Origin of the sequence: Actinoplanes sp. NPDC051343 (genome assembly GCF_044455125.1) — a bacterium.
Classification (GTDB): Bacteria; Actinomycetota; Actinomycetes; order Mycobacteriales; family Micromonosporaceae; genus Actinoplanes.
This window is the reverse complement of sequence record NZ_JBITEL010000004.1, coordinates 565,984-621,896: the sequence shown is the minus strand read 5'-3', so window position 1 is coordinate 621,896 and position 55,913 is coordinate 565,984. Positions and strand designations below refer to the sequence as shown.

Annotated in this window: 57 protein-coding genes and 2 pseudogenes (2 of these 59 only partly in view); 33 read left to right on the top strand and 26 right to left on the bottom strand. The window is 70.0% G+C overall.

The features are described from left to right. Positions 1 to 611, top strand: the 3' portion of a protein-coding gene (locus ACIA5C_RS17120) for a CynX/NimT family MFS transporter (RefSeq protein WP_396055456.1). 592 nt of this gene lie to the left of the window's left edge; the window shows 611 of its 1,203 coding nt (coding positions 593-1,203); its start codon lies beyond the left edge, outside the window; it ends in the stop codon at positions 609 to 611. Positions 612 to 665: 54 nt separating this feature from the next. Here ACIA5C_RS17120 and ACIA5C_RS17115 read toward each other — a convergent pair whose 3' ends face one another. Next, a complete protein-coding gene (locus ACIA5C_RS17115; protein WP_396055454.1) occupies positions 666 to 1,697 on the bottom strand; it encodes an alpha/beta hydrolase in 1,032 nt (343 codons plus the stop codon). Between the two features lie 165 nt (positions 1,698 to 1,862). Here ACIA5C_RS17115 and ACIA5C_RS17110 point away from each other — a divergent pair, with 165 nt between their 5' ends. Further along, positions 1,863 to 2,651: a polysaccharide lyase family 7 protein gene (locus ACIA5C_RS17110; protein WP_396055452.1), complete on the top strand. Its 789-nt coding sequence runs from the start codon at positions 1,863 to 1,865 to the stop codon at positions 2,649 to 2,651. A gap of 58 nt (positions 2,652 to 2,709) precedes the next feature. After that, the gene (locus tag ACIA5C_RS17105; RefSeq protein ID WP_396055450.1) at positions 2,710 to 4,122 is read left to right on the top strand and encodes a sulfatase; all 1,413 of its coding nucleotides are present in this window, start codon (positions 2,710 to 2,712) and stop codon (positions 4,120 to 4,122) included. A gap of 3 nt (positions 4,123 to 4,125) precedes the next feature. On the opposite strand, the gene ACIA5C_RS17100 is transcribed toward ACIA5C_RS17105, so the two are convergent. Further along, a complete protein-coding gene (locus ACIA5C_RS17100; RefSeq protein ID WP_396055448.1) occupies positions 4,126 to 4,950 on the bottom strand; it encodes an LLM class flavin-dependent oxidoreductase in 825 nt (274 codons plus the stop codon). A gap of 281 nt (positions 4,951 to 5,231) precedes the next feature. On the opposite strand from ACIA5C_RS17100, the gene ACIA5C_RS17095 reads away from it, so the two are divergent. From ACIA5C_RS17095 to ACIA5C_RS17080, 4 genes are all read left to right on the top strand, one after another. Then, positions 5,232 to 7,235 carry a M4 family metallopeptidase gene (locus tag ACIA5C_RS17095; RefSeq protein WP_396055653.1) on the top strand — a complete coding sequence of 668 codons (2,004 nt, stop codon included), beginning with the start codon at positions 5,232 to 5,234 and terminating at the stop codon, positions 7,233 to 7,235. A gap of 135 nt (positions 7,236 to 7,370) precedes the next feature. After that, positions 7,371 to 7,622: a hypothetical protein gene (locus ACIA5C_RS17090; protein WP_396055446.1), complete on the top strand. Its 252-nt coding sequence runs from the start codon at positions 7,371 to 7,373 to the stop codon at positions 7,620 to 7,622. Positions 7,623 to 7,639: 17 nt separating this feature from the next. Further along, positions 7,640 to 8,767, top strand: coding sequence for an SPFH domain-containing protein (locus tag ACIA5C_RS17085; protein ID WP_396055444.1), 1,128 nt, complete (start codon positions 7,640 to 7,642; stop codon positions 8,765 to 8,767). Between the two features lie 122 nt (positions 8,768 to 8,889). Continuing rightward, positions 8,890 to 9,636 (top strand): M23 family metallopeptidase, encoded by a 747-nt coding sequence (locus ACIA5C_RS17080; RefSeq protein ID WP_396055442.1) that lies wholly within the window; start codon positions 8,890 to 8,892, stop codon positions 9,634 to 9,636. Between the two features lies 1 nt (position 9,637). Here ACIA5C_RS17080 and ACIA5C_RS17075 read toward each other — a convergent pair whose 3' ends face one another. Both ACIA5C_RS17075 and ACIA5C_RS17070 read right to left on the bottom strand, forming a co-directional pair. Next, on the bottom strand, positions 9,638 to 11,110 hold the full coding sequence (locus ACIA5C_RS17075; protein ID WP_396055440.1) for a multicopper oxidase family protein: 1,473 nt from the start codon (positions 11,108 to 11,110) through the stop codon (positions 9,638 to 9,640). Next, positions 11,107 to 11,508, bottom strand: coding sequence for a hypothetical protein (locus tag ACIA5C_RS17070; protein ID WP_396055438.1), 402 nt, complete (start codon positions 11,506 to 11,508; stop codon positions 11,107 to 11,109). Before ACIA5C_RS17070 ends, ACIA5C_RS17075 begins: the two co-directional genes overlap by 4 nt. A gap of 165 nt (positions 11,509 to 11,673) precedes the next feature. On the opposite strand from ACIA5C_RS17070, the gene ACIA5C_RS17065 reads away from it, so the two are divergent. The 3 genes from ACIA5C_RS17065 (at position 11,674) to ACIA5C_RS17055 (ending at position 14,211) form a co-directional block, all read left to right on the top strand. Further along, positions 11,674 to 12,882, top strand: coding sequence for a sensor histidine kinase (locus ACIA5C_RS17065; protein ID WP_396055436.1), 1,209 nt, complete (start codon positions 11,674 to 11,676; stop codon positions 12,880 to 12,882). A gap of 34 nt (positions 12,883 to 12,916) precedes the next feature. After that, positions 12,917 to 13,579 carry a response regulator gene (locus ACIA5C_RS17060; protein WP_396055434.1) on the top strand — a complete coding sequence of 221 codons (663 nt, stop codon included), beginning with the start codon at positions 12,917 to 12,919 and terminating at the stop codon, positions 13,577 to 13,579. 98 nt (positions 13,580 to 13,677) lie between these two features. Beyond that, on the top strand, positions 13,678 to 14,211 hold the full coding sequence (locus ACIA5C_RS17055; RefSeq protein WP_396055432.1) for a CAP domain-containing protein: 534 nt from the start codon (positions 13,678 to 13,680) through the stop codon (positions 14,209 to 14,211). Positions 14,212 to 14,286: 75 nt separating this feature from the next. Here the strand turns inward: ACIA5C_RS17055 and ACIA5C_RS17050 are convergent, their stop codons facing one another. The 3 genes and pseudogenes from ACIA5C_RS17050 to ACIA5C_RS17040 form a co-directional block, all read right to left on the bottom strand. Further along, complete coding sequence (locus ACIA5C_RS17050; protein ID WP_396055651.1) at positions 14,287 to 14,436, bottom strand: hypothetical protein; 150 nt, start codon at positions 14,434 to 14,436, stop codon at positions 14,287 to 14,289. Between the two features lie 157 nt (positions 14,437 to 14,593). Next, positions 14,594 to 14,900: pseudogene (locus tag ACIA5C_RS17045) on the bottom strand (aldehyde dehydrogenase family protein); the annotation flags it as partial. A gap of 15 nt (positions 14,901 to 14,915) precedes the next feature. Next, positions 14,916 to 15,293 carry a hypothetical protein gene (locus ACIA5C_RS17040; protein WP_396055430.1) on the bottom strand — a complete coding sequence of 126 codons (378 nt, stop codon included), beginning with the start codon at positions 15,291 to 15,293 and terminating at the stop codon, positions 14,916 to 14,918. A 143-nt stretch (positions 15,294 to 15,436) separates the two neighbouring features. Between ACIA5C_RS17040 and ACIA5C_RS17035 the strand changes: the two genes are divergently transcribed. From ACIA5C_RS17035 to ACIA5C_RS17020, 4 genes are all read left to right on the top strand, one after another. Further along, positions 15,437 to 16,048, top strand: coding sequence for a TetR/AcrR family transcriptional regulator (locus ACIA5C_RS17035; RefSeq protein ID WP_396055428.1), 612 nt, complete (start codon positions 15,437 to 15,439; stop codon positions 16,046 to 16,048). After that, positions 16,045 to 16,197 (top strand): hypothetical protein, encoded by a 153-nt coding sequence (locus ACIA5C_RS17030; protein ID WP_396055426.1) that lies wholly within the window; start codon positions 16,045 to 16,047, stop codon positions 16,195 to 16,197. The genes ACIA5C_RS17035 and ACIA5C_RS17030 overlap by 4 nt, the downstream gene beginning before the upstream one ends. A 187-nt stretch (positions 16,198 to 16,384) precedes the next feature. Then, positions 16,385 to 16,588, top strand: a complete 204-nt coding sequence (locus ACIA5C_RS17025) for a hypothetical protein (protein ID WP_396055424.1) — start codon at positions 16,385 to 16,387, stop codon at positions 16,586 to 16,588. Continuing rightward, entirely contained in the window at positions 16,585 to 17,076 is a 492-nt protein-coding gene (locus ACIA5C_RS17020) for a hypothetical protein (RefSeq protein ID WP_396055422.1), read from the top strand. Before ACIA5C_RS17025 ends, ACIA5C_RS17020 begins: the two co-directional genes overlap by 4 nt. Here the strand turns inward: ACIA5C_RS17020 and ACIA5C_RS17015 are convergent. From ACIA5C_RS17015 to ACIA5C_RS17005, 3 genes are all read right to left on the bottom strand, one after another. After that, positions 16,995 to 17,345 carry a hypothetical protein gene (locus ACIA5C_RS17015; RefSeq protein WP_396055420.1) on the bottom strand — a complete coding sequence of 117 codons (351 nt, stop codon included), beginning with the start codon at positions 17,343 to 17,345 and terminating at the stop codon, positions 16,995 to 16,997. The genes ACIA5C_RS17020 and ACIA5C_RS17015 overlap by 82 nt on opposite strands. A 118-nt stretch (positions 17,346 to 17,463) precedes the next feature. Continuing rightward, entirely contained in the window at positions 17,464 to 18,237 is a 774-nt protein-coding gene (locus ACIA5C_RS17010; RefSeq protein ID WP_396055418.1) for an SAM-dependent methyltransferase, read from the bottom strand. Between the two features lie 9 nt (positions 18,238 to 18,246). Next, a complete protein-coding gene (locus ACIA5C_RS17005; RefSeq protein ID WP_396055416.1) occupies positions 18,247 to 19,173 on the bottom strand; it encodes a DUF6282 family protein in 927 nt (308 codons plus the stop codon). A 234-nt stretch (positions 19,174 to 19,407) separates the two neighbouring features. On the opposite strand from ACIA5C_RS17005, the gene ACIA5C_RS17000 reads away from it, so the two are divergent. The 6 genes from ACIA5C_RS17000 to ACIA5C_RS16975 all read left to right on the top strand — a co-directional run bounded on the left by ACIA5C_RS17000 (position 19,408) and on the right by ACIA5C_RS16975 (position 25,872). Next, the gene (locus tag ACIA5C_RS17000) at positions 19,408 to 20,436 is read left to right on the top strand and encodes an ABC transporter substrate-binding protein (RefSeq protein ID WP_396055414.1); all 1,029 of its coding nucleotides are present in this window, start codon (positions 19,408 to 19,410) and stop codon (positions 20,434 to 20,436) included. A gap of 109 nt (positions 20,437 to 20,545) precedes the next feature. Then, positions 20,546 to 21,334 (top strand): ABC transporter permease, encoded by a 789-nt coding sequence (locus ACIA5C_RS16995; RefSeq protein ID WP_396055412.1) that lies wholly within the window; start codon positions 20,546 to 20,548, stop codon positions 21,332 to 21,334. 19 nt (positions 21,335 to 21,353) lie between these two features. Next, a complete protein-coding gene (locus ACIA5C_RS16990) occupies positions 21,354 to 22,103 on the top strand; it encodes an ABC transporter ATP-binding protein (protein WP_396055410.1) in 750 nt (249 codons plus the stop codon). Positions 22,104 to 22,211: 108 nt separating this feature from the next. After that, positions 22,212 to 23,582, top strand: coding sequence for a hypothetical protein (locus tag ACIA5C_RS16985; protein ID WP_396055408.1), 1,371 nt, complete (start codon positions 22,212 to 22,214; stop codon positions 23,580 to 23,582). Positions 23,583 to 23,663: 81 nt separating this feature from the next. Beyond that, entirely contained in the window at positions 23,664 to 23,984 is a 321-nt protein-coding gene (locus tag ACIA5C_RS16980) for a YciI family protein (RefSeq protein ID WP_396055406.1), read from the top strand. Positions 23,985 to 23,991: 7 nt separating this feature from the next. Continuing rightward, positions 23,992 to 25,872: a DUF6596 domain-containing protein gene (locus ACIA5C_RS16975; RefSeq protein WP_396055404.1), complete on the top strand. Its 1,881-nt coding sequence runs from the start codon at positions 23,992 to 23,994 to the stop codon at positions 25,870 to 25,872. Here the strand turns inward: ACIA5C_RS16975 and ACIA5C_RS16970 are convergent. Then, positions 25,811 to 26,362 (bottom strand): DUF1990 family protein, encoded by a 552-nt coding sequence (locus tag ACIA5C_RS16970; protein ID WP_396055402.1) that lies wholly within the window; start codon positions 26,360 to 26,362, stop codon positions 25,811 to 25,813. The genes ACIA5C_RS16975 and ACIA5C_RS16970 overlap by 62 nt on opposite strands. Positions 26,363 to 26,386: 24 nt before the next feature. Between ACIA5C_RS16970 and ACIA5C_RS16965 the strand changes: the two genes are divergently transcribed. After that, positions 26,387 to 26,998, top strand: coding sequence for a class I SAM-dependent methyltransferase (locus ACIA5C_RS16965; protein ID WP_396055400.1), 612 nt, complete (start codon positions 26,387 to 26,389; stop codon positions 26,996 to 26,998). A 48-nt stretch (positions 26,999 to 27,046) separates the two neighbouring features. Here ACIA5C_RS16965 and ACIA5C_RS16960 read toward each other — a convergent pair whose 3' ends face one another. After that, on the bottom strand, positions 27,047 to 27,817 hold the full coding sequence (locus ACIA5C_RS16960; RefSeq protein ID WP_396055398.1) for a hypothetical protein: 771 nt from the start codon (positions 27,815 to 27,817) through the stop codon (positions 27,047 to 27,049). A gap of 68 nt (positions 27,818 to 27,885) precedes the next feature. Further along, entirely contained in the window at positions 27,886 to 28,194 is a 309-nt protein-coding gene (locus ACIA5C_RS16955) for a hypothetical protein (RefSeq protein ID WP_396055396.1), read from the bottom strand. Positions 28,195 to 28,299: 105 nt separating this feature from the next. On the opposite strand from ACIA5C_RS16955, the gene ACIA5C_RS16950 reads away from it, so the two are divergent. Beyond that, entirely contained in the window at positions 28,300 to 28,851 is a 552-nt protein-coding gene (locus tag ACIA5C_RS16950; protein WP_396055394.1) for a DUF664 domain-containing protein, read from the top strand. 6 nt (positions 28,852 to 28,857) lie between these two features. Here ACIA5C_RS16950 and ACIA5C_RS16945 read toward each other — a convergent pair whose 3' ends face one another. From ACIA5C_RS16945 to ACIA5C_RS16935, 3 genes are read right to left on the bottom strand one after another with little or no spacing between them, the layout of a single operon-like run. Then, complete coding sequence (locus ACIA5C_RS16945; RefSeq protein ID WP_396055392.1) at positions 28,858 to 29,607, bottom strand: class I SAM-dependent methyltransferase; 750 nt, start codon at positions 29,605 to 29,607, stop codon at positions 28,858 to 28,860. Positions 29,608 to 29,639: 32 nt separating this feature from the next. Further along, a complete protein-coding gene (locus ACIA5C_RS16940; protein WP_396055390.1) occupies positions 29,640 to 30,203 on the bottom strand; it encodes a TIGR03086 family metal-binding protein in 564 nt (187 codons plus the stop codon). Beyond that, positions 30,203 to 31,168 (bottom strand): sigma-70 family RNA polymerase sigma factor, encoded by a 966-nt coding sequence (locus tag ACIA5C_RS16935; RefSeq protein WP_396055388.1) that lies wholly within the window; start codon positions 31,166 to 31,168, stop codon positions 30,203 to 30,205. The genes ACIA5C_RS16940 and ACIA5C_RS16935 overlap by 1 nt, the downstream gene beginning before the upstream one ends. Positions 31,169 to 31,283: 115 nt before the next feature. On the opposite strand from ACIA5C_RS16935, the gene ACIA5C_RS16930 reads away from it, so the two are divergent. Genes ACIA5C_RS16930 through ACIA5C_RS16920 form a run of 3 tightly spaced genes read left to right on the top strand, consistent with a single transcriptional unit; the run spans position 31,284 to position 34,381 of the window. Beyond that, complete coding sequence (locus ACIA5C_RS16930; RefSeq protein WP_396055386.1) at positions 31,284 to 32,684, top strand: MFS transporter; 1,401 nt, start codon at positions 31,284 to 31,286, stop codon at positions 32,682 to 32,684. Positions 32,685 to 32,696: 12 nt separating this feature from the next. Then, positions 32,697 to 33,536 carry a hypothetical protein gene (locus ACIA5C_RS16925; RefSeq protein ID WP_396055384.1) on the top strand — a complete coding sequence of 280 codons (840 nt, stop codon included), beginning with the start codon at positions 32,697 to 32,699 and terminating at the stop codon, positions 33,534 to 33,536. Then, a complete protein-coding gene (locus ACIA5C_RS16920; protein WP_396055382.1) occupies positions 33,533 to 34,381 on the top strand; it encodes a hypothetical protein in 849 nt (282 codons plus the stop codon). The genes ACIA5C_RS16925 and ACIA5C_RS16920 overlap by 4 nt, the downstream gene beginning before the upstream one ends. Here the strand turns inward: ACIA5C_RS16920 and ACIA5C_RS16915 are convergent, their stop codons facing one another. Beyond that, positions 34,382 to 35,911, bottom strand: coding sequence for a diguanylate cyclase (locus tag ACIA5C_RS16915; protein WP_396055380.1), 1,530 nt, complete (start codon positions 35,909 to 35,911; stop codon positions 34,382 to 34,384). 76 nt (positions 35,912 to 35,987) lie between these two features. Beyond that, positions 35,988 to 37,169: an EAL domain-containing protein gene (locus ACIA5C_RS16910; protein WP_396055378.1), complete on the bottom strand. Its 1,182-nt coding sequence runs from the start codon at positions 37,167 to 37,169 to the stop codon at positions 35,988 to 35,990. A gap of 94 nt (positions 37,170 to 37,263) precedes the next feature. Here ACIA5C_RS16910 and ACIA5C_RS16905 point away from each other — a divergent pair, with 94 nt between their 5' ends. After that, a complete protein-coding gene (locus tag ACIA5C_RS16905) occupies positions 37,264 to 37,917 on the top strand; it encodes a TetR/AcrR family transcriptional regulator (protein ID WP_396055376.1) in 654 nt (217 codons plus the stop codon). Positions 37,918 to 38,614: 697 nt separating this feature from the next. Here the strand turns inward: ACIA5C_RS16905 and ACIA5C_RS16900 are convergent. From ACIA5C_RS16900 to ACIA5C_RS16875, 6 genes are read right to left on the bottom strand one after another with little or no spacing between them, the layout of a single operon-like run. Beyond that, complete coding sequence (locus ACIA5C_RS16900; protein ID WP_396055374.1) at positions 38,615 to 40,147, bottom strand: dolichyl-phosphate-mannose--protein mannosyltransferase; 1,533 nt, start codon at positions 40,145 to 40,147, stop codon at positions 38,615 to 38,617. Positions 40,148 to 40,195: 48 nt separating this feature from the next. Next, positions 40,196 to 41,395, bottom strand: coding sequence for an MFS transporter (locus ACIA5C_RS16895; RefSeq protein WP_396055372.1), 1,200 nt, complete (start codon positions 41,393 to 41,395; stop codon positions 40,196 to 40,198). An 18-nt stretch (positions 41,396 to 41,413) separates the two neighbouring features. After that, positions 41,414 to 41,896: a GNAT family N-acetyltransferase gene (locus tag ACIA5C_RS16890; protein ID WP_396055370.1), complete on the bottom strand. Its 483-nt coding sequence runs from the start codon at positions 41,894 to 41,896 to the stop codon at positions 41,414 to 41,416. Further along, positions 41,890 to 43,056 (bottom strand): type III PLP-dependent enzyme, encoded by a 1,167-nt coding sequence (locus tag ACIA5C_RS16885; protein WP_396055368.1) that lies wholly within the window; start codon positions 43,054 to 43,056, stop codon positions 41,890 to 41,892. The genes ACIA5C_RS16890 and ACIA5C_RS16885 overlap by 7 nt, the downstream gene beginning before the upstream one ends. Then, complete coding sequence (locus ACIA5C_RS16880; protein WP_396055649.1) at positions 43,056 to 44,354, bottom strand: DUF6271 family protein; 1,299 nt, start codon at positions 44,352 to 44,354, stop codon at positions 43,056 to 43,058. Before ACIA5C_RS16880 ends, ACIA5C_RS16885 begins: the two co-directional genes overlap by 1 nt. Positions 44,355 to 44,356: 2 nt before the next feature. Continuing rightward, positions 44,357 to 45,367: a phytanoyl-CoA dioxygenase family protein gene (locus tag ACIA5C_RS16875; protein ID WP_396055366.1), complete on the bottom strand. Its 1,011-nt coding sequence runs from the start codon at positions 45,365 to 45,367 to the stop codon at positions 44,357 to 44,359. 423 nt (positions 45,368 to 45,790) lie between these two features. Between ACIA5C_RS16875 and ACIA5C_RS16870 the strand changes: the two genes are divergently transcribed. The 3 genes and pseudogenes from ACIA5C_RS16870 (at position 45,791) to ACIA5C_RS16860 (ending at position 46,977) form a co-directional block, all read left to right on the top strand. Then, on the top strand, positions 45,791 to 46,159 hold the full coding sequence (locus ACIA5C_RS16870; protein ID WP_396055647.1) for an MmcQ/YjbR family DNA-binding protein: 369 nt from the start codon (positions 45,791 to 45,793) through the stop codon (positions 46,157 to 46,159). Between the two features lie 71 nt (positions 46,160 to 46,230). Then, positions 46,231 to 46,446 (top strand): annotated as a pseudogene (locus tag ACIA5C_RS16865) (FAD-binding protein); the annotation flags it as partial. A gap of 6 nt (positions 46,447 to 46,452) precedes the next feature. Then, a complete protein-coding gene (locus tag ACIA5C_RS16860; protein ID WP_396055364.1) occupies positions 46,453 to 46,977 on the top strand; it encodes a GNAT family N-acetyltransferase in 525 nt (174 codons plus the stop codon). A 301-nt stretch (positions 46,978 to 47,278) separates the two neighbouring features. Here the strand turns inward: ACIA5C_RS16860 and ACIA5C_RS16855 are convergent, their stop codons facing one another. Continuing rightward, on the bottom strand, positions 47,279 to 48,556 hold the full coding sequence (locus ACIA5C_RS16855) for an acyltransferase family protein (protein WP_396055362.1): 1,278 nt from the start codon (positions 48,554 to 48,556) through the stop codon (positions 47,279 to 47,281). A 206-nt stretch (positions 48,557 to 48,762) separates the two neighbouring features. Here ACIA5C_RS16855 and ACIA5C_RS16850 point away from each other — a divergent pair, with 206 nt between their 5' ends. Continuing rightward, positions 48,763 to 49,140 (top strand): hypothetical protein, encoded by a 378-nt coding sequence (locus tag ACIA5C_RS16850; RefSeq protein ID WP_396055360.1) that lies wholly within the window; start codon positions 48,763 to 48,765, stop codon positions 49,138 to 49,140. 94 nt (positions 49,141 to 49,234) lie between these two features. Here the strand turns inward: ACIA5C_RS16850 and ACIA5C_RS16845 are convergent, their stop codons facing one another. Next, on the bottom strand, positions 49,235 to 50,938 hold the full coding sequence (locus tag ACIA5C_RS16845) for a ricin-type beta-trefoil lectin domain protein (protein WP_396055358.1): 1,704 nt from the start codon (positions 50,936 to 50,938) through the stop codon (positions 49,235 to 49,237). Positions 50,939 to 51,816: 878 nt separating this feature from the next. On the opposite strand from ACIA5C_RS16845, the gene ACIA5C_RS16840 reads away from it, so the two are divergent. The 3 genes in view from ACIA5C_RS16840 to ACIA5C_RS16830 are tightly spaced (at most 10 nt apart) and all read left to right on the top strand, a layout consistent with a single transcriptional unit that may run on beyond the window. After that, positions 51,817 to 52,797, top strand: coding sequence for an LD-carboxypeptidase (locus ACIA5C_RS16840; RefSeq protein WP_396055645.1), 981 nt, complete (start codon positions 51,817 to 51,819; stop codon positions 52,795 to 52,797). 10 nt (positions 52,798 to 52,807) lie between these two features. Further along, positions 52,808 to 54,946: a hypothetical protein gene (locus ACIA5C_RS16835; RefSeq protein ID WP_396055356.1), complete on the top strand. Its 2,139-nt coding sequence runs from the start codon at positions 52,808 to 52,810 to the stop codon at positions 54,944 to 54,946. 9 nt (positions 54,947 to 54,955) lie between these two features. Continuing rightward, positions 54,956 to 55,913, top strand: partial view of a hypothetical protein gene (locus tag ACIA5C_RS16830; RefSeq protein WP_396055354.1) — the 5' portion only. It continues 290 nt past the right edge of the window; only the first 958 of its 1,248 coding nucleotides appear in the window; its start codon is at positions 54,956 to 54,958; its stop codon lies off the right edge, out of view.

Sequence of the window (55,913 nt, the reverse complement as noted above, 5' to 3'; positions counted from 1 at the left end):
GGGACAAGACCGGCGAGGTGCGCCAGGAGACGCCGGCTGCCGACGTACGCATCAGTCGCAGTCCCGTGGCGTGGGCGCTGGCGATCTTCTTCGGGCTCCAGGCGACCGGGGCGTACGTGATGATCGGCTGGCTCCCCCAGATGTACCGGGACGCCGGCCTCTCGGCCGAGAAGGCCGGGCTGTTGTTCGCGGTCGCGTCGGTGCTCGCCGTGCCGATGTCGTTTCTGCTCTCCGCGATCACCGGCCGCATGCACAGCCAGAGCGGCCTGGCCGCTGCCCTGGCCGTCGCCGGCATCGCCGGGTGGGCCGGCATGTGGTGGTCGCCGACCGCCGCGCCGTGGCTGTGGGCGGTGCTGCTCGGCACGTCCAACGCGGCGTTCCCGCTCGTGCTCACGATGATCGCGCTGCGCGGCCGCACGCCGGCGGTCGTGGTGAAGCTGTCCGCGTTCGCCCAGGGCGTCGGCTATCTGATCGCGATCCCCGGACCGATCCTGATCGGCTTCCTGCACGACCGCAGCGGCGGCTGGCGGGTGCCGCTGACGCTGAGCATCGCGCTGCTGGTGCCGCAGCTGCTGGCCGGCCTCGCAGCCGGCCGCAACCGCCAGGTCTGATCGTTCTCGCGGCCGGCCCCCACCGCCAGGCCTGACCCGCCTCGCGGCCATGCCTCAGACGAGGCTCAGCAGCTCGGCGGCGACCTCGGCCGGACGCTCCACGTGCGGCGAGTGCCCGCAGTCCGGGTAGACGACCTCGCGGTAGGAGCCGCCGGCCGCGGCGTAGCGCTCGAGGACGGCCCGGGTCTGGCCGATCATCGGCTGCGGCGGGCACGCCTCGGCGCCCGGCCAGCCCGGCACGACGCCCAGTTGCCCGAGGTAGGCGAGGTCGAACAGCGAGGTGTCGGAGACGATCACGTCCTTGTCGCCGCGTACCCAGACCACCGGAGGCTTCGCGGAAGCCGCGACAAGGTCGTCGGCGATGCGGAAGTGGTTCGGGGCCATCGTGTTGAGCACGCCCCGGTCGCCGGGGGCCATGCCGGGCCAGTTGGCGCTGGGCCTGCTGTCGCCGGGGTAGTTGTCGTCGCCGGTCCTGGTCGACAGGACGGTGTCGAGCAGCAGCTGCTCGTCGTCGCCGAGCGAGGCCGGGTCGGCCACGTAGGCCGTGCGGAGGACGCCGAGGGGGCTGGTCGGGCCGTCGGGGCTGCGGTCGCCCTCGGCGAGCCGGCGCACGAAGTCCGGGTTGCCGGTGCCGCCGCCGGTGCCCGCGAAGTCTCCGGTGGTCGGGGTGCCGTCGACGTCTCGCGTGCCGCCGAAGCCGTAGGGGCTGACCGGCGCCTCGAGGAGCAGGGCTTTGATGCGATCGGGGTGGTCGACGAGCAGCTGCATCGCGACGCCGCAGCCCATCGAGTGGGCCGCCACCACGACGGGCCCGTTCGGCGAGAGTGCGTCGAGCACGGCCGCCACGTCGTCGGCGAAGTCGCGCAGCCCCCGCGTCGCGTCGACCGGGGCCGTCTCCGAACCGCCGTACCCCCGCAGATCGGGCGCGATCAATCGGAGCGTCGGCGGCAGCTGCCGGGCCAGCGGCTCCCAGAAGGCGGCCGATGAGCAGTTGCCGTGGATCAGGAGTATCGCCGTGCCGTCGGCCGGGCCGGCCAGAAGAATTTGCTGCGTAATTCCGCGCGCGGAGACCTGTTTCGCTTCCATAGGTGGCAGCATTTCACCTGGTCGCGGCGGCTGCACTGTGGCTTGCCCACATATGTGGACAATGACAGCTGGCGATTTCCCAACCCGCTCGTTGACAGCTTATTGAAAAACTGCTTATCTGTTAAGCCTCTTGCCAATCCCCCTAGTGGCTACGAGGACATCCCCATGAAGAGAAGAACCGTATTCGCGTCAGCACTCACCGCCGCCGCCGTCGTCGGCACCCTCGGCGTCGTGGGCATCACCGAGTCGTCCGCCGCGACCACGCTCAACCCCGACGTCTCCCCCGGCGGCAACTTCAACCTGGCGATCTGGCAGTTGCAGCTCCCGGTCGGCTCCCCCGGCTCGCCGACGACGATCCAGCCGGCCCAGCTCAAGGGCGCCGGCGGGTACTCCAACCCGTCCTACTTCTGGACCGACAAGAACGACGGCTCGATGACGTTCTGGGCCCCGGAGAAGGGCGTGACCACGCCGAACTCCAACTACGCCCGGTCCGAGCTGCGCGAGATGAACTCCAACGGCAGCGCCGCCGACTGGACGCTGGCCGGCAACCACACCCTCAGCGCCGAACTGCGGGTCGTCTCGGTGACCAAGAACGTCTGCGTCGGCCAGGTCCACCTGGGCAGCGGCGGATCGTCGACCAAGCCGCTGCTGGAGCTCTATTACCACAGCAACGGCGACATCTATCTGGGCACCGAGAACTCCCCCGACGGCGGCCAGACCCTGCACTACATCACCAACGTGGCGCTGGGCGCGCACTTCACCTACGTCATCAACGTGACCGGCAACAAGATCAACCTGACCGTGAACGGGGCCAGGACCAGCTATTCGATCCCGTCCTCGTTCAACGCGTACAAGCAGTACTTCAAGGCCGGCTCGTACAACCAGTCGTCCTCGGACAGCACGTCCAACGGCGCCAAGGTGAAGTTTTACGCCCTCACCGTCGCGCACAGCTGACACAACCCTTACCCGGCTCGAACGGTAGGGCGCCCACGAGCGCCCTACCGTCCGCATCATGATCCGTCGATTGATTGCCGTCACCGCCGCCGTCAGCCTGGTCGCCGGCTGCTCGCACTCCGGCGCCGGCTCGGCCACCGAGCCCACGAAGACCAACATCGTCATGGTCCTGACCGACGACCTGTCGATGAACCTCGTGCCGTACATGCCGCACGTGCTGGCCCTGGAGAAGCAGGGCACCACGTTCGCCGATTACACGGTCACCGACTCGCTGTGCTGCCCGTCCCGGTCGTCGATCTTCTCCGGCCGGTTCCCGCACGACACCGGGATCTATACCAACGGCGGCCGGGACGGCGGCTTCCAGACCTTCAAGTCGCGCGGCGAGGAGAGCTCGACCTTCGCCACCGACCTGCAGCGGGCCGGCTACCGCACCGCGATGATGGGCAAATATCTCAACGGCTACGCGCCCAACGACAAGTACGTGCCGCCGGGCTGGACCGAGTGGGACGTCGCCGGCAACGGGTACCCCGAGTACAACTACAACCTGCTCCAGAACGGCCAGATCCAGCACTACGGCCATGACTATCTGACCGACGTCGTCAGCGGCAAGGCGAGCGACTTCATCAGCACGTCGGCCAAGGCCGGCAAGCCGTTCATGGTCGAGGTGGCCACCTTCGCGCCGCACGCCCCCTACACCCCGGCGGACCCGGACAAGGACAAGTTTCCCGGGCTGAAAGCGCCCCGGACCGCCGCCTATGACGTGCTGCCGACCGACCCGCCGCCCTGGCTCGCCGACCGGCAGCCGTTGACCAGCACCGAGCAGACCGCGATCGACACCGCCTTCCGCAAACGGGTGCAGGCCGTGCAGGCGGTCGACCGCATGATCGGGTCGCTGGAGGACACGCTCGACAAGGCGGGCGTCGCCGACCGGACGATGGTCGTCTTCACGTCGGACAACGGCTATCACATGGGCGAGCACCGGCTGAACCCCGGCAAGCAGACCGCGTTCGACACCGACATCCACGTGCCGCTGGTGATGGCCGGGCCGGGCGTCGCCAAGGGGGCCACGATCAGCCGGCCGGCGGAGAACATCGACCTGCGGCCCACCTATGACGCTCTGGCCGGCACGGCGACACCGGCCGACGTGGACGGGCAGAGCCTCCTGCCCCTGCTCGGCGACCATCCGCCGGCGAGCTGGCGGACGGCCGCGCTGATCGAGCACCACGGGCCCGACAACGACGCCACCGACCCCGACCACCCGGCGCCGAACAGCGGCAACCCGACCAGCTACGAGGCGATCCGGACCGAGGGTTACACCTACGTCGAGTACACCGACGGCGCCAAGGAGTATTACGACCATCGGGCGGATCCCGACCAGCTGCACAACACGGCCGAGCAGCTGCCGCCCGACCAGCTGACGTCCCTGCACAAGACGCTGCTCGCGCTCGAGGGCTGCCACCACGCGTGCTAGTCATCATTTCTTCAGAACCTGGATGACCTCGGCGAACTGCTCCATGAACTGGCCGTTCACCCCGAGGTAGGAGACCCCGAACTCCTCGCGCCGGCGGCAGAGGGTGTCGGCGATCTGCTCCGGCGAGCCGGCCAGCAGCGTGATCGCGCCGGACTCGGCCACCTCGCGGGGGCTGCCGCCGACCATGCGTTCGAGATAGGCCGGGAAGGACGACGTGTCGGCGGCGACCGCCGCCACGTTCAGGTGCAACTCGAGGTCGGCGACCCGGTCGCCGGCCGCGGCGCGGAGCGCTTCGACCGTACGCGCGAGCTCCGGTTCCGTGGTCTTCGGCGGAAGGCCCAGCGCGACCGTGTCGGCCCGCTCGGCGGCCAGCCGCAGCATCCGCGGGCGGCCCGCGGCGACCAGGACGCGGGGTGCGCGATCGAGTTTGCGGACGGCGTCGATGACGTCGGCCACCCGCTCGAGGCGGTCGGCGGGACTGCCGAAGTCGGCGCCGACCGCGGCGGCGTCGTTCTCCGCGCCCGGCCGTCCGCCGCCCAGCCCGAGCTCGAAACGGCCGTCGCTGAGCTGTTGCAGCGTCTCGGACTCCCACGCCACCAGGCCCGGCGTGCGGTTGGGGACGCTCAACACGTAGGTGCCGACGTGCAGGGTGGTGGTGGCGGCCGCGGCCGCGGCGAGCGCCGGGAAGGGCGCCAGCGTGTTTCGCGTGTCGGGCACCAGCAGGGTGTCGAAACCCAGTTCCTCGGCCCGGCGGGCCAGCCCGGCCCAGCCGGTGCCGGACGGGGTGCGGCCGACGACGACTCCGAATCGAAACTCACGCTCAGTCATGCCGTAGATCCTCGCGCGTACGGTCCGGGACCGAATCCGCCCGTGGGCTACAACCCGCGTACGCCCTGGGGAGTACGGGCCCCTCACGGGCGCAAGGGTTTTCCCCATTTCGAAGACGCTCATCGATGCCTAGCGTCTCGTCTCAGGTAATCCCGGTGTGACGCAACGTCGGCCGGGAGCTGAGCCCGCCCCAAACCCCCGGGCGGGAAAGGAGCACCCGCGTGAAACGTCGAACCCCCCTGATCATTGCGCTGGCGGCCGGTACCGCGGCCGCGTCAGCGATGGTCGCGGCCGCCGGACCGGCGACCGCCCAACCCGTCTCCCCGACGGCCGCCGCGGCGAACGCCGCCAACGGCGCGTCGGCCCTGATCGCCGCACGCCCGGCGGTTCTGCAGGCGAGCGCCGACGACGCCTTCGTCGCCGGCACCCCGACGGTGTCCCACGGCCTGCACTACACCCCGTACAACCGGACCTACAAGGGCCTGCACGTCAGCGGCGGTGACATGGTCATCGTCACCGACGACTCCGGTGCCGTGAAGGGCACCTCGGTCGCCCAGGACCGCCCGATCAGCCTCGGTTCGACAACGCCCGCCCTGACCGCCGACGCGGCGCTGAAGATCGCCAAGACCAAGCTGAAGACGGTCAGCGCGGTCGAGGGCACCGGCCTCGTCGTCTACGCCGGCGAGGGCCGCAACGCCACGCTGGCCTGGGAATCGACGATCCGCGGCACCTCGGCCGAGGGCCCGAGCCGCCAGACCGTCGACGTCGACGCGAAGACCGGCGCGATCCTGCACGCGCAGGAGCACACCACCGACGTGACCGGCTCCGGCACCGGCTGGGTCAACGGGTCGGTCAGCCTGGACACCACGCAGTCCGGTTCGACGTTCACCATGAAGGACCCGACCAAGACCAACCTGAGCTGCCAGAACGCGTCGAACAACTCGACCTTCAGCGGCCCGGACAACGTCTGGGGCTCGGGCGTCGGCACCGACCGGGAGACCGGCTGCGTCGACGCGCTCTACGTCGCGCAGACGCAGAACAAGATGCTGTCGCAGTGGCTCGGCCGTAACGGCCAGGACGGCAACGGCGGCGCCTGGCCCCTGCGGGTCGGCCTGAACGACGAGAACGCGTACTACGACGGCACCCAGGTGCAGATCGGCCACAACACGGCGAACCAGTGGATCGCCTCGGCGGACGTGGTCGGCCACGAACTGGGCCACGGCATCGACGACCACACCCCGGGTGCCATCTCGAACGGCAACACCCAGGAGTTCGTCGCCGACACGTTCGGCGCGGCGACCGAATGGTTCGCCAACAACCCGAACGACCCGCCGGACTTCACCGTCGGCGAGGAGGTCAACCTGGTCGGCAGCGGCCCGATCCGCTACATGTACAACCCGTCCCTGGCCGGGGACGACAACTGCTACTCCTCCAGCGTCCCGTCGGAGGAGGTCCACGCGGCCGCCGGCCCGGGCAACCACTGGTTCTACCTGCTCTCGCAGGGCACCAGCGGCAACGGCCAGCCGGCCAGCTCGACCTGTAACAGCACCTCGGTGACCGGCCTCGGCATCCAGAAGGCCATCACCATCATGTACAACGCGATGCTGATGAAGACCTCCAGCTCGTCGTACCTGAAGTACCGCACCTGGACGCTGACCGCGGCGAAGAACCTCACCCCCGGCGACTGCACCGCGTTCAACACCGTCAAGGCGGCCTGGAACGCGGTCAGCGTGCCGGCCCAGTCGGCCGACCCGACCTGCACCGGCGGCACCACGCCGCCCACCACCGGGCCGACGACGCCGCCCACCACGCCGCCCACCACCCCGCCGACCGGCGGCAGCCAGCTGCTGGGCAACCCCGGCTTCGAGAGCGGCACCGCGCCGTGGACGACCACCTCGGGCGTCATCTCGACCGCATCGGGCACCAGCACGCCGCACGCCGGCACCCACTTCGCGTGGCTCGACGGCTACGGCACCACGCACACCGACACGGTCTCCCAGTCGGTGGCCATCCCCTCCGGCAGCCACGCGACGCTGAGCTTCTGGCTGAAGATCAGCACGTCGGAGACGACCACGTCGACGGCGTACGACAAGCTGACCGTCAAGGCCGGCTCGACCACGCTGGGGACCTACTCCAACCTGAACGCGGGCTCCTCCTACGCCCAGAAGTCGTTCGACGTCTCCTCGCTCGCCGGCCAGACGGTGACCATCACCTTCACCGGCACCGAGGACTCGAGCGCCGCGACGTCGTTCAACCTGGACGACACCGCGCTCACCGTCAGCTGACGGGTTTCTCCGAAGGGGCCGGCGCGGCAACCGACGCGCCGGCCCCTTCCGTGTCCGCGCGTACGGGAAGGCAAGCGTGACCGGCACGCCCGGCGTGACCTCACGTCGACTCGCTGGAGGGTGCACAATGCAGCCGTGGCGAGTGACTCGGTGGTGGGCAGGGTCGGCACCGTGGTCAACGGGATCCGGGGCGGCGAGCGGCCGGGCGAGGTGCGGCTCATGGTGGCGGGGATCGCTCACTATTACCTCGCGTACGCCGCGACGGCTCTGGCCGCCGGCACCGACGTACTCGTCATCAACAACCGTGGCGCGCGCCAGGTCGACGTCGAGCCATGGCCCACTGTGCCGTCGGGCGGGGGCCCGGACGGCGTCGTAGAAGGGTCGTAACAGTGTTCGGTTATCGGGTGCCCGCTCCCAATGAAGCGCTTCTGATCAGCGGTCGGAAGCAGCGGGGCGCGGACGCGTTGCCGTTCAAGATCGTCACGGGGCACGGCGTCTTCGTCGCGCCGGTCTTCTCCAAAGCGACCCGGCTGACCCTGGCCATGCAGGAGGCCGAAGTCCTCGAGGACTGCTACACCAAGCAGGGCATCACGCTCTCGGTGCACGCGGTAATAGCGTTCAAGGTCGCCGACGACCACGAGTCGATCGCCGCCGCGGCCCGCCGTTTCCAGGGCGACCAGACGCAGATGCCGACGCTGGTCGGCCGCATCTTCTCGGGTCATCTGCGCAGCATCATCGGCAGCATGACCGTCGAGTCGATCATCCGCGAGCAGCAGACGCTGGCCGACGCGATCGTCGACGCCAGCAAGACCGAGATGGCCCGCATCGGCCTGGGCGTCGACTCGCTGCAGATCAGCAGCATCGACGACAAGGGCGTCGGCTACATCCGGGCGCTGGCCGCCCCGCACCAGGCGAAGGTCAACCAGGACGCGCAGGTCGCGCAGGCCGCGGCCGACCGCCAGAGCGCGGAGGCCCAGCAGGAAAGCCAGCGCTACCAGGCCGAATACGCTCGTCAGACGGCCATCGCCCGGGCGCAATATCAGGCCGAGATCGATCAGGCCACGCAGACGGCGGCCCAGGCCGGCCCGCTCGCGGCGGCCCGCGCCCAGCAGGACGTGCTCGCCGAGCGGGCGGTCGTGGCCCAGCGGAACGCCGAACTGCGGCAGGCCGAACTGATCGCCGAGGTGGTCAAGCCGGCCGAGGCGGAGGCCGAGCGGATCCGGGCGCTGGCCCGGGCCGAGGCCGACGCGACCAAGCTGTCGGCCGAGGCGGCCGCGGCCCAGGACCGCATCGCCCTCGACCAGGCCATCATCGACAAGCTGCCGGAGATGCTGCGGGCGGCGGCCGAGGGGCTGCAGGGTGCGAACGTGACCGTGCTCGACGGTGCCGAGGGGCTCAACAGTGTGGTGGCGTCGCTGGCCGCCCAGGGGATGACGATGCTCGACACGTTGCGTGCGGGGTTGCGGTCGGGCGCTCAGCCGGGCACCGACGTGACGCCGCTCAACGGCACCAAGGTGACTCCGGGCGCCTGACGGCTCATCGGGGCCGGCTCCTCCGGGGGCCGGCCCTGCCTTGATCTTCTCTGGTCGTGGACTGCCGGACCGTGCCCGGGTCGCTATATTTGGCCGTTGACACCGACCAGGAAGAAGTCGTTTTGCGGTATAAGGTCCGAAATCTCGTTGTCCTCGGGGTCAGCAGCCTCGCACTGGCCGCCTGCGGCAGTCCGGCGGCCCAAGGCTCCGACACGCCGAGTTTCGTCGAGCCGAGCGCCACGCCGACCGTCGATGCTGCTTCCGTCCCGCCGGCCCCGGCCTCCTCCCCCGCGTCCGCCTCGCCGTCGGGGCCGGCTTCGGCCTCCGCCTCGGCGAAGTCGGCCACCAAGGTCACTTACGCCTTCCCGGTGATCGGCAAGAATTCGTACGCACACGAGCACCACGACTACCCCGCGACCGACATCATCACGAAGTGCGGCAACAAGGTCGTGGCGGCGACCAGCGGCAGCGTCATCAACGTGGTCGCCAAGGACACCTGGACGGCCAGGAAAAACCTGGGCGCGACCCGGGGCGGTCTGGCGGTGGCGATCCTCGGTGACGACGGCGTGCGCTACTACGGGTCGCACATGTCGGCGATCGACCCGTCGATCGCCATCGGCGTGCGGGTCAAGACCGGCGCGACCCTCGGCAAGACCGGCGACACCGGCGACGCGAGCGCCTGCCACCTGCACTTCGGCATCTCGCCGCCGTGCGCCAAGGGCAGCGACTGGTGGAACCAGCGGGGCACGATCTGGCCCTGGCCGTACCTCGACTCGTGGCGCAAGGGCGGCAACAAGTCGGCCGTCGCCGAGATCAAGTCGTGGAAGGCGAAGAACGGCTGCCCGACCCGGCCGCGCACCGACCCGTAGGTCACCCGGTCTCGAAGTCGGCCATCATCGCCATGTCCTCGTGCTCGAGGTTGTGGCAGTGCAGCATGAACCGGCCCGGATAGTCGGTGAAGCGGGTGATGATCTCGACCGCACCGGCCGGGCGCACGTCCACGGTGTCCTTCCAGCCGGCGTCGTAGGGCCCGGGGCTCCGGCCGTCGCGGCTCAGCACCCGAAACGGGTCGAGGTGCACGTGCACCGGGTGATGGAAGTCGGTGACGAAGCGCCAGATCTCGGTCGTTCCCAGCCGGGGGCGGGCCAGCGGTCGTCCGGGCCGGTATTCCTGGTTGTTGATGGTCCAGGTGCCGTTGAGGTTCTGCCGGAAGACGAAGGTTCTCCGGGTGACCGCACGTCTCGGGTCCAGGGTCCGGTCCTCGGTGAGCACGGCCGGGATCCTCGGCTCGTCGGCCCGGTTCGTTCCGCCGACGTCGAAGCGCATGACCTCCTGCCTGCTTCCGTTGCGCAACCGCACCCTCGTACCGGCCGGGTAACGCCCGAAATCGACAACCACGTCGAAGCGCTCGGCCGGAGCGATGTCCACGGCGTCGTGGGCCACCGGGCGGGCCAGCAGGCCGCCGTCCGACCCGATCTGGACCAGCGCGTTGCCGCCCGGCGGCTGAGGATCGAGGTGCAGCCGGTAGCGCCGGGCGTTCGAAGCGTTCAGCAGACGCAGCCGATATTGCGCACGGTCGACCGGGTGGACCGGCCACGGCGCCCCGTTGACGAGGACGACGTCGCCGAGGACGCCGTTCATGTGCCCGGCGGTCCGGTAGCGGAAGCTGCCGTCCTCGTTGAACGACCGGTCCGTGATCATCAACGGCAGGTCGTGGTCGCCGCGCGGGAGCGACAGCGCGTCCTCCTCGTCGTCGTGCACCAGATGGAACCCGGCGAGCCCGCGATAGACGTTGGGACCGGTGCGCCCCATCGCGTGGTCGTGGTACCAGAGCGTCGCCGCCCGCTGGTCGAGCGGGTAACCGTAGTCGCGATAGCCGGTGGCGACATCGCGGGCCCGGTAGCGGGCACTGCCCATCGGGGCGATCAGGTCGATCGGGTAGCCGTCGCTGTCGGCCGGCGTGTGACCGCCGTGCAGGTGCACCACGACCGGTTCGGGCAGTTCGTTGCGGTGACGCACGACGGTGCGGCGGCCGGACCGGGAGGCGACGGTCGGTCCGGGCCAGGAGCCGCCGTACGTCCACGCCTCGGTCTGAAGACCGGGAAGGATCGGCAGGCCGGTCACGTGCTGGGTTATCTCGTAGTAGTCGGTCGTCGCATCGGTGCGGGCCGGAACCAGCACGGGCGGGACCGGCAGCGGCACCCGGAAGGCGGGCGGCCGCGGGGCGGTGCTCGGCAGAAGGGTGCCCGGCTGGCCTTCGGCCAGAAGGCGAGGGGCGAAAGGTGCGATGACACCGGCGGCCGCGAGGGCGCCCCCGGCGCGCAGGACCGTACGCCGGTTCACGCCGCCACCCGCACCTTCGCCGACCATTCCTCTTCCGGAAGGTCACGCCAGACCCAGCGCATCATCCGCACCAGGCCGACGACCATGAATGCGCCGACCGGCACGTGCAGCAGCAGGATGTGGGTCATGCCGAGCGCGGCCTGAGCGGCCAGCGTGAACGGCAGGATCAGCCCGACGCGTACCACCTCAGCCGGGCCACCGGCCCGGCGCAGGAAAATCACCGTGATCGTTTGCACCAGGGCCACCACGACCATCGCCACCCCGCTGTAGAGGTGCATCTTCAGCATGTCGTAGTGCCCGGCCAGGAAACCTCCGGCCAGCACGGCCTGGCTCACGCCGAGCAGCGCGAGCGCCGCGGTGGTTCCGCGGAGAATCAGGTACGGCCATCTCGTCGTCATGCCCGACACCATCGCGCCCCGGACCCGTCCCGGTCGTCCGGCCGGTGATGACAATGCGACTGCCCCACCGGGCGCAGATCGGCCGGCGACTACGCCCCCCGCGGTAGAAGAACTACAACCCCGGGTTGACGCGCCCGGCCACCGAAGTGGAATACCGTGCCAGACATGCCAATCGGAGGATGGCGCGATCCGGCGTCGGCGGTGGGGGTGGCCCTCGTCGCGGTGGCCAGCGCCCTCACCTCACCGCCCGGCCGCAGCGGGCTCGACGCGCTCGGCGTCCTCCTCCTGGTCGTCGCCGGCCTGAGCACCGCCGTCCGCACCCGCGCGCCGCTGGCCGCCCTGGCGGTGACCGTGGCCGCCGGCCTCGGCTACGAGGCGCTGGGCTACCCCGGCCTGGCCCCGATCGTGCCGTTCCTGGTCGCGCTGGCCACCGCCGCCTGGAGCGGGCACCGCCGCCCGGCCATCGCGGCGGCCGCCATCATGGTCACCGGCGGCCTGCTGGTCCAGCAGACGATCGGCAGCGCACCCCGCGACACCTCGCAGGACGTGACACAGCGCTGGTTCCTGGCGGTCGGCTGGATGGTCGCCGCGATCGTCGCCGGCACGCTGGCCGCCCGCTACCAGACCTACCTCGCGGCGGTCGAGCAGCGGGCCGAAGAGGCCGAGCGCACCCGCGAAGAGGTGGCCCGCCGCCGCGCCGACGAGGAACGCCTCCGGATCGCCCGCGAGCTGCACGACTCCCTCACCCACAGCATCTCCATCATCAAGGTGCAGGCCGGCGTGGCGATCCACCTGGCCCGCAAGCGCGACGAGCCGGTCCCCGAGGCGCTGCTGGCGATCGAGCAGGCGGGCGGCGAGGCGATGCGCGAGCTCCGGGCAACGCTCGAGGTGCTGCGAAGCGACGAGGAAACAGGCTCCGGCCTCGACCGCCTCGACCACCTGGTGGAGGGCGCCCGCCGAGCCGGCCTGCCGATCCACCTCGACGTCACCGGCGACCCGTGCGACGTGCCGGCGCCGGTCGGCCGAGCGGCCTACCGCATCATCCAGGAGGCCCTGACCAACGTCCGAAGGCACGCGGGCCCCGAGGCCACCGCCTCGGTCCGGCTCCGCTTGCACCAAACCGAACTAACCGTACGCGTCGACAACGACAGCCCACCGCCCTCCGCCGCAAGCGCCACCCCAGTAGACAGCGACGTCATCGTGGGCGGCGGCGCAGCCTTGGCGGCCACGTTGCCCGTTGCGGACAGTCCGGCGGGCGTAGGCCTGCGCGGCATGAGAGAACGAGTCGCCGCGCTCGGCGGGTCATTGGAGGCGGGGCCGGCCGACGGGGGCGGCTTCCGCGTCCACGCCCGCATCCCTTTGGGCGCCTCATGATTCACCCACCGGACGCCGAGCCGGGGGTGGCGTCGTGATTCGGGTGTTGCTGGCGGATGATCAGGCGCTCATTCGGGCCGGGTTTCGGGCCCTGCTTGGGGCTGAGGAGGACATTGAGGTTGTGGCTGAGGCCGCCAACGGCAGTGAGGCGGTTGCCCGGGCGGTGGAGTTTCGGCCGGATGTGGCGCTCGTTGACATTCAGATGCCGGTGCTCGACGGGATCGAGGCGGCGCGGCGGATTGCGGCCGAGCCTGGACTGGCCGGCGTGCACGTGGTGATGCTGACCAACTATGGGCTCGATGAATACCTTTACCGGGCGTTGCGGGCCGGGGCGTGCGGCTTCCTCGTGAAAGATACCGATCCGGGTGACCTGATCCACGGCGTACGGGTGGCGGCGCGCGGAGACGCGCTGCTGTCGCCGGCCATCACGCGGAAGCTGATCGGGGCTTTCGTGGCCCGGCCGCCTCAGGCGGCTGCCGGGTCGGCGGTTGAGGTGCTCACCAACCGGGAGCGCGAGGTGGTGGCGATGGCGGCCCGGGGGCTCTCCAACGACGAGATCGCGGCCGGCATGGTGATCAGCCCGGCCACCGCCAAGACGCACATCAGCCGGGCGATGACGAAGCTGCGGGCGCGGGATCGCGCCCAGCTGGTGGTCTGGGCGTACGAAACGGGGCTGGTTTCGCCCGGTTCGGGGTAAGGCGGTCGCCGCACGGGTGCAGGGCGGTTCACCCGCTCAGCGCACCCCGGCACCCCTCCGAACGGATCTGGCGTAGCCGACCCGCAGGAGGAGATTTCGTGACCCGCTTCGTTCGCCGTGCCGCCGTCCTCGCCGCCCTCGTCGCCGCCCCGGTTCTTGCCGTCGCCGGCCCCGCATTCGCCGCCGAGTCCGGGCACGCCACCGGGACGAAGCCCGTCGCCGTCGACAAGGTCGCCGTTGACAAGGTCGCCTACGAGAACCAGGTCGTCGCCCTGACCAACGTTCAACGCAAGGCACACGGCTGCGGCGCCCTCCGCAACGACAGCCGGCTGGCGCAGTCCGCCCGCGCCCACAGCACCGACATGGTGAAGCAGGGCTTCTTCAGCCACACCGGTTCCAGCGGCAGCAGCTTCGTCGCCCGGGAGATCAGCGCCGGCTACCCGAAGAAGGGCCCGTCGGCCGAGAACATCGCCTGGGGCTTCCGCACCCCGCAGGACGTCGTCACCGGCTGGATGAACAGCCCCGGCCATCGCGCCAACATTCTCAACTGCGGCAGCGTCGCGGTCGGCGTCGGCCTCGCCTACACCTCCGGCGGCAGCGCCTACTGGACCCAGGATTTCGGCCGCATCTGACCGTCCGCATCGGAACAAGCGACCAACGCCCGCCTGGCTTCCGGGGGGGGCGTCGCGTGTTGTCCGGCGTACCCGTCAGGCGGGGCGGAACGAGTCGCAGGCGGCCGGGGCCGCGGGCTTGATCATCACGTGGCGGGTGACCGAGTACTCGGCGATCGACTCCTGGCTCATGTCCTTGCCGAAGCCGGAGCCTTTCACGCCGCCGTGCGGGGCTTCGGAGGCGATCGGCAGATGGTCGTTGATCCAGTGACGCCCGCGTCGAGCCGGTGCGAGACGCGCAGGGCGCGGGCCACGTCGCGGGTCCAGATCGACGACGCGAGGCCGTGGCGGCCGTGCAGTCCTGGCCGGTGTTGTACGTGGCGCTCATCGCGCGGCCGCCGGCCATCTCGGCCAGGTCGGCGTCGGCGAAGACGAGGGCGGGGGCTTTGCCCCCGAGTTCCAGATGTACGCGCTTCAAGCCCTCGACCGCACCGCGCATGACTTCCCGGCCGGTGCGCGTCGATCCGGTCACGCTGACCATGTCGACGCCTTCGTCGCGTACGAGTGCGGAGCCGACCTCGGCACCGCCCGTCACCGCGCCGACGAGCCCGGCCGGCGCACCCGCCTCTTCGAAGAGGCGTCTGCAGCGCCGGTTTGATCACCACGGCGTTGCCCGCTGCGACTGCCAAGCCGAGCTTCCAGACGGCCATGACCAGCGGGAAGTTTCATGGGGCGATCGAGCCGACGACGCCGATCGGGCGGCGCACCAGCATCGACGTGTAGCCGGCGGAGAACATGCCGGCGCCGGTGCCGTCGAGCGAGCGCGCCCCGCCGGCGAAGAGGTTGAGGTCACCCTCGTGGATGAATTCGAGGTCGGGCAGCGGCTGGGCACCCTGCGCCACCACCCACTCGTTGAACTGCTCCCACATCGGACGGTGGGTGCGGTCGTACTCGGCGCGGAACGCGTCCCACCCGCTGCGGTCGTCGGCCGGATAGCCGGAGAAGGCCGGCGCGATGCCGGCCCCCTTCACGTCGAGCGGGTTGCAGGACACGATGCGTACGAACGGCACTCCGGCCGTGTTGAGCGCCGGGAACGCGATCACGTTGTCCTCGACGATGGCATGAAAGGACGGTCCGCGACATCGACGCCCCCGAGGTTGATCTGAAGCGCAATTCAACAAGTGGTCTTGTGCGACGTCAATGCCCAGCGCCTATGGTGGTGGCCCACAGCTGAACGGAAACCACAATGACGCCCCGCAAGTCGCGCACCGAACGCCGAGCCGACCTGATCGAGGCGGCGCGACGCGCGATGCTGCGGCACGGCACCGACGGAGTGCTGCTCACCCAGGTCGCCGAGCAGGCCGGGCTGACCTCGGGCGCGGTCCTCTACCACTACCCCGACCTGAGCGACCTGCTCCTCGAGGCGCACCAGGCCGGCATGGAACGGTTCTACGAGCAGCGGCTCCGCCGGGTCGCGACCCTCGACGACCCGGTCACCAAGCTGGTCGTCACGGTTCGATCCGGGCTTCCGACGGACGCCGACGACGATGACGTACGCCTGCTCTGCGAGCTGGGCGGGTCGGCCGGCCGCAACCGCGTCTACGCCACGCTGCTGACGTCCCTTTTCGACCGGCAGGTGACGCTCTACCAGATGATTCTCGAACTGGGCGCGGCCCGCGGGGCGTTCACGCCGGCCGCCGACTCGCTGACGATCGGCCGCAACCTGGTCGCGCTCGAGAATGCGTACGGCTACCGCATCGTGGCCCGGCACCCGACCGTGCGGACCGCCGAGGCGATCGAGCTGATCCTGTCGTACGCCCGGCAGGCGACCGGCAACCCGCTGGCCGTGACCGCGTGAGCGAGTCGGCCGACCTGGTCACCGCCGTGATCGCCGGCCGCCGGGTGCCCGCGCTGCGGGTGTTCGCGCCGATCGGGCCGGGCCCGGTGCAGGAGCGCCCGATCACGGTCGACCAGACCAACCGCTCGGTGGTGGTCGGCCGGCCCTGATCCTGCACGGTGATCTCCACATCGGACAGATCCTGAAATGGCGCGACGGCTTTGCGGTAACCGACTTCGACGGGCACCCGACCGCCGAGGACCGGCCCGAGCCGCTGGCCCGCGATATCGCCCAGCTGCGCATCAGCATCCTGCACGTCGCCGAGATCGCGAACAAGCGCACCGGGGAGTTCCGGGTGTGAGCCGGAAGACCGCCGACGACCTGCTCGCCGTCTACCTCAGCGAGCTGGAGAAGCGCGATCTGTCCGAGCTCTTCGACCCGGATGTCCTGCATCCCTTCGAGGTCGAACAGGAATGCCGGGAGCTGGTCTACGCCGCCCGCTTCCTCCCGCGCTGGCAATACGCCCCGATGGGCGTACTCAGATCCTGGTACACCCCGTGAACCCGCAACTGTTTCTCCAGGACCTCGAGGTCAAGCCGACCGTCCTGCGCGCCTTCCCCGAGCGGATCTCCTCGGCGCTGCAGTCGGCGCTGATGTTCCGCGAGGGTCCCCGCCGCGCCGCCGACGGCTGCGAGACCGGCGACTGGGCGCACGTTGACGTCTACCTCGCCAGGACCCTGCGCTACGGCGCCGTCTTCCTCCCCGGCTCCCGCTATGACGAGCAGGCCCTCGACTGGCTGCGGCAGCGCGGTTCGACCGTCGTCGCCGTGGGCGGCGCGGTGCCGGGTGCGGCCCTGGCGGTCCGCTTCCGGCATGACGGCCTTCCGGGCGTACGGCTGATGACCGAGACCCTGGTCTCGGAGCTGATCGCCGCGTCGCAGTGGGCGGACGCCGGACGCCGTACGCCTCAGTCCAGCCCGGCCAGCTCGGCGGTCGGAATGAGGCCGAGGACCACGGCGGCCGCCTGTTCGGCCTGGATCCGGCGCTGATATTGGCGGCTGGCCACGGCGACCACCCGGTCGCCGATCATCAGCCGCCAGCCCCAGCTGGACGGACCGCTGCGTACGGTGATCGGCGCGGCCCGGCCGACCGTGGCCTGCAGTTGGTGGATCGCCACCCGGCACGCCTCGGCGTCCGGGTAGGTGTCGGGCGCCCGCCCGAGGTCGCGGTTGTTGGTGGCCAGGAGCCGCCAGCTGAGCGTCCCCGCGTCGGCGGCCGCCGAGCGGTGCTGAAGGATCCGGAAACGCGCAGCTGCCAAGATGTCGCCCCATTCGTACCCGATGTCGCGCCCACCCACGTTGACGGGCGCCGGTACACGGCTGACGCACAGCTCGTGAACGACGGGTACCGAAGAGACGACTTACTGCCGTAACTGGTCAGGCTTTGCGGGCGACGACGGCCCACAGCGGCACCTCGTCCGCCGCGCCGTCGGCGTGCCACAGCGGCGCCGAGATCAGGCCGGGCTCGACCAGCTCGAGGCCGTCGACGAAGGCGGCGATCTGCGCCCGGTCACGCGCCCGGATGCGCGGCCGGGCCCGCTTGTTGTAGAACTCCATGGCCGGCACGTTCATCTCCCCGCCCAGCTCGACCGTCGGGTGGGTGATCGCCAGGTAGCTGCCCGGCGGCACCGCCTCGACCAGCCGGGAGACGATCCGCCCGGCCTCGTCGTCGTCGAGCACGAAGTTGAGGATGCCGAGCATCATCACCGCGACCGGCCGGTCGAAGTCGAGCGTGCGCCGGGCGCCGGCCAGCACCCGGTCGATGTCGTGGACGTCGGCGTCGACGTAGTCGGTGACGCCCTCGGGGCTGCTGGTCAGCAGCGCCCGGGCGTGCACGAGGACGAGCGGGTCGTTGTCGACGTAGACGATGCGCGAGTCGGCCGCGATCGACTGGGCCACCTCGTGGGTGTTGTTGGCGGTCGGCAGCCCGGTGCCGATGTCGAGGAACTGCCGCACCCCCGCCTCACCGGCCAGGTAGGTCACGGCACGGCGCAGGAACCGGCGGCTGTGCCCGGCGACATCGCTGATCACCGGGAACATCTCGCGGATGCTGTCACCCATCCGCCGGTCGACGTCGAAGTTGTCCTTGCCGCCCAGCCAGTAGTCCCAGACCCGGGCGTTGTGCGGAACCGACTTGTCGATCGAGGTCACGGCCGGAGCCTACTTCTTCGGGGCTTCACCGATGAAACGGGAGTTGCGCACCGCCATGGTGTGCACCTCGTCCTCGCTGAACCCCGCCTCGAGGAGGCGGTCGGCGAACAGCGCCAGACCGTCCTCGACCGGCGGGTTGAACGGCTGCCCGAGGTCGCTGGAGATGATCGAGTGCTCGGGCCCGACCTCGCGGATGTGGGCGAACAGGTCGTCCCACGAGACCTTCCCGGTGTACGGCGTGGTGAAGCACCGCTCGAGCAGCGCGCCGAGCCCGGCGAGTTCCTGCTGCTCCGGCACCCCCAGACGCTGGGAGGTGAACTCGGGGTGGGTGACGATCACCCGGCGTACGCCCTCCTCGCGGGCGGCCCGCGCGACCGCGACGATCTCGGGGGCCGCGAGGTGGCCGGTGGCCAGCACCATGTCGTGGCGGGCGACCACCCGCAGCACCTTGCGGACGATCTCCAGCACGCGGCCGTCCTCGTCGACGACGTGCACGATCTCGGGCACGATGCCCTGCGCGTGCAGGTCGGCCTGGAGCGCGCCCCACATCGCCGGCTTGGCCCCGGGCAGGTCGGCCGCGGTGTTGGTGCGCTGGTTGCGGGAATCCACGGTGGGCATCCACACGATCCGGGCACCCAGCCGGCCGGCGATCTCGACCGCGGCCGGGTTCATGCCGCCCATCGACCCGTTCAGGGTGATCGCGCCGAGCGCGTCGACCCCGGGCACCGCGTTGCGGACCACCTCGGCCCGCTCGGCGGTGGTCACGTAGTGGGATTTCAGCACGAAGCCGGCCAGGCCGACCTCGAGGCAGCGACGGGCCAGGCCGAGATCGTCGATGCGGCGTTCCATCACGTCCGGTGCGATGTGCACGTGCGTGTCGTACGCGCCGGTGACCAGCGCGCGGGCCGCCGCCGAGGGGGTATCGACGTCAGACATAGTTCTCCTCATCACCACCGAAGTAGACACATCAAACACGGTTCTAGCAGCTACGATTCGTCCCTCACTACCATGTTCCGAGTTCGTCACTGATTTCAGATCACGCGTGGAAATCGTCGACAATCTGGTCTACGATCCTCCCCGGCGCGCGGCCAGGATAAACGTGCGTCGATCCAGTCCCCCCAGACAGGACACTCACTCCCACCTTGCCGGGTGGGCTCAGGAGGAATACGCATGATCAGACCTACCCGCGCCCTCGCGGCCGTGCTGCTCGCGGGCGTGGTCGCCCTCGCCGGTGCGTGCTCGAGCTCCGACGACAAAGACAGCGGGAGCGGCAGCTCCGGCGGCAAATCCCTGGACAAGGTTTCGTACGCGACCGCCTTCGGCGCGGTCGGCCGTGACTCCTTCGTCTGGGTGGCCAAGGAAAAGGGCTTCTACCGCGATGCCGGCATCGACATCGACATCCAGAAGGGCGCGTCCGGCACCAACAACCTGACGCTCCTCAAGTCGGGCAAGGTCCAGTTCGCCGCCCTCGACTACACCGGCGCCATCATCCAGGCGGGTCTCGGCAAGTTCACCGACTGGCGCGCGGTGGCCGCGGTACACCAGCAGACGCTGGTCTCGATCATGACGACCGCCGACACCGGCATCACCCGCCCGACCGACCTCAAGGGCAAGACCGTCGCCACGGCGGCCGGCTCGGTGAGCGAGCAGCTGTTCCCGGCGTACGCGAAGCTGGCCGGCCTCGACCCCAAGACGGTCACGATGAAGGGCGTGCAGACCACGGCGCTGAACGGTCTGATGAAGCAGAAGCAGGTCGACGCGCTGAGCACCTTCCTGCTGAGCCAGACCGCGCTGAAGAACATCACCGGCAAGCAGGTCGTGGTGCTGCCCTACAGCCAGTACCTCAGTGACCTGTTCGGCAACGCGATCATCACCTCGCCGAACGAGGTCGCCACCAAGAAGGACCTGGTCACCCGGTTCGTCAAGGCGACCATGCAGGGCCTGCAGTACACGGTGGACCACCCGGACGAGGCGGCCCAGATCCTGAACAAGGCCGAGCCCACCTCGGCCATCCCGGCCGCGGTCGGCGAGATCAACGCGATGAAGCCGTACGTGACGCCGGCCAACGGCGCCCCGATCGGTCACATCGACCAGGCTCGTCTCGAGAAGGGCATCACGATCCTGCAGGGCGCCGGGCTGATCCCCGCCGGCCTGACCCCGGACAAGGTCGCCGACTTCAGCTTCATCGGCGCCAGCTAGTTCGGTTTTGACCTCGCGTCATGAGGGCCGGGCGGGGAGACCCGCCCGGCCCTTCGACCTCCTTCTGCGATACCGTGCCACCACCCACGATCACGATCGGTGACTCTCAATGACCGACGAACCCACCGGATCGACCCGTTCGCGGGTCTGGGCCAACGTGCTACTGCCGGCTTCCGGACTGGTGCTGGCGGTCGCTCTGTGGTGGCTCGCCACCCTCGTCTTCGGCATCGACCCGTTCTACGTACCGTCGCCCGCCGACGTGGTCGACTCGTTCCAGAAGACGCCGCACTACCTGCTCAGCGAGACCTGGGTGACGGTCTGGCGGGTGCTGATCGGCTTCGTCATCGCGGTGGTCGCCGGCCTGGTGATCGCGATCGTCCTGGCCGCCTCGCAGACCATCGAGCGGATGGCCATGCCGGTGCTCGCCGCGGTCAACGCGATCCCCAAGGTGGCGCTGGCCCCGCTGCTGCTGGTCTGGTTCGGCTTCGGCGACACCCCCAAGATCATCATGGTTGTGCTGGTCAGCTTCTTCCCGGTGATCGTCTCGACGATGGCCGGCCTGACCTCGGCCCCGGGTGACCTGCGCGTGCTCGCCCGGTCGTTGTCGGCCTCCTGGTGGCAGACCTTCGTCAAGGTGCGCCTGCCCTGGGCCCTGCCACAGATTTTCGTCGGCCTCAAGGTCGCCACCCCGCTGGCCATCATCGGCGCGGTGATCGGTGAGGTCGTCAACCCCGACCACGGTCTCGGCTCGGTCATCTCCGGCGCGGGCACCAACAGCGACACCGCGCTCGCCTTTGCGGCCCTGATCCTGCTCGCCATCATCGGCGCGATCTTCTACTACTTGATGGCCGGCATCGAGCGCCTGCTCGTGCCGTGGGCCCGCGCGATCAACGCCTGAGACAGCCGGAGCTTCAGTCATGATCAAAATCAACGGCGCGGGCCAGACCTACCGCGGCAAGCGCGGCACGGTCGAAGCCCTCCGCGACATCAACCTCACCGTCGGCCGGGGCGAGTTCCTGACCCTGATCGGGCGGTCGGGCTGCGGCAAGTCGACGCTGCTCAACATGATCGCCGGGCTGCTCAAGCCGACCAGCGGCGAGATCACGATCGACGGCACACCGGTCACCGGGCCCCGCCCCGACGTCGCCATGGTCTTCCAGCGGCCGGCCCTGCTCCCCTGGCGCACCGTCGAAAAGAACGTGATGCTGCCGGCCGAGATCTTCGGCTGGCGCAAGGCCGAGCTGACGGAGCGGGCCGACCGCCTGCTCGAGCTGACCGGGCTCACCGGGTTCCGCAAGCGGCTGCCCCACGAGCTCTCCGGCGGCATGCAGCAGCGCGTCTCGCTGTGCCGCGCGCTGATCCAGCAGCCCACCGTGATGCTGATGGACGAGCCGTTCTCGGCCCTCGACGCGCTCACCCGCGAGGAACTGGCGGTCGAGCTCCAGCGCATCCACCTCGAGATGCAGACCACAATCGTCTTCGTCACCCACTCGATCCCCGAGGCGGTGCTGCTCGCCGACCGGGTCGCAGTGCTCAGCGCCCGGCCGGGCCGCCTGAGCGAGCTCGTCGAGATCGGCATCCCGCGGCCGCGCACCTTCGGGCACAACGCCCACATGGAGCAGGTCACGGCCGCCTCGGCCCACCTGCACGACCTCCTTCTGGTCTAGCTCGTCAGTTACATCTGTCATGCGGCATTGTGGACGTTCGCCACGTCCGCGCCGCCGCTCTGATCCCTAGCGTCGTCATCGTTGGTTCCCTTCAACGAGAGGAACGCGATGACAACGGGGATTCTCGCCGTGCTGGCGGCCGGGGCCATGGTGGTCACGGCCGCGGCGCCGCCTTCGGCCGGCGACACCGTTTCCGTACGCACCGAGACCGCGCTCGCCCCGGTGGGCGCCGGTGCGATCGGGGTGACCGAGCCGCTCTGGAGCCCGGTCTTCACCGACCCACGGGTCCCGGGCCTGATCCGCCGGGCCGGCATCCGGACGCTGGAGTTCAACGGTGGCGGGGTCAGCGACCTCTACCACTTCAGGACCGGCACGGCGCAGGCCGACCCGGATCCGGCCGGGCACCCGGACTACGCGTCGATCCCGCCCGCCTTCTCGTTCGACCAGTTCGAGAACGTCGCGCACGAGACCCGGGCGCAGACGTTCGTGCACGTCAACTACGGCACGGGCACGCCCGCCGAGGCGGCCGCCTGGGTGCGCTACGCCAGGCAGAAGCATGACCACGTCGATCGGTGGGCGGTCGGCGAAGAGGTGTGGGGCAACGGCGGCATCCCCGGCATCAACTTCGAACCGGACGCGCACGCCGACAAGAGCCCACAGGCGTACGCGAAAAACGCCCTGACCTTCATCGCCGCGATGAAGAAGGCCGACCCGCGGGCGCAGGTCGGCGTGGAACTGCTGGGCGTGCCGGGCGGCGCCTTCCAGCAGTGGGACGAGGCGGTCATGAGCATCGTCGGCGCGAGGGCGGACTTCGTCGACGTCCACGCCTACCCGTTCGGGCTGGACGACAACTCGGATGCCGCGGTGCTCGCGTTTCCGCGTGCCAACGGGCCGAAGATGGCCGCGCTGCGAAAGCTGATCCCTCCGCGCACCCAGATCGTGGTCGGCGAGGCCAACTCGGCCGCGGTCCCGACGAAGCAGCAGATCGGGCAGGTCAACGCGCTCTACCTGGCCGATGACATGCTCGGTCTGCTCGACGGCGGGGCGCGGAACGTCGACTGGTTCGGGCTGCACGTCGGCGGCTGGGCCTACTACGGCGACTCCGACCTCGGGCTGCTCTCGACCGGCGACTGCAACGACGACAACACCGATTGCGCGCCGCCCGCCCAGACGCCGTTCCGGCCGTACTGGGCTCTGCAACTGGTCGGCGCGATGACCCGGCCGGGCGGGACGATGGTGCCGGTGACCTCGTCGAACCCGCTGCTGATCGGGCACGCGCTCCGCGGCTCCGACGGCACTCTGCGGCTGCTGGTGCAGAACGACGACCCGTCCCGGGCCTCGACCGCACGGTTCGCCGTCCCCGGCTACCACCCGGTGTCGGCGGTCCAATATTCGCCGAGCGACGCGCGGCCGCGCCCGGTCGCGGTCGGAAAGCCCCTGCCGGCGTACTCCCTCACCCTGATCAGCTTCCGTCGGTAGGGTGATTACCTGTCACATCGGCTCGGTCGACGAGTGAGCAGACCGAGCCGATGGGGCCGGATCACAACGAGGGAGACTCCGATGCGCTACCTGATGCTGTCGAAGACCGCGAGCAACGAGCCCGACGAGAAGCTGTTCACCGAGATGGCGGCCTTCATCGAGGAGATGACCGCGGCCGGGGTGCTGCTGGCGACCGGCGGCCTCGACGGCACCGGCTTCAAGCTCAGCTCCAAGGGCGACGAGATCACCGTCACCGACGGGCCGTTCACCGAGGCCAAGGAGGCGGTCGGCGGGTTCGCCCTGGTCGAGGTCCGCACCAAGGAGGAGGCGATCGAAATCGGCAGGCGCTTCCTGAAGATCGTCGGGGACGGCGAGAGCGAGATCCACGAAGTCTTCGCCTGAGCACACCATGTCGGTTCAGGGCACCGTCGAGGCCGTCTGGAAGCGGGAGTCCGCGCGCATCGTCGCCGGGCTCCTGCGGACGGTCCACGACGTCGGCCTGGCCGAGGAGATCGCCCAGGACGCGCTGGTGGCCGCCCTCGAACAGTGGCCGGCCCAGGGCGTGCCCGACAATCCGGCCGCCTGGCTGACCACGGTCGCGAAGCGCCGCGCGATCGACCACCTGCGCCGCGCCCAGCGGCTCGACACGTCCGACGCCCTCGCCCGGGAGCCCGCGCCGGAACCGACCCCCGACGATGTGCTCCGGCTGATGTTCGTGAGCTGTCACCCCGTACTCCCCACGCCGGCTCGAGTGGCACTCACCTTGCGCGTCGTCGCCGGGCTCTCGCCCCGCGAGATCGCCCGGGCCTTCCTGGTCGGCGAATCCGTGATCATCCAGCGGATAGCCGACGCCAAGCGCAGCCTGGCGTCGGTGCCCTACGAACTGCCGTCCGGGACCGAACTCGCCGCGCGCCTCTCCTCGGTCCTCGGCGTCATCTACCTGATCTTCAACGAGGGCTACTCGGCGACCGCCGGCACCGACCTGATGCGGCCCGGCCTGTGCCTGGAAGCGCTGCGGCTGGGTCGTCTGCTCGCCGAACTCGCCCCCGACGAGGCCGAGGTGCACGGGCTGGTCGCCCTGATGGAGATCCAGCAGTCCCGCTCGGCCGCCCGCACCGGCCCGTCCGGCCGGCCGATCCCGTTGCACGAACAGAATCGCGGCCGCTGGGACCGGTTGCTGATCCGCCGCGGTTTCGCAGCCATGCTGAGAGCGCGCGGCGGGCCCGGGCCCTATGTCCTGCAGGCGGCCATCGCGGTCTGCCACGCCCAGGCCGCGTCCGCCGCCGACACCGACTGGCGCCGGATCGCGACGCTCTACAGTGCACTCGAGCGCTTCCTGCCGACGCCGATCGTCCGGCTCAACCGGGCGGTGGCCGTCGGTTTCGCCGAGGGACCGCAGGCCGGCCTCGACCTGGTCGATGAGCTGCGTTCCGACCTCGCCGACTACCACCTGCTGCCGAGCGTCCGCGGCGATCTGCTGCAGCGCCTGGGCCGCACGGCCGAGGCGGGCGAGGAGTGGATCCGCGCGGCGAGCCTCACCCGCAACGACGCCGAGCGCGCCTTCCTGCTCGACCGCGCGGCGTCTCTGGGCCTCCCGGCGGCGTCCGGCCCCACGGTGGGCGCGGCGATCGACGCCTTTCTGGCGCGGCCTTCGCTCGCTCCGGCGACCGCCCGGGCCTACCGGCAAACCCTTTTCCGCGTACGCCGGACCTTGGGCGACCGTGCTTCTCTCGCATCGCTCGCGCCGATCTCGTTCGCGGAAGCCGTTTCCGCGGCGTGGCCGTCGGTCTCCCCACGCACCTGGAACCGGCATGTCTCCGCCGTCCGCTCGTTCCTGACCTGGGCCGGCCACCCATCGCTCGCCGCGGAGCTTTCCCAGCAGGTGATTTCACCCTCACCACGGGCCACACCGTCCACTTTGGTCCTTCCTGACGCCCCGTTGCGAGAGCGGGTTCTCTGGCAGCTGCTGCAGGAGTCGGCGGCCCCGATAGGCGCGGTACTCGCCTTGAACGTCGAAGACCTCGACCTGCCGGAACGCCGCTCCCGCAACGGAATCGCCTGGCACTCGGGAACCGCCGAGCTGCTGCCGTCGCTGATCGGCACCCGGACCCGGGGTCCACTGTTCCTCAGCGACCGGCGCCCGGCCCCGGCCCGGCAACCGGCCGCCGCCGACCTGTGTCCCGAGACCGGCCGGCGACGGTTGTCCTACGAGCGCGCGGAATATCTGTTCAAACAGGCGACCGGCCAGAGCCTCGGTCGGCTCCGGCCGCGAGGCCACGCATCGCAGTGACATAGCGATTCGTCGCAATATGCTGAGCGAGGCGGGTCACCGGCCCACCGGCCCGCGCCAGGAATGACGCCGGACGGCTGAACGCCCGGACGCGAAAGCGCACCACGTCCACATCGGTCAGTTCCACGAGAAACGCCTCCTCGCCCCGCTCGGGATGCCCGGGCATTGTGCCGTAGGCAAATCCGCGACAACGCTGATCGTCCACTGTGTACACGACTCGGCACGGAATGGCGAGGCTCGCACGGCCCCACCCCGCTCGGAGCAACACCGTGACGCCGACCGCGGCCCTTCCGGCCGAGCTCGTGACACCGAATCCGGCCCGCCGATGCATGTCCCAGCCGAAAAGCCCGCCGACCGCCGCGTCGAACGCCGCCCGGCCGTGGCCGATGACGACGTCGCGGTGCACATGCCCGTAACCCGCCGGCAGCAACGGATCGCGGGTGGCGCCGACCTCTCGGTAGGTGACGGCTTCCGGCTCGTGGCGACGCATGGACTCACCGTAGGGTGCCAACGCATGGATCATGCGCGCTATTGGGAAACGGCCGGCGCCACGAAGACCTTCACCCACCCGCTTGACGCGGGATGGCTGTCCACCGTCCGCCGGACGGCATCGGTTCTCGACTACGGCTGCGGCTACGGGCGGCTCATGGCCCCACTGAGCGACGCCGGCTTCGAACGGATCCTCGGCGCCGACACTTCGGCGGCGCTCATCGAGCGAGGGCGCCGGGAGCGGCCAGATCTCCGGTTCGACATCATCAAGTCACCGCCGGGGATCGCCCAGCCGGACGGCAGCTTCGACCTCGTCCTACTGTTCGCCGTGCTCACCTGCGTGCCCGGCGACGACGACCAGCGCGCACTCATCGCCGAGATCCACCGGCTCCTGGCGCCCGGCGGCCTGCTCTACGTCAGCGACCTGCTGCGGCAGCCCGACGAACGCAGCCGCCGCCGCTACGACGCCCGCGGCGTGTTCACCACCGAAGATGGCGCCGTCTGCCGCCACCACGACATCGGGCACCTGCGGTCCCTGCTGCGGGACTTCGACCTTCAAGCCGAGCAACCCGTGGAGGTGAGAAGCATGAACGGCCACCCCGCGGCCGCAGTGCAGTTGCTGGCCGGGCGAGGTTAGGCAGCGCGGTCAGGCGGCGCGGTCAGGCGGCGCGGTCAGGCGGCGCGGTCAGGCGGCGCGGGCCAGGACCGGGCGGCGGCCCGAGCGGGTGGCCGGGCGGCTGGCCGGGACCAGGTGGTGGACCTCGGCCGCGCGGACGGCCGCGGCCACGAACTCGCGGCGCAGGCTGTCGCGGGAACGGGCCGCCAGCTGGGCGTCGTGGGCGGCGGTGACCTCGGCCTCGGCGGCCCGGCGGCAGCACTCGCGGCGGTGGGCGACGACCGCGCGGGCCACCGCCACGTCCTGGTCGAACGGGTGCAGGCGGGCGTCGAAGCCCTCGCCGGCCAGCGCGTCGGCGATCGCGGTCTCCGGCAGGTCGCCGCGGCCGACGGCGGCCCGGACGACGCGGTGCAGGTAGCGCTCGCGGTCGGCGTACTCGGCCGGGGTCGGCGCGGTCCACGGGTTGCCCCAGGCGGCCGCGGCCCGCAGGCGGGTGAGCTCGCTGTCGGCGTCCTGCCAGGCCTGCCACGCGGCGGCCGACTGCGCGGCGGCCCGGTCGCGGCGCTGCTCCCAGCGCTGAGCGGCCGAGATTGCCTGGTCGGCGGCGACCCGCATCTCATCGGCGTACCGGATGGTCTCGACCGCCTCGGCCTGCAGCCGGCGCCGGACCTCGCCGCGGCGGCGCACCGCGCCGACGACGTCGAGCAGGGCGAGGCGGGGGTGCCGCAGGCTCTGCGGGCTGGCCAGCAGGAACACCGCCGGCAGGCAGAGCAGCATCAGGGCCGCCCAGATGGCGGCGGGGGTGGGCTCGTTCAGCAGCATTTCGGCAACAGGGTTCATCGAGGATCATCCGTCCACTCGGCACACCGGTAAGGAAAAACCGGGGACGGGTACGCCGCCCCCAGCGCTCAGACGCGCTGGGAGGGAGGTGCTCGCGAACCGTCGGTGCCGACGGTGATCTGCGCGTGGAGGACGCGCGGGCTCTGCTCGACGGGGTCGGCGCCGGGCGTGGACGCTGCCTCGGACTCGGCCGACGGATCGGCGGACTGTCCGGAATGCACCGCGGCCGGGGCGGCGACGGTCGTGTAGGTCGTGGCTTGCGGAAGAGCGGCCGCGCGGTGCGCGGGCTGCTGCGGAGCCACCAGAAGACCTAGGACCAGGGCGAGCAGGGCAGGCAACGCCCGCAGCAGGAAGCCGCGGTTGAAGATCGTTGCCATGGCTCCAATGTACCCATGCCGGTTCCGGCGTCCCACATCGGGGGGTGCTCAAATGATCACCGTGTGTTTCTGTCGGGGGTCGACGGTAGGTTCCGGGCATGGCTGATGTCCCCTGGGAACCCCCGTTTCGCCGGCACCGAGGCCGAGGCGCTGCTCGGAGCGCTCGACCGGCAGCGGGCCACCTTCCGCTGGAAGACCGCCGACCTGGGCCCCGACGGCCTGCGCGCCCGGTTCGGTGCGTCCACCCTGACCCTGGGTGGCCTGGTCAAACACCTGGCGCTCCAGGAGGAGTACGCGGCCGGCCCCAAACTCACCGGCGACCCGCTGGGCCCGCCCTGGGACACGGCCGACTGGGAGAGTGACCCCGACTGGGAGCTCACCACCGGGGCGGCCGACGCCCCGGCCGACCTCTACGCGCTCTACGACGGGGCGGTGGCACGCTCGCGGCCCCGGTTCGCGGCGGCGCTGGCCGACGGCGGCCCCGGCCAGTTCGCGCACGTCACGCTGCCGGACGGCCGCCGCGTCAACCTGCGGCGCCTGCTGTGCGACCTCCTGGAGGAGTACGCCCGGCACACCGGCCACGCCGACCTGATCCGCGAGTCGTTCGACGGCCGCACCGGCGAGGACCCACCGGCCGACTTCGTGAGCCCTTGGTGACCTCGCTCAGGGGCGCGACGCCAGCAGCGAGAACGTGTTGGGGAGGCGGCCGTCCCAGGCGGCTGCGGTGACGCCGCCCATGCGCCAGAACGGTTCCGGGTGCTCGCCGAGGTGACGGATCAGCAGACCGGCGTCGATCAGCGCGGTGACGATGCGGCCCAGCGTCCACTGCCACTCGACGGCGCCGTTGGCGGGGAAGCTGTCGTTGACGTGACTGGAGCCGAAGTAGCTGCGGTCGGGGCGGATGCGGGGACGGTCGGCGTCGGCGGTCCAGAGCGGCACCGCCGGGTGGCCCTCGAAGACGAACAGGTGACCGCCGGGGCGCAGCAGCCGGGCCGCGTCCCGGGCCCACGCGTCGATGTCGGGCATCCAGATCAGCGCGCCCTTGCCGGTGTAGACCAGATCGGCCGAGCCGGCCGCCAGCGGGGCGCCGGGCAGGGCCGAAACCACGTAGTGGCAGGGGAATCCGAGCTCGACCGCCCGGCGCCGGGCGGCCCCGGTCGCCATCGTGCTGTAGTCGATGCCGATCACGGTGCGGGCCCCGCCGCGCACCAGGTCGACGTCGTCGAGGCCGTGGCCGCTCTGCAGATGGACGACCGCCGGGCGGCCGGCCAGCAGCGGGTCGAGCAGGGCATGCTCGACGGCGGTCAGCGAGCCGCCGGTGCGGGCCTCGGCCAGCAGTTCGGCGTACTCCCGCACGTGCTTCTGCGCGGCGGTTTCCCAGGCGGCCCGGTTAGCGCGCGTCGTCGAGTCCACACCGTCGAGGGTGGGTCCGGCGGCGCCGGCGGTCAACCGGTGGCCGGGCGCCCCAGGAAGGCCAGGAAGCGGGTAGCCGGGGCGGCGTCCTCGCGCACCGGCCCGGGCCGGCCGAAGCGGCCCGGGCGGTCGGACGGGCGGATCAGGAGGACGGCCAGGTCCAGCAGTTCGTCGGCGAGGTCGTCGGGGATCGGGCGCGGCGAGCCGCACGCCTGCGCCACATCCCAGCCGTGGACGGTCATCTCGATCGCGCCGGCTCCGGCGATCAGCGGTGCGGTCAGGGGTGCGTCGGCGACGCGTACGGTCGGGGCGCACGGGCCGTTGGCCCACGCACCCAGAAGTTGCACCGCCCGGTCCCGGGTTTCTCCGATGACCGCGTCGGCGTCCGGCGGTGGCGTCAGCCCGACCTCGCCGCACGAGGCCGCCTCCTGCAGCGCGGCCATCGAGTCGTTGAGGTGGTGCAGCAGGTCGCGCAGGTCCCAGCGGACGCACGGCGTCGGCCGGATCAGCAGCGGCGGTGTCACCAGGGCCAGGCTGCCCAGTGCGTACGAGACGGAGCGCTCGAGAACTGCCACCCCCGCGGCGAGCGCGTCCATCAGGAGCCGACCGGAATGGATGCGGGCAGTCCGAACGTCTCGAACAGGCGCAGGTCGAAGAAGCTCGACACGTGGCTGACGCCGGACCGGGTCAGGGTGAGGACGGGCAGGTTGAACGGCTTGTAGACGTCGCCGTCGCGCATGTAGAGCCCGAACGCCGGCTGGCCGTTGGCCCGGGTCGGCACCAGGCGCATGTCGCCCGGGCCCTCGGCCGGGCAGCGGGTGTCGATCAGGCGGGTGATGTCGAGGGGGCCCTGGTACCAGCCGGTGAACGGCGGCATCTCCCACACCGCGTCGGTCGTGAAGATCTTGACCATGGCGTTGACGTCCTTGGCCTCGAACGCGGCCACGAACCGGTCCAGCAACTCGCGCTGGTCGGAGGACGACGGTTCCGACATGGCCGACGAGGACGGCGAAACGGACGCCAACTGGGCCCGCGCCCGCTGCAACGCGCTGTTCACCGAGGCGACCGTCATGTCGAGCATCGACGCGACCTCGGCGGCCGGCCACTGCATCGCGTCGCGCAGGATCAGCACGGCCCGCTGGCGGGGCGGAAGGTATTGCATGGCCGCGACCACGGCCAGCCGCAGGCTCTCCCGGTCGGCGACGACGGCGGCCGGGTCGCCGCCGAGCATCGAGTCGGGCATCGGCTCGAGCCAGAGCACCTCGCGCTGCTCGATCAGGTCGTCGCCGGGGTCGGAACTGGGCACGCCCAGCCCGATCGGCAGGGGACGCCGGCTGCGGCTCTCGAGCGCGTTCAGGCAGGCGTTCGTGGCGATCTTGTGCAGCCACGTACGCATCGAGGAGCGGCCCTCGAAGCGGTCGTACGACTTCCACGCCCGCACGTACGTCTCCTGCACCAGGTCCTCGGCGTCGTAGACCGAGCCGAGCATGCGGTAGCAGTGGGCGAGCAGTTCCCGCCGGTAGGGGTCGGCCTTCGCCACGAAGTCGAAGTCGGTGTCCACCAAAGCCTCCATGCCTGTGTTGACCGGCCCGGGCCCGCAAACTCATCGCGGCCCGGCCGATTACTCCGGAGAAACTCGCCGGTCTGACTCTAGTAACCGAGAGGGGACGACGACCGTGCCGAAAAAACTAGCGTTGACCGTGCTCTGCACCGGGATGCTGATGATCATCCTGGATGTCACCATCGTGAACGTCGCACTGCCGGCCATCCAGCACGACCTGGGGTTCAGCCAGTCCGGGCTGGCCTGGGTGATCAACGCGTACCTGATCCCGTTCGGCAGCCTGCTGCTGCTCGCCGGCCGCATCGGCGACCTGGTGTCCCGCCGCGGCGTCTTCATCGGCGGCCTGATCCTGTTCACCGTCGCCTCGGCCGCCTGCGGGCTGGCCGACAACCCGACGATGCTGATCGCGGCCCGCTTCGTGCAGGGCATCGGCGGGGCGGCGACGTCGGCGGTCATCCTCGGCATGATCGTCACCATGTTTCCGGGGCCGCGCGAACAGGCCCGCGCGATCGGCGTCTACAGCTTCGTCGCCTCCGCCGGCGGGGCGGTCGGCCTGCTGCTCGGCGGCATTCTCACCGAGGCGGTCAACTGGCACTGGATCTTCTTCGTGAATGTCCCGGTCGGTTCGGTCACGGTCGCCGCGGCGCGGCGTTTCCTTCCGTACGACCGGAGCGTGCCGAGCGGAAGACGAGGCGTCGACCTGGCCGGCGCCGCACTGATCACGGGCGCGCTGATGACCACGGTCTACACGATCGTGAGCCCGGGCGGCCCCACCCGTACGGTCTCGCTGGCCGCCGTCGCGGCGGCCCTGATGATCGGTTTCGTCATCCGGGAAGCCACCGCCGCCAGCCCGCTCATCCCCCTGCGGGTCTTCCGGTCCCGCAGCCTGACCGGTGCCAACCTGGCCCAACTGCTCAGCGCGGCCGGCATGTTCGGCACATTCTTCGTCGGCGTGCTCTACGCGCAGCACGTGCTCGGCTACGACGCGCTCCGGATCGGCCTGTCGTTCCTGCCGGTCACGGTCGTGATGGGCGGTCTGTCGTTGCGCTACACCGACCGTCTGATCGCCCGCTTCGGCGCCCGCCGCCTGGTGATCACCGGCCTGGCGCTGATCGCGGCCGGCCTGACATTCTTCGCCCGGGTGCCGGTCGACGGGCGCTACCTGACCGACGTGCTGCCCGCGATGCTGCTGCTCGGACTGGGCGGCGGAATGGCGTTCCCGGCGCTGGCCGCGCTGGCGATGGGCGAAGCCACCCCGGACGACGCCGGACTGGCCTCCGGCGTCTTCAACACGACGGCCCAGGTCGGCTCCGCCCTCGGGCTGGCCGTGCTGGCCACCCTGTCGTCCGGCCGGTACGCGAGCCTGCGCGCCGGCGGCGTTCCCGACGTCCTCGCCCAGACCGGCGGCTACCGCCTGGCGTTCCTGACCGCGGCCGCCCTGGCCCTGGCCGGCCTCGCCGTGATCGTCACCGCTTTGCGCACTCCGGTGGACTCGCGCGAGCTGGTCACGGTCTGATTGGCTACCGGCATGTCCCTTGAGCGCCGGATGTGGTCGCTGTTCGAACCTGTGCACGCCGTCACCTACTTCTCGTCCCAGGCCGGGCCGATCTTCGAGGCGGCCGGCCTGCGCGGCTTCTGGCGGCGCTACTTCGCGGGCCGCGCCGCCCCGCTCGGGACGGTCACCGCCGGACCGGTGATCGCCGCGTTCTTCGGGTTCTCCCCCGCGATGGTCACCCGCGCGTTCCCGGACGTCTGGACCCGCATCACCCCGTCCGCCGCCACCGAGGCCCGGCTGGAGGGAGCACGGGTCGCCCTGGCCGAAATCTGCGGCGACCTCGAGCTCACCGAGGCCGCCGACCTGCTCGAAACGGCCGCCCGCCAGATCGACCTGCCCGGCCGCACGCTGGCCGCCGCCTACGCCGACCTGCCCTGGCCGGGCGACGACGCCGGCCGGCTCTGGCACGCGGCCACCCTCCTGCGCGAACACCGCGGCGACGGGCACGTGGCGGCGCTGCTGACGGCCGGGCTCGACGGCTGCGAATCGCTGGTCCTGCGCGACGCGATCGAGGGCGGCCGGCTGCGCACCTCGATGCAAGCGGCCCGCGGCTGGACGGACGAGGAATGGCAGGCCGGCGCCGAGCGCCTCACGGAACGCGGGTGGGTGGGCTCCGACGGGAGCGTCACGGTCACCGGTTCCCGGACGTACGCGGGGGTGGAAGCCCAGACCGACCGCCTGGCCCAAGCACCGTGGCAGCGCACGGGAGCGCAAGCGACCGAGCGCTGCGCCGCCGCCATGCAGCCGATCGTCGACCGCCTGCTGCCCCTGATCCCGGCCGACAATCCGGGGGCTCTACCATCGCTCGCGTGAATTCAGTTCGGGGGATGTCGATGTCTGCCGCCGCGGTGCTGCTGTGCGCCGCGGCCGGGTGCGCCCACAGCAAACCAGTGCCGGCCGCGGCCGCGGCGGCCACGCCCACCGCGTCGGCAGCGACGATGGTGACGGCCGGAACCCCGCAGGAACTGGCGTCCGCCCTGCAGAAGTCGGCGCCGCGGAAAAACTTCGCCTTCAGCGTGAAGCTGCCCGACGTGACGGCGAAGGGACTGGTCGCCTCGGACGCGGCCGACATCACGGTCGTGGCCGCGTACGACGATGAGACCGACACCGCCGAGGAGGTCGCGATCGGCACCGACCGTTACCTGCGGCTCAGCGTCAAGTCGAAAGACTTCGACAAGGCTAAGAAGAGCAGTAATCCGAGCATCCGGCAGGCGGCCGAGCGGCTCGACGGCAGGACCTGGTTCAAAATTGACCCCAAGCGGCTGAAGAGCGCCGTCCTCGAACTCGACCTGAACGACGTCACCAGCCTCGGCCCGCTCCTGAAGCGCACCACACCCGACCTGGGCAACGTGCGGGGAATGACCGGCACCGTCAACCTCGCGTCGATACACGGCCCGCACCGGCTGATCGACTTCGACGCGGTCAAGTCGGCCGGGTCCGCCGCACTCAAGTCGAGCGACTACGACACGGTCGGCGGCGCGCTGCAGCCGTTCGAGGCGACGCTCGACCCGCAGGGCCGCCTGCTGGACCTCAAGGCGAGCACCAACCCGCCGGCCTGGGACTTCACGTTCACCGGCTACGACGCCCAGCAGGCGCCGGCCGCGCCGCGCGGCGCGGCCGCTTTGCCGGCCGCCATGTACGACTGGATCAACGACTGATCAGTCGGCGACGACCCGGTTGCGGCCGGCGTTCTTCGCCTCGTAGAGGTGGCTGTCGGCGCGGGCCAGGACGGCGCGGCTGTCGTCCTCCGGCCGCAGTTCGGTGACGCCGATGCTGGTCGTCACGTGCATGCCGGGCGCCAGCGACGACCAGTCGTACGACGCGATCGCCAGCCGCAGCCGCTCGCACAGGCGGGCCGCGCTCCCGCGGTCGGCGTCCACATAGACCACGAACTCCTCGCCGCCGTGCCGGCCCGAACGCCCGATCGGCTCGGCCACCTGCCGCAGCAGCGCCGCGACCTGGCGCAGCACGTCGTCGCCGACCGCGTGCGAGTACGTGTCGTTGATCTGTTTGAAATGGTCGAGGTCGAGGATCGCCACGCTGAACGGGCCGCCCCGCGCCTCCAGCCGCGCCGCCAGGTGGGCGTCGCAGCGCCGCCGGTTCCACATGCCGGTGAGCGCGTCCCGTTCGGCCAGCTTTCGGAAGTGCTCGGTGTTCCGCCGGGCCTCGTCGACCGCGAACCGGGCCTGCGTCACCAGCGTGAGCGCCTCACTCTGCTCGGAGCGGCGCCGGGTCCACGCGTCCTGGAACTCGACCATCTCCCGGTACGCCGACTCGAAGTCACCGGTCTCGGCGTGACAGTCGGCGAGCAGCCGCAGCGCGTGCGCGTCCATCTCGGCCAGCCGATTGGAGATCGTCGTCGTGCGGCAGCGTTCGAGCAACTCGATCGCGGCCGCCACGTCGCCCGCGCCCCGCTTGATCTCGGCCATCGCGATCAGGCAGGCCGGGATGCCGTCGCTGTCGGTGGACGGCGCCTCGACCAGCGCCGCCTGGAGAATCTCGGCCGCCCGCCCGGTCTGGCCGTCGGCCACCAGAATGCGGGCCACCGTGTCGACGCAGTTGGTGTTCAGCAGGCGGCCCGAGCTCTCGCTGACCGTGAACATCCGCTGGGCGAGCGCCAGCGCGGCCGTGATGTCGCCGTTCTGCAGCAGCCCCCACGCCCAGTTGTTGAGGTTGGCGACGATCATGTCGGGCTCGCCGAGCTGCTCGGCCAGCTCCTGGGCCCAGCGGTACTCCGACTCCGACGCCTTGCCCATCCGCTGGTCGTTGACCTGGATGGCGAGGATGAGCGCGTGGTCGACCCGCAGGCACAGCGGGTCGTCCTCGGTAAGCAGCCGGTCGGACTGGAACGCGTGCTCGACCGCCTCGGCGTTGTCACCCAGCCGCCACAGCCCGCCGGCCAGCACCGCGTGTGCGTGCGCGGCGACGACCCGGTCGGCCCCGTCGTGCAGCATCGCGTACGCCGTCTGCAGGCCCTCGGCCCAGCGCCCGTTGCGGTTGTCGATGTCGGCCCGCACCAGCCGGCCGAGCGACGCCTTCCGCTCGTCGCCGGCCTCCGACGCGGCCCGCTCGAAGGCGAGCGCCCGCTCAGCCAGGCCGTCGTGGCTCGCGTAGACGGCCGCGATCAGCGCGGTCAGCTCCTCGTCGAGGCGGTTGCGCGCGTCTGCCCGTACAGCGGTGTCGACCAAGACCAACCCCCTGAAGTGCCTGCCGCTGAAGCATCGGCGCCCCGTCCGTCATTTTTAGCGGATTCGCCGGAGAACGTCACGCATCGACAGATTCGATTGCGCGATGCGGCCAGACGTCGCGCGGACCGGGCTTACCCCAGAGGAAGCCCTGGCCGTACCGGACACCGAGGTCGTTGAGCGCCGATCGCTCGCCCCGCGACTCGACACCCTCGGCCACCAGCACGGCACCGATCTCGGCCGCGAAACCGACCAATGAGCGGGCCAGAGCACGCCGTACGGGGTCGAAGTCGATGCCCCGCACCAGCGCGATGTCCAGTTTGATGACATCCGGCTGGAGATGCAGGATGTGGCTGAGGCTGGCGAATCCGGCCCCGGCGTCGTCGACCCCGATGAAAATGCCGGCCGCCCGCAGCGGCCGCAGCGCCGCGGTGAGCCGGCGATAGTCGGAGACCGGCGTGTGCTCGGTGATCTCGAGCAGGATCCGCGGCCCACCGATGTGCCGCATGAGCACGGCGGGCGCCGCCGGGTTGAGCACGGTGTCGGCCGAGATGTTGACGCCGAGCCAGCCACCCTCGGGGGCCAGGTCGAGGTGGGAGAGGGCGCCGCCGGCCGCCATCAGCTCCAGTTCGGCGCCGAGGCCGTACCCGGCGGCCATCGCGAACGCCCGCTCGGGCCGCGCCGACAGCGGATGATCGAAACGGGACAGCGCCTCGTAGGCCACCACACCGGCGTCGGCGAGGCGGACCACGGGCTGGAAGACGGTACGGATCGCCCGCGCGTCGAGGACCGCCCGGATCTGCTTCTCGGCCTGCCGCCCGGCCCGCGCGGACGGGCTGCCCAGATGCTCGGTGACCAGATCGGCGAGCAGTCCGAGGTAGCGCGCCGAATAGTCGTCGAGGCTCGGATCGGGCGTACGGCTGAGGCAGCAGAGCATCCCGCCGATCGTCCCGTCCGCCTCCCGCCAGGGCGCCCCGACGTACGACCCGATGTTGAGTTCCTGGGTTGCCCCGAGCTCCCGGGCGATCGGATGCCGCCGGGCGTCGGTCACCACCCGGCCCAGCCGCCCCGCCAGCACCTGGGTGCAGAACGCCTGGCTGAGCTCGGTGCCCTGGCCGATGACCACGTTCATCTCGGCCAGCGCACCCTCGGCCGCGACGATCACCTGCTGTCCCTCCTTGAAAACGGACAGCCAGGCCACCTCCATGCCGAGATGCGCCCGGGCAAGCGACAGCAGTCGCTCAAGTATCGGATCCCCCATGCTGCCCCGCCCTCTCCGCCGGTTACCGACGGAGCGCCCCATCGACGCAAGACGGCCCCGCATGAGAGAAAGCGTCCGTGCTACAAACACGGGCGTGACAGCCTCAGGCCCCCGCGGCGGCCGCCCCCGCGACCCGGCAGCCGACGAGACGATCCTGCAGGCGACCCGCCGCCAACTGGTCAAGCAGGGTTATGCGCGGATGACGGTCGCCGACGTCGCGGCCGACGCCGGCGTCACCCGGCCCACGATCTACCGCCGCTGGCCGGACAAACTCACGCTGGTGTCGGACGCCCTAAACTACGGTTTTGTCAACCAGCGGGCGGCCTACAACTGGGCCGACGACGAGAAGACACCCTTCGAACGCTTCCGTGAGCTGGTCCGCCGCACCGATCCGTGCTTCGCTGACCCGAACGGCCTGGTCCTCGAAGCCGACTTGATGGCCGAGACGAACCGCACCCCAGAGCTGCTGCAGTTGCTGGCCGAGCGCGCGGTCGAGCCTCGCACCGGCCCGCTCGAGGCGCTGCTGACCCAGCTGAAGGAGGACGGCGCAATCCGCCCCGACACCGACGAACGCACCACAGCCACAATGATCCTGGGCGCCTTCTTCGGCGCCCACCTACGCACCGACCACACCGACCACACCGACCACACCGACCACACCGACCACACCGACCACACCGACCGGACGGTCGCGGACCAGATCGCCACCGAAGCCTGGGCCGGGTTGCGATACAGCACCAAGCCGTAACACAACCCGCCACCACCCGTGCGACATCAACCGCCAAGGCCACTACGCCCACGGACCCGCCGCGCCACATTTAGCCCGCACGGGCCCGCTACCGCACCCGCACCCGCGCACCCGCACCCGCTGCCGCTGCCGCTGCCGCTGCCGCTGCCGCTGCCGCTGCCGCTGCCGCTGCCGCTGCCGGGCCTACCGCACGTCGGCTATCGCGCCCACCGGACTTCCGAAGCCAGTCCAAAATCCCTACGAGTCCTCAGCGCGGCCGCGTTACAGCGATCAGCTGTAACGCAACGGCCGTGCGAGCCTCACCAGCTATCGAGCCAATGAGCGCAGCCAGTCGGCCTCAAAGCAACCCACAACGAGCACCCGTAAACCCTCGGCGGCATTGCGTTACAGCAATCAGCTGTAACGCAACGGCGGCGCCACCCCGCATGAGCTACCGCACCCACCGGCGCGGAAGGCGAGTCGCGAGGCGGCCGACGAACTCATCGAACTGGTCGGCCTCACCGCCAAGCTGCTGCCGCCGAAGCGTTGGGGTTACAGCAATTAGCCGTAACCCAACGGCGAGCGATCCTCGTGAGCTGCCGCGCCCATCTGCGAAGGCAACGCACGGCGCGGCTCCTGACCGACCTCGACCCGCGGGCGCAACGGGGCCGCGAGCACCGGCGATCGCTGACCTGTCCTCAGAGGGTTCGCGCGCCGACTACCACCAGCGGGTGCCGAGCCACATGCGGGAGGCCCAGCCCTGGTAGGTGATGAGCTGGCCTACGAAGATCGGGTAGAAGTAGGCGAAGCACAGGGCTATCACGGCCATGTAGAGGCCGGCAATCACGGTTCCGAGCAACTGGTGGTCGGTGCGGTTCTTGCCGGTGGCCACGCCCTCGGGTGGGGTCATGATGGCGCCCAGGGTGTAGACCACGGCCAGGATCAAGAATGGCAGGCCGGGCAGCAGGTAGAACGAGAACATCGTGCGGCCGTCGGTGATCGCGTAGTAATACCACGGGAGCATGCTGCCTACGGCCGGGATCAGGATGGCCGTGGCCCGCCAGTCGCGGCGGGCGATGCCGAACCACAGTACGGCGATCAGTGCGGGCAGGAACGACCACCACAGCAGTGGCGTGCCGAGCAGCAGGATTTCGCGTACGCAGCTGGGCGCCCCGCAGCCGGTCGGGGTGTTTTTGTAGAGCAGGACCGGGCGGCCCAGCAGAAGCCACTGCCACGGCCACGACTGGTAGGGGTGCTTGGTGGTCAGCGAACTGTGGAAGCTGTACGCCTCGTGGTGGTAGTGCCACAGGTTGAGCAGGGCGCCGAGGATCGGGGGTTCGCTGAGGCCGTTGGCCTGGCGATAGTGGCGGAAGTAGCCGTCGTTGGTGGCGAACCAGCCGGTCCAGGTGGCGAGGTAGAAGATGAGGCTGAGCGCGACGCTCGCTGCCCACCAGCCGACGTCGCCGCGGAGGCGGTCGCTGAACCCGGCCGAGCGGCGCGCCTGCCGGCGCCAGATCAGCACGACCAGCACGAAGAACGGCAGGAAGAACAGGGCGCTCCATTTGACCCCGCACGCCAGGCCGAACACTGCGCCGCCGGCCAGCAGCCACCACGGGACGATGCGCGGGGCCTCGCCGGCGCCTTCCTCGAGCGCCCGCAGCAACCGGCGCCGGTAGTGGTCGCGGTCGATCAGCAGGCACGCGAAGGTCGCCTCGACGAACAGGCCGAGGAAGATGTCGAGCAGCGAGATGCGGGACAGCACGAGCTGGAAGCCGTCGAGGGTCATCAGCAGGCCGGCCGTGCCGGCCAGCACGATCGAGTGGAACATCCGGTAGGCGATCCGGATCAGGATGAGGATCATCAGGGTGCCGGCGATCGCGCCGGGGAGCCGCCAGCCGAGCTCGTGGTTGCCGAACGCTTTTTCTCCCAGGGCGATCAGCCATTTGCCGAGGGGCGGGTGCACCACGTACGCCGGGCCGCCGTGCTCCGGGTCCCATTCCACGCCGTGCTGCAGCATGTCGGCCGCGTCGGTCGGGTAGTAGACCTCGTCGAAGATGTAGCCCTTGACGCTGGCGAGCCCGTACAGCCGGGTGATCGCCGCGACCGTGGTGATCGCGAAGGTGACGAGCCACGAGTAGGGGTTGAGCCAGTCCTCGAGCGTGGCGAGCCGGCGCCGGACGATGTCGGGAACGCCCGCGGCCGGTGAAACCGCGGGCGCTTCCGTGTTGTGCTGAGTCGTCGCCGTAGTCACTGCGCGATCGTATGGGTTCGAAGGCGCACAGTGATAGCCGACGATGGGTCAGACGGCTACGTCGACCGGGGTTTCGGCCGGCGAGTCGGGTGACGTGGCCGAACCGAGCTGGATCCGGGTCACGCTGACGAAGACCAGCACGATCGCGACGACCACCACGGTCATGCCCCAGACCAGGCTCGACGCCCCGGCCACGAAGCCGATGATCGGCGGGCCGACCAGCAGGCCGGCCGTGCCGGTGGCGGCGACGAGCGCGAGTGCGTCCGGCCCGTGCTTGGCCGCGGCGACGTAGATGCAGGGGGCGACCGCGGCCATGCCGAGGCCGACGCAGGCGAACCCGATCAGGGCGGGCAGCCAGCCGCCGGCCAGCAGGGCCGCGCCCAGGCCGACCGCGGCCAGCACCGTGCCGACCAGCACGACCCGTTTGTCGCCCCACTTGGCCCGCCAGCTGTCGGCGAACAGCCGGGCGAGCACCATCATCGCCGAGACGGTGGCGATGCCGAGCGGCGTCACCGAGGTCGCGGCGTGGGTGACGTCGCGCAGGTAGAGGGCCGACCAGTCGTTCATCGCGCCCTCGGTCAGCTCACTGAAGATCATTGCGATGCCGAGGCCGAGCACGACCATCGACGGGATCGCCCAGCGACGCTTCCCCGAAGGCGAGGCGTCCGCGGCCGCCTCGGCGGTGTCCGGCGGCGTGTCGGCGGGCAGCAGGCCGGTCCAGGAGACGGCCAGCAGCCCGAGGAGCAGAATCCCGGCGATCAGGAAGTGCAACGGCAGCTTGGTGGTGAACGACGTGACCGCCGACGCGAGCAGCGCCGACGCGAACGTTCCGCCGCTGAAGACGGCGTGCAGCCTGGCCATCGTGTTGCGTTCGAACTTGGTCTCCAGGTCGGCGCCCTGGGCGTTCATCGCGACGTTCAGGCAGGCGATGAGGATGCCGTCGAGGAACAGCACCACGATCGCGACCCAGAAGGTGGATGAGACCGACAGCGCGGCCAGGATCACCAGCAGGGCGAACGCCGAGGCGATGCAGAGCATGCGCGAGCCCAGCTGCTTCATCAGCCGTGCGACCAGCGGGAACGACACGGTCGCGCCGATGCCGGGGGCGAGCAGCAGCAGCCCGACCTCGACGGTGCTCAGGTCGAGGTGCGATTTGAGGTAGGGGACCCGGGAGACCCAGGTGCCGTATTGGAAGCCTAGGAAGCAGAAGAGCGCGGCGATCGCGACTTGGGAGCGTCTGAACGACATATCGGGTGGTTCCTTAGATCAGAGCGAGCGGGACATGTAGGTCGCGCCCGGGCCGTATCCGGCGGGAGCCGGCACCTCGGGGCGGGGATGGAACCCGTGCCGGCTCCAGAAGGCGCCGCTGCCTCCGACCGATACGAGCGAGACCCGGGCGTAGCCCTGCGCCCGGGCCGCCGAGAAAAGGTGTCCGGCCAACCGGCTGCCGAGCCCGGAGCCCCGGTGCTCGGCCGCGATGGCCATGTCGTGCAGGTGGAGATCCGGCGAGGCCGATGAGTCCGACGGATCGGTGAGCGCCGGGACGCGTCCATAAAGGTAGGGCAACGCGAGCAGGTAGCCGGCGACGGCAGACCCGAGGCAGAGCACGAACGAGGTCCCCACCCCGGCCCGGCTGCGCAGCACCGCCGGATCTTCCGAGAGCCCGAGCGGCGCATAGGTGGCCGACTCGAGCGCGGAAATCCCGGGCCAGTCCGCCGTGGAGAGCGCGCGGATGGAGGCGGTCAGCACGCACCCACCTCGTCCCGCGCGCCGATCGTCACGTAGGGCAACGGATCGAAGCCGTTGAACCCGACCGTGGTGTAGCTGACCGAATATGCTCCGGCCGACATGATCCAGACCGGGTCGCCCGAGGACAGCCCGGCCGGCACCGAAACGAGCGCGCCCGGCCCGAACGCGTCGTCGCTGTCGCAGGTCGGCCCGGCGACCCGGGCCATCACCCGCGGCCCGGTCGGGTGGGTCGGGAACTCCAGCCGGTACTGGATCTGGTCGAGTTCGTAGAGCCCGTTGAACCGCCCGCAGCTCAGGTAGAGCCAGTGTTGGTCCCGCTCGGTGAGCCGCACGACGTGGGCCCGGATCGCGCCCTGGTCGGCGACCAGGTGGCGGCCCGGTTCGAGCACGAAGTCGAGCGGCCCCGAGGCGACCAGCCGCAACTGCCGCATGCCGTCGCGGATCGCACCGAGGATCGCCGGCAGTGGCGGCTTCAGCGAAACACCCGCGCGGTCGAGGTAGCCCAGGGCGGGCAGCCCGCCGCCCAGGTTGATGTGGTCGAGCCGGATCCCGAGCGCGTCGAGGCGGGTGACCGCCCCGGCCAGGTCGGTGAACGCGTCCCGCCACGCCGCCACGGTCATCTGCTGCGAGCCGACGTGCAGCGACAGCCCGGCCGGGATCAGGCCGTGGGCCCGGGCCGCGGTCAGCACCTCGAGGGCTTGCGGCATCGAGCATCCGAACTTCCCCGAAAGACCCCACAACGCGCCGCGGCCCCGGGTCGCCAGCCGGCAGAACACGCGCGAACCCGGGGCGTACGCGGCAATCGCGCGTACGTCAGCAAGGCTGTCGGTGGCGAAGAGCCGGACCCCCCTCCGATAGGCCGCGGCGATGTCCACATCGGATTTGATGGTGTTGCCGTAGTGCACGCGGTCGGGCGGGGCACCGGTCCGCAGTGCCTTGGCGATCTCGTTGGGGCTGGCCGCGTCGAAGCCGGCACCCGCCCGGGCGAGCGCGCCGAGCACGTCGTCGACCGGGCACGCCTTGACCGCGAACCGCACTTCGACGCCGGGCAGTTCGCGCAGCAGGTCGTCGTGCCGGTCGACGATGCCGGCCAGGTCGAACACGATGCGGTCCGCCGTCGCCTCGGCGAGGGCGGACCGCAGGGCAGAACTGGAGAACATCAAGACAGGCCGCTCGCCTTGGCCGCCTTGACCAGCGGCCCCCAGACCTCGATCAGCAGGGCGAACTCCTCGATGTCCTGTCGCGCCTCGACGACCAACTGCTCCTGGCGCCCGGCGAGTTGATCGGCGAAGGCCGCATAGCGGCCACCGAGGGAGCGGTACGCCCGTTCGAGCTGCTCCAGCTTCGCGCGATTGGGCGCGGTGTCCGAAGAGGTCGACGACCGCACCATGTCGACCAGCAACGGGACCCGGATCCGATAGTTTTCGTCGAGCAGCTCGGAACCCGCCGCGCCCATCTGGGCATAGATCTCGTGCAGGTACAGCATCGACAGGAAGAACTTCATCAGCCGCAGGTGGTACACGTAGAACGCCTCGTCGGCCTTGCGGTCCGGCGTGTGGTAGTTGATCACGTGCCGGTTGTGCAGCACGCCCGGGAGCGTGCTGTCGGGCACCAGGTGGATGTGGAAGTAGTCGCTGCCGATGGTGTCGGTCATCGGCGGCAGCGGCACGTCCTCATGCACCTGGAAGTAGCTGATGTTGCTCATGTCGACCCGCATCGGGTCGACCAGGCTGAGGATCGCGCGGTCGCCCTGGAACTCGCCGTCCAGCGCGCCGGTGAACGATTCCTCGACGAGTTCCCGCTTCTCCTGCTCGGTCGCGCCGGGCGCGGCCCACAGGCTGACGATGTCGAAGTAGGCCTGCGGGTTCTGTTCGCGGACCTCCTCGATGTCGACCGAGAGGTCGCCGATGAACGACGCGCCGACCGTCACGACCGGCTTGTCGAGGTGCTGCGGGTCGAGGGTGACCTCGGTGACGCCGTCGACCGCGTCGCGCGCGGTCTTGCCGATCGACATCAGCTCGTGGTGGATCGGGTAGACCGGCCGGCCCTCGAACTCCTGGAAGGCGACGTCGGAGTCACGCCGGTGCACCGATTCGCAGCCGAGGGCGGCCGCGATGATGAACGCCCGGTTGGTGCACGCGCCGTAGGACGCCCGGCTCGGCAGCATCAGCTCGGCGATCAGCTCCGGCTTGCCGACGCCGGCCTCGGCGATCACCCGGTTCAGGAACTCGGCCTGGGCGGCCTCGTCGAGATGGGTCACGCGGACGCCGTCCGCTTGCGGCAGATTGCGTACGGCGTGAGCGTGCGCCGCGAACGTGGCGGCGTCGCACGAGTCGAGGATCAGCAATTCGACCTGGACCCCGAACGTGCTTGCGCCGTACGCGGCCTCGGCGTGGATCGCCGCGATGGTGCCCGCACATTCGCGGTGGGTGGGCAGGGCCAGGCAGACTCGGCGCATCGTCACCACTCGTCCACGCCGAGGAGACGGCGGCCGTGCTCGGTCAGGTCGGCCGGGCCGTAGCGCAGCGACTCGTGCTTGTGCACGTCACCGACCAGGGTGGGGTTCCACTCCGGGGTCATCAGCTCACGCCACGACTTGACCCGCGACTGCACGAGCTTCTCGTGGGTCGGCAGTGCGGGCATCATCGTCAGGTACTGCACCGAGCGGCACTTGTCGGCCGACTGGTTCGGGGCGACGCCGTGCGCCACCAGGCCGTTCCAGATCAGCAGGTCGCCGGCCTTGAGCTTCGGGCGTACGACCGGGAACTCGCCCCGGTCGATGTTCGGGCGTACGGGGTCACGGTCGGCGGGCTGGCGCAGCCGCCAGTCCTCGAAGCGGCGGAACAGTTCCGGGTCGCACTGGAAGCCGCCCAGTTCGTCCTCGGAGTCGTGCAGCGCGATGATGCCCTGCACCCGCTGCGGGAGAACGGACAGCGTGGTGTCGACGTCCCAGTGCAGGTTGATGTCGAAGCCGCGCTCGGTCGGCGGGATCATCGCGCGGGCCCGGTTGCCGACGTTGGGCGGGTTGAGGTTGAGCCGGTCGAGGCTCACCCACAGGTGCTCGGTGTCCCACACGTCGACGAACGCGTCGTAGACCCGCTGGGCCATCCGGGCGTCCCACATGATCTGGGCCTGGTACGCCTCGACGAAGCCGAGCACGTAGAGGTCACGGTCGAGTTCGTCCTTGAACTCCCGCTCCGGGTACCAGGTGGCGGGGTCGTTCGGGTCGAAGCCCTGGAACTCGAACGCGAACGCCATCATCTTCTCGGCTTCCGCGCGCGGAATGGCTTCCCGGATGATGGTGTAGCCGTACGTCTGCCAGAACTCGAAGTCCTCTTCGGACAGTACGCGCAGCGGCAGCGTCTTCTTGAGGTCCCGCAGCGGCATCTCGGCGAGGTAGGTCTCGCCGTCCCGGCTGAAATACGGAACCTCGGACGACGATCGGTACAGGAACTGGTCGCTCTCCGGCATCTATTGCTCCCACGTGTGAATAGGTGCTTCACCGGACCGCTCGCCGAGGAGGCGGTGTTACGCAGGGACGTTCTGCGAACGCGACGATAAAACCGGCAGCACTGATCGAGATATGCAAATCGGTGGGCCTGGGTCGCGGGGAAACCTAGCACAGAGAGTCACTCCGAATAGCATTGTGGACGGACGGGCTAACGAGGGGGATTTTCGGGCAACACCGCAGGCCAGGCGCGTCGACCATGCTGGCGTTACCGTCCCTCCCGGTGACCTTGATCACTAAAGTTTGTTATTAGTTCTGTTGAAAAACAAATTAAAGTCGCCAGTGGGTGCCGTATCCATCACCGAAAGTATTGATATCCTTCGGCCGTGCCTTCCAAGCGCGAACGCCCGGCAACCGTGGCTGATATACATTCGGTGGCCTCGGCAATGCCGCATGTGACGATCGAATGGGGCGAAAAGCACGACAACCCCGTCTATCAGGTTGGCGGGAAGTCGTTCGTCTTCTTCCGCACACCCCGGCCGGACGCCGTGGACCCCGGCACCGGCGAGCGCTACACCGACGTCGTCGTCTTCTGGGTTCCGTCCGACGACGACAAGCAGGCGATGGTCCAGGACCTTCAGTCGCCGTTCTTCACCACGCCCCACTTCAACGGCCACCCGTCGGTGCTGCTGCGCACCAGCCGCATCGCGGAGCTGACCCGGCGGGAACTCACCGAGGTCATCCAGGACGCGTGGCTCGCCCGAGCCTCCAAGCGCCGCGCGAGCGACTGGCTGGCGGCGCAGCAACTGCCGTAGTTGTGGGCGATCCACAAAGTCTGCCCAGGTGGTTGATCGCCACTACCGACTAGTCATGGTTCATCAGCACGACCCGCAAAAGCCTCGGCGGCCTGCAGACCGACCTCTCCGGGCGGGTGCTGGCCTCGAGCGGCCAGCCGATCCCCGGCCTGTACGCGGCGGGCGAGGTGGCCGGCTTCGGAGGCGGCGGGGTCCACGGGTACCGCTCACTGGAGGGCACCTTCCTCGGCGGCTGCCTGTTCAGCGGACGCCGGGCCGGACGCGCGGCGGCAGCTGAACTAGCCTGACCCTTCGTGAGAATCCGCCTGCGCCGTGACTGGCGCGACGACGACCTCGACGCCCTCGCCGCGATCAACGCCGACCCGGAGGTCATGCGCTACATCCTGGACGGCTCGGTACGCGACCGCCGGCAGAGCGCCGACAACCTGCGCCGGATGCAATGGGAGTGGGCAACGCTGGGCTACGGGCGGTTCGCGATCGAGCTGCCCGAGACCGGCGAACTGATCGGCTGGGCCGGCCTGGCGATCCCCGAATTCCTACCGTCGGTGATGCCGGCGGTCGAGGTCGGCTGGCGGCTGGCCCGTTCGGCGTGGGGCCACGGCTACGCCACCGAGGTGGCGGCGGAGGCGCTGCGGCTGGGCTTCACGTCCTGCAACCTGGACCGCATCATCAGCATCCGCCACCCCGAAAACGACCGCTCGGCCCGGGTGATGGAGAAGCTGGGCCTCCGCTTCGACCACGAGACCGTCGTGCCGGGATACGACCAGCGGGTCGCCGTCCACGCCATCACCCGAGACGAGTGGAAGACCCAGCAATAACGCCGCCGGGATGGGGCGACACGGAAGGGATGATCGGCCTCGGTCTGCTGTTCGAAGCCGCCGACGACCTCGCGGGGGCCGAGTCTTACCACCGCCAGGCCACCGAAGCGGGAAACCTGCGGGGGCTCGTCAAACCTGGCGACGCTGTACGCCTTGCAGCACGACGACGAGCGAGCCGAGGCTTACTGTCGCGAAGCGATCGATGCCGGGTACGCCGACCTCGGCGGCATGCTGCACGATCAGAGATATCGGGAAACGGCGCAGCGTTACTAAGATCTCGCTGACCGTTGATGCTGCCGCGCTACAGCTGGGTGACGGTAATCGGTTCCAGGCGTTGAACGGGCGCCGGAGCCTTCGCCGGCGGCTCCACGTCCGGACCGAGCCGCTCCTGCAGCCGCTTCTGGACCTTCCGCCCCAGCGTCTGCCCCGGCATTTCCACGAACCGATAGCACAGCCAAGCGACCACCAACGTGCTGACCGCGAACACCAGGAACACCGTCACGTGCCCGCTGACCCCGTCCCGCTTGTCGGCCGGGATCAGGTACTGAATGGTGTAAAGCACCACCAGATGCAGCAGATAAACCGAGAAGCTGATCTCCCCGAGCCACGTCAGCACCCTCGGCATGGACCGATGCCGCAGCGCGAACGCCCCCGCGAAGGTCGCCGCCACCGCCAGCGAAGCGGTCGTGAAGACGACCAGGTCCCGCGCCTGTCCGGTGTGGATCGCGGTGGTCAGCATCGCGGCGAGAAGCACGATGCCCAGCGCTACGCCGCCCGGCCGGCGGCCGACCTGGCCGTGGTGCAGCCGGTAGATCACTGTGCCGGCGAACAGCAGGCTCAGCATGAGGAGCGCCTGCCAGGAGGCCGACGCGGTGGGCCACTTGGTGGCGTGGCCGTTGAACAAGGGCAGCGCGAGGAACTCGATGCTGACGACGCCCGCAAACATGATCAGTGGCCGGCGCCCGCTGATGTAGGCGGCGAGGACGGCGACGAAGAGGACGCCCACCGCGATCGCCAGGGTGCGCCGGTCGGCGCGGCTGTCGCCGATGAGGGCGTCGGGCAGGCGCGGGCCGCCGACCAGCGCGACCAGGGCTAGGCCCGCCGCCCACCAGGCGCTGTGCCGGTGCACGCCCCAGGCGAACAGGCCGGCCACGATCAGATAGAACATCATTTCGTACGCGAGGGTCCAGAACGGCCAGACCAGCCCGCGCAGCCCGAGGAACTCGTGCAGCATCGTGATGTGGCCGAGGACGCCGGTGACCGACTCGTCCTTCAGCCCCTGGTTGATGTTGAGGATGTTCGCGACGACGAGGACGGCGATCAGCGCGATCGTCGTCAGGTAGGCCGGGTAGATGCGGAACAGCCGTCCGACCCAGAACTTGCGCAGCGAGCCGTGTTTCTCCAGGGACATCGGGATGACGTACCCGCTGACCAGGAAGAACAGGAAAACGCCGTACCGGCCCATGTCGAAGTATTTCAGGACCGTGTGGTGGGCGTCCGACCCGATCACCGCCGGGCTCAGGTGGAACAGGGCCACGACGATCGCGGCGTAGCCGCGGAGGGCGTCGAGCCATCCCATCCGGGACGCGGGGCGGGCAACAGCAGCGGGGGGAACGCTCGCGGGCGCGGACCGGTACAAAGACATAGCCGCAAAACGATAACTGTGTGCGGGCTGTCAAAGGGTCACGAATTCATAGCGAACCCATAGTGAATTCCTAGCAGGGACACAGGAAACCTCCCTAACGGAATGAAGCGGGCACCCCCGGATGGTCAACACTGGGCGGCGTGGCAAAAGAGCGCGTGACGTGGATCGTCGTTGTCCTCTTCCTCGTATTCGTGACGATTTGGAGCGTCCGCGCCCTTCCCGAGTGGTGGGCCGGCCGGGGCCGCGGCACCGGCACCAGGAGGCACCGCGAGCGCCAGTTCCTGGCCAACACCCTGGCCCTGGCGTCGATGCTGGCCGGAGTCGTCGTCATAGTGATGATCGACCGCGGTTGGATCGGAAAAATCGGCGGCCGGATCCTCATGACCCCCGTTGCGGCGATGTTCGCGCTCTCCACCGTCGCCACGCTGACCATCTACTGGTTCAACCAGCCGCGGTTCCTGGTGCCGCCGCGAATGCGGCGACAGCCAGGACGCTGGCGAGAGATCCGGAAACGCTAGGCGATGGTCCGGCCCGGTTTCCCGTACGCGGCGAGCCGGCACCACAACCACAAGGCGCCGGCTCCCGCCTTCTCACTCGTTGTCGACTGCGAAATCAGGCCAGGGCGAACTTCTGCGCGCCCGAGCCGTTGCAGTCCCAGATCTGCAGCCGGGTGCCGTTGCCCGTGGCACCGGACGGCGAGTCGATGCAGCGGCCGGTCGTCGGGTTGGACATCGAGCCGTCGCCGTTCACGACCCAGTTCTGATAGCCGCCGCCGTTGCAGGTCGCCAGCTGCAGCTGGGTACCGGCCGCGTTCACGCCGCCCGCGATGTCCAGGCACTTGCCCAGGGAGCGCAGCGTCTGGCCGTTCCAGGTCCACTTCTGGTCGGCCGACGTCGCCTGCTGGCAGTCCCACAGCTGGACCGCCGCGCCGTCGCTGCCGGTGTCGTCGCCCGCCACGTCGACGCACTTGCCGCCGGGGCCGTAGATCGGCGCGCCGATGGTGAACTTCTGCGCGCCGGATCCGTTGCAGTCCCAGATCTGCAGCCGGGTGCCGTTGGCCGTAGCGCCGGACGGCGAGTCGACGCAGCGGCCGCTCGTCGGGTTCCGCAACGAGCCGTCGGGCTGCGAGACCCAGTTCTGGTAGCCACCGTTGTTGCAGGTCGCCAGCTGCAGCTGGGTGCCGCCCGCGTTGTTGCCACCCGCGATGTCCAGGCACTTGCCGAGGGTCTGCAGGGTCTGTCCGCTCCACGTCCAGTGCTGGTCCTTCGCACCGGACTGACAGTCCCACAGCTGGACCGCGGTGCCGTCGCTGCCGGTGTCGTCGCCCGCCACGTCCACGCACTTGCCGCCCGGTCCGGCGATGGTCTGCCCGCCGGTCGTGCCGCCGCCCCCGTTGCCCCCGCCCGATCCGGGGCCCTTGTTGTAGACGGCCACCGAGTCGATGATCAGTTTGCCGCCGGAGACCGTGGCCGCGTTGGGTCCGCCGCCGAAGGCGTCCGGGAAGCCGCCGCCCATCGCCAGGTCGTAGATGATGAAGAACGGATGGTCGACCGCGTTGGCCCACGTGGTCGCGTCGACCTGGGTCGCCTGGATCGTGAAGAAGTTGCTGCCGTCGAGGTAGAAGCGGATCTGCTCGGGCGACGTCGACCGGTCGATCTCGACCGCGTAGTCGTGGAATCCGGTCTGGCAACCGGAGCAGGCGCGCTCCCCCGAGCCGATGCCTGTCGACTCGTTGCAGGGGCCGCCCGGGTTGACGCCGCAGTGCAGGGTGCTGAACAGCGAGCCGCGCCCGTTGATGTCCTCCATGATGTCGACCTCGCCGGACCCCGGCCACGACACTCCGGAGCGCAGCGGCGCGCCGAGCATCCAGAACGCCGGCCAGTACCCCGCGCCGTTGGAGGTGTTGACGTTGGGCTGCTGCAGGATCGACTCCATCCGGACCACGCCGCCGGCGGCCGCGCCGAAGGTGGCCGCCTGGGTCTCGACCCGCCCGGAGGTCCAGCCGCTGCGCGGGTCGGAGCCGGCGTGCAGGGCTTGCAGCACCAGGTGGCTCTGGCCGTCGTAGTAGACGTTCGAGGTGCTGCTGGTCATCGTCTCGATCTCGCCGGTGCCGAAGCTGCTGCCCGGCCCGGTGTCGTACTTCCACAGGCCCTGGTCGATGCCGGTGTTGGCGGCGCCGTTGAAGTCGTCGCTCCACGTCAGCGTGAAGCCGGCCGGCGCGCCCGGCACCGTGGCCTGCGCGCTCTGCGGCACGAGGACGGCGGCGGCCACGGGCAGGGCGGCCAGGGAAATCAGAGAGAGCGCTCTCTTCCACATGAATGTCAAGCGCACGGTGCGCCTCCGGGGATCGGGCGGTTCAGGGGTGGCTGAGATTCAAAGACATCGACAACTATTACGTTGTCAACGCCCGGCCGCGATCTCCGCCCGAGTGCGCCTCAACCGCCCGCCGATCCCGGTGTGATCGGGCAGCTGAGCCGTCTGTGGCCGAGGAACAACTCGACCTCATCGAGTTCCGGCGGTACATCGACCAGGCCCGTGCGGGCCGCCCGACCGTGCCCTCGACCTGCGGGAAACCGCGCTGGAACTCTGTCGCGGCAATCCGCCGGCCGCCGTTCCCGAACTCCGTCAGCACCCACCGGTCACCGCGTTTCCGAACGAACCCATCGCCGTCACGCTGCAACACGCCGACCTGTCCATCGCCGTCGGCCAGGTCGGCCGTTCGCTCTCGTGCTTCATGAGCTGGCCGGCGCCCGTCCCCTCCACGAACCGTTGCACGCCCGGCTGATCGCCCGCATCGCGGCGATCCAGCGCGGCGTCCGGCGGCCACCCGGTCCAGCAAGGCGATCGTCGCCATTCCGCACCTCGTCGCGGCCGTCGTGCTGGTGAGCGGCGTGGTGTCCGGCACGATCCCGTCGGCTGGCCCGTTCTCCCTGATCGTCAGCGGGATCAGCTCGTTGCAGGCGAGCCTGGCCATCGCCCTGCAGGGCGCCGCTCGTTGAGTTTCCTCTACGGAGGTGTCCCCGGTCAGTCCAGTGTGGTCAATATCTGACCGAACCGTTCCTACGTGGTCGGCGAGTCGGCAAACTGGCCGCGTGCATATCGAAGAAAATCGTTCGGACGGTCGCGCGGAGTCCTCCGCGCCGCTGTCGAGAAGGAACTTGTTCCGGGCCGGCGGGGTGATCGCGGGTGGCGCGGTGGCCGGTTCGGCGCTCGGCGCCGCACCCGGTTACGCGGCGGCCGGCGGACGGGCCGTCCGCCCGCCGGCGCTGAAGCCCGGCGACCGGGTACGCATCGTCGCGCCGGCCTATCCGGGTGACGCACGACTCGACCGCGGCACCGAGATCCTGGAGAGCTTCGGGCTGGTGGTCGAACTCGGCGATCACGTCTACGACACCCACGGCTATCTCGCCGGCACGGACGCCGACCGGCTGGCCGACCTCAACGCGGCCTTCCGCGACCCGGGGGTGCGGTGTGTGTTCGGTGCCCGCGGAGGCTACGGCACCCAACGCATCATTGACGGCCTGGATGTCAAGGCGGTCCGCCGCGACCCGAAGGTCTTCATCGGGTTCAGCGATCTGACCGTCCTGCACGGCAAGTTGTGGCGCAGCGCGCGACTGGTCAGCTTCTACGGCCCGCTCGCGACGTGGACCGACTCGCGCACCGGGCCGACCTCGATCGAGTCGATGCGGGCGGCGTTGATGACGACCGATCCGATCGTTCTCCATCGTGACCCGGCCGAGCCGAGCTCCGCGGTGACGATCAAAGGCAACGCGACCGGGATCGCCTCCGGCCCACTGCTCGGCGGCAACCTCACGATGCTCGACGAGAGCGTCAGCACCGGCGACCTGCCCCACTTCGACGGCGCGATCTTCCTGTTCGAGGACACCGGCGAGGCGCCGTACAGCTACGACCGGATGCTCACCCATCTGCGGCGCATCGGCGCGCTGAAGCGGATCGCGGGTGTCGCCATCGGACAGTTCAACGCGGCGAGCGTCCCGGCCGGACAGGAGACCGCGGCACAGGCCGTGACCGACCGGCTCGCCGACCTCGGCGTCCCGGTCCTCGGCGGCCTGCTCGTCGGGCACGGCAACGGTCAGCTCACCGTCCCGCTGGGCGCCCACGCCACCATCGACACCACCGCCGGCACGCTGACCATCGACCCCGGCGTTCGCTGAAATCCCATTCGTGCACGTCACTCTGGGGGAAACCATGGAACCGCCGCCACTGATCGCCACGGCGATCGAGTCCGACCTACCCGAGCCGACCAGCTACCGCGGGCAGCACATCATTGCACTGGACGTCGACTCCGACGCCTGGCTGACCGCGTACGGGATCGTCTACTGGTTGACGCCGTTCACGGCGTCCGAGTCGCAGGAGGGCTCGTGTGCGATCTCCCTGATCTCCCCCTCCGAGCTACCATTGACCTGCGCGATCTACGCGGAGAACGGTCATCTGATTTCACAGTGGGACAACTTCCCGGACAGCAGTAACCCGGAAGCAAAGTCCACCGGAATCACCCTGTCCGAGTTGGAGAACCCGGCCGACCCATCCGATCAGAACGGCCCCCGGGTGGACGTGGTGACCGGGACTTCGCTGACCTTCCGGCTCAACTACCGCGACAGCGTGAACGTCGCCGACGTCGTCGTGGCGCTGCAGCTGGGCGAGCCCGTGTCGCGGGCGCTGAACAAGCGCCGTCTGTGTTTCCGGCTGAGCAGCCGCCCGATCGCCTCGACCGCGCTCGTCGAGCAGGATCGGCTACGCCCGGAGCCCAAGACGCCGCTGATCTATCTGCATGCCTACGAGGACCCCGACACCGGGGCGGAAACCATCGGCACCCGGCTACCACCGATGGCCCTCACCCATGACCGGATCGCCGCCGCGTGGGAGACCGCGATGGCCACCGGCCATTTCGATCCGGCGATGTTCCCCAACGTGGCCACCGGCACGGCCAACCTCGACGACGCGGGTCGGGCGGGCATCATGCGGGCGATCGCCGGCCTCGACACGGCCACCGTGATCCAGCAACTGGACTCGGGCGCGCGGCTGACGGTGAACCGCGACAGTAACGGTGACTACTCCTACCGATTCCTGCCGGCGCCCCGGCACTGCGCACCGGGTCTGCTGCTCGTCGAGTACTACCGGCTGTCGACCTTCCCCGGCCGGTACGGCGCCGGACGCACCGTCAAGACGTTCTCACTGCTGCCAGGTGAGCAGACGACCATCCGGATCAGCACCTACAAGCGTTCGTCCGAGAGCCTGCAACAGACCTCCTCGATCCTGGACGCCACCACCAGCGAGACCGAGAGCGAGTTCGGTCGCACGGTCAACTCCGAGCAGTCAAATCAGGACAACGCCAGCACGAGCTTCGAGTACCGGGCCGAAGCCGAGGCGCAGGGCCAGGCGAACTGGGGCTGGGGAAGCGCCAGCGCCAAGGTCAGCGGCGGGGTCTCGGGCGGCTCCCAGAGCGCACGCCAGGAACTCAGCAAGAACCTCACCAACGCCGTCACCCAGAACACCGCCCGCGCCTCCTCCCGCCGCGACGTCCAGGTCGACACCAGTCTGGACGTCAAGCTCGAATCGGGTGAGGAGCAGGCCGTCGACCGGACGCTGTCGAACATCAACGTCAGCCGGACCCTCAACTTCGTCTTCCGGCAGATGAACCAGGAGTTCATTTCGCTCCTGCACCTGGTGGACGTCCGGGTGGCCTTCTTCAACGGGCACACCGAATCCCGCGACGAGGTGCCGCTGTCGGAGCTGGACCGCCTGCTCGCCGACAGTCTGCAGCCCGACCACATCGCACCCGTGCGCGAAGGCATCCTGGCCGAGTTGCGAACGATCGTCGACCACAGCGGCCGGCCACAGCCCGACTTCATCAAGACGGTGCAGCTGACCGGGGCCGACGGCCGGCCGTCCACCGGGTACGCACAGGTCGACCGGGACTTCACCACGTCCTGCACCGGTCCGGACGGACGTGAGCGCACGGTGCCGGGCATCATCATCGCCGCCGACCGGCATGTGCTCCGCACCGACGGCATCACGGTCGACTCCTACACCGGCGGCGGCAGCGCACTCGACGACTACTCGAGCGGGCTGCAGGAACAGGCCGTACGCGCGCAGCAGCTCGAAAACGATCGCCGGCAGGCCGAGACCGAACGCCTGCGGCTGGCCCTCCAGCTCGTCCGAAAGGGAGACGCGGCCGCGGTCGACCTCTATCAGCGGGTCTTTCCTCTTCCCCAGGTGATAAACCAGATCGACCACGCCGCGGTGAACACCACCTCCAACGGCCAGGCGCCGCCCGCCCCCGCCAACGACACCCAGGTGTGAGGGCCAGACATGACGACACCATTCGGATGGCAGCCACCGCCGGCGCTCTTTCCCGGGAGGCACTTCCTCGCACCGGTCGGGCGCGGACTTCGCAACCCCGCACTCCCGCAGATCACGGCGGCTCCGCAACTGACGACGCATGCCGCGCTCCCCGCGGAAGCCGAGGCGGCGACCCTGCTGATCACCGACCGGTCCGGCCGGCCGGTTTCCGAGCTTCCGACGTACGGCGCCGGCGCGAAAAAGCTGGTCGTGGTGGTCGGACAGCCGGTCGAACTGCAGGTACACAGCCAGCCCGTCCACCCCGTCACCGATGTCCGGTGGACGATCAGCGGGAAAGCCGTCCACACCGCCACGCAGGAACCGGACAAGTGCACGGTCACGCCCTTGAATGACGGGCATCTGCGCGCACAGAGCATCAAATTCCATTGGATCAGCGCAACGACGAACACCATCTCGGGTACCCCGACTGTGACGGTCTCCGCCATGGTCGGCGGTCTCCCCCATAGCGCCATGTTGACCTTCGAAGTTCTGTCTCCCTGGGCTTCCATCTGGGTCACAACCAGCCCGTTTGCGGTGGTCGACGGATACATGAAAGAGGGCGGCGACCCCTATCTAGCGCTCGGGAAGAAATACCGGGCGGGCTGCCAGCGAGAAGCCGCCGTCGCCATTCCGTCATGGTCCGGCGAGGCAAAACTCGGCGCCGGAGCAATTGGTTTCCTCCAGCTGGTCCGCTTCTTCGGGGCGGTCGAGAACGAGGCCGGCGCGGCATATGACGTGCAGACCAGTTTCGTTAAGGTAAACCCCTTCGTGCTCGATATCGGCGACAAACCCAGTTCCGTCCTCATTGGAACCGGACACGAGACGACGGTTACCCCCGGCCAAACGGTGAATCTTGGGACGGCCCGAGGCAACAGCGACAGCCCCGCCCAAAACCTTGCGGGAAGCAGATCAGGCGTCATGTGGAACC

Excerpts from the sequence above, each read along its gene's own strand:
- ACIA5C_RS17105 (WP_396055450.1), top strand. The coding sequence starts at position 2,710 with ATGATCCGTCGATTGATTGCCGTCACCGCCGCCGTCAGCCTGGTCGCC.
- ACIA5C_RS17115 (WP_396055454.1), bottom strand. The coding sequence starts at position 1,697 with ATGGAAGCGAAACAGGTCTCCGCGCGCGGAATTACGCAGCAAATTCTT.
- ACIA5C_RS16925 (WP_396055384.1), top strand. The coding sequence starts at position 32,697 with ATGTCCCTTGAGCGCCGGATGTGGTCGCTGTTCGAACCTGTGCACGCC.
- ACIA5C_RS17070 (WP_396055438.1), bottom strand. The coding sequence starts at position 11,508 with ATGACGACGAGATGGCCGTACCTGATTCTCCGCGGAACCACCGCGGCG.
- ACIA5C_RS17100 (WP_396055448.1), bottom strand. The coding sequence starts at position 4,950 with ATGACTGAGCGTGAGTTTCGATTCGGAGTCGTCGTCGGCCGCACCCCG.
- ACIA5C_RS16975 (WP_396055404.1), top strand. The coding sequence starts at position 23,992 with ATGTCGGTTCAGGGCACCGTCGAGGCCGTCTGGAAGCGGGAGTCCGCG.
- ACIA5C_RS16875 (WP_396055366.1), bottom strand. The coding sequence starts at position 45,367 with ATGCCGGAGAGCGACCAGTTCCTGTACCGATCGTCGTCCGAGGTTCCG.
- ACIA5C_RS16845 (WP_396055358.1), bottom strand. The coding sequence starts at position 50,938 with ATGTGGAAGAGAGCGCTCTCTCTGATTTCCCTGGCCGCCCTGCCCGTG.
- ACIA5C_RS16895 (WP_396055372.1), bottom strand. The coding sequence starts at position 41,395 with ATGTCGTTCAGACGCTCCCAAGTCGCGATCGCCGCGCTCTTCTGCTTC.
- ACIA5C_RS16985 (WP_396055408.1), top strand. The coding sequence starts at position 22,212 with ATGACAACGGGGATTCTCGCCGTGCTGGCGGCCGGGGCCATGGTGGTC.
- ACIA5C_RS17065 (WP_396055436.1), top strand. The coding sequence starts at position 11,674 with ATGCCAATCGGAGGATGGCGCGATCCGGCGTCGGCGGTGGGGGTGGCC.
- ACIA5C_RS16955 (WP_396055396.1), bottom strand. The coding sequence starts at position 28,194 with ATGGCAACGATCTTCAACCGCGGCTTCCTGCTGCGGGCGTTGCCTGCC.
- ACIA5C_RS16880 (WP_396055649.1), bottom strand. The coding sequence starts at position 44,354 with ATGCGCCGAGTCTGCCTGGCCCTGCCCACCCACCGCGAATGTGCGGGC.
- ACIA5C_RS17035 (WP_396055428.1), top strand. The coding sequence starts at position 15,437 with ATGACGCCCCGCAAGTCGCGCACCGAACGCCGAGCCGACCTGATCGAG.
- ACIA5C_RS16870 (WP_396055647.1), top strand. The coding sequence starts at position 45,791 with ATGCCGCATGTGACGATCGAATGGGGCGAAAAGCACGACAACCCCGTC.
- ACIA5C_RS17095 (WP_396055653.1), top strand. The coding sequence starts at position 5,232 with ATGGTCGCGGCCGCCGGACCGGCGACCGCCCAACCCGTCTCCCCGACG.
- ACIA5C_RS16960 (WP_396055398.1), bottom strand. The coding sequence starts at position 27,817 with ATGAACCCTGTTGCCGAAATGCTGCTGAACGAGCCCACCCCCGCCGCC.
- ACIA5C_RS17110 (WP_396055452.1), top strand. The coding sequence starts at position 1,863 with ATGAAGAGAAGAACCGTATTCGCGTCAGCACTCACCGCCGCCGCCGTC.
- ACIA5C_RS16885 (WP_396055368.1), bottom strand. The coding sequence starts at position 43,056 with ATGTTCTCCAGTTCTGCCCTGCGGTCCGCCCTCGCCGAGGCGACGGCG.
- ACIA5C_RS16995 (WP_396055412.1), top strand. The coding sequence starts at position 20,546 with ATGACCGACGAACCCACCGGATCGACCCGTTCGCGGGTCTGGGCCAAC.
- ACIA5C_RS16940 (WP_396055390.1), bottom strand. The coding sequence starts at position 30,203 with ATGGACGCGCTCGCCGCGGGGGTGGCAGTTCTCGAGCGCTCCGTCTCG.
- ACIA5C_RS16855 (WP_396055362.1), bottom strand. The coding sequence starts at position 48,556 with ATGGGATGGCTCGACGCCCTCCGCGGCTACGCCGCGATCGTCGTGGCC.
- ACIA5C_RS16910 (WP_396055378.1), bottom strand. The coding sequence starts at position 37,169 with ATGGGGGATCCGATACTTGAGCGACTGCTGTCGCTTGCCCGGGCGCAT.
- ACIA5C_RS17000 (WP_396055414.1), top strand. The coding sequence starts at position 19,408 with ATGATCAGACCTACCCGCGCCCTCGCGGCCGTGCTGCTCGCGGGCGTG.
- ACIA5C_RS16965 (WP_396055400.1), top strand. The coding sequence starts at position 26,387 with ATGGATCATGCGCGCTATTGGGAAACGGCCGGCGCCACGAAGACCTTC.
- ACIA5C_RS16950 (WP_396055394.1), top strand. The coding sequence starts at position 28,300 with ATGTCCCCTGGGAACCCCCGTTTCGCCGGCACCGAGGCCGAGGCGCTG.
- ACIA5C_RS17005 (WP_396055416.1), bottom strand. The coding sequence starts at position 19,173 with ATGTCTGACGTCGATACCCCCTCGGCGGCGGCCCGCGCGCTGGTCACC.
- ACIA5C_RS16970 (WP_396055402.1), bottom strand. The coding sequence starts at position 26,362 with ATGCGTCGCCACGAGCCGGAAGCCGTCACCTACCGAGAGGTCGGCGCC.
- ACIA5C_RS16980 (WP_396055406.1), top strand. The coding sequence starts at position 23,664 with ATGCGCTACCTGATGCTGTCGAAGACCGCGAGCAACGAGCCCGACGAG.
- ACIA5C_RS16990 (WP_396055410.1), top strand. The coding sequence starts at position 21,354 with ATGATCAAAATCAACGGCGCGGGCCAGACCTACCGCGGCAAGCGCGGC.